Raw genomic sequence first — 57,671 nt, 5'->3', positions numbered from 1 at the left:
TCGCTCGGGACCTGGTGCCCGGCGAGCCGCCAGGTGATCAGATCGGCCTGGTGCAGCAGGCGTGCGCCCGCCGGGAGGCCCGGGCCGCCCGGCCGGGTCGGGTCGTCCAGCAACCAGAGCAGTTTGGGCAGCGCCCAGGACGGCTGCATGGCGCGATAGCCGAGCTTCTCCCACACCCGCGCGCCACGCGTGTTGACGCGGTCGGCGTATGTGTCGGCCCGGCGGTCGTCGTACATCAGTCCCGGGGTGAGGGGGACGCCTGCCGAGTCGGCCAGGAGCACGGTCCCGGAGGTGGCGTCCACGGCCAGGCCCCGCACCCGGCGCGGGTCGATACCGGTCAGGGCCTCGCGGCTGGCGGCGGCGAGTGCCGACCACCACTGCTCGGGGTCCTGCTCGTGGCGTACGCCGTCGCGGCGGCCGGTCAGCGGACGGGAGGCGGCGCCCAGCAGCCGGCCGGTGCCGTCCACGGCGACCGCGCGGGCGCTCTGGGTGCCGAGGTCGAGTCCGAGGTGGACCGCGTCGGATGACAAGGCGTCAGACATGCGGGACCTCCGGGGCACGGGCCGGGGAGGCGGCCGGTGCGGCAGTGGGCGGCGGGGCCGGGACAGCGGCGGGCGTGGGTGCCCAGCCGAGGGAGCGGGCGGCGTCGCGCCAGGTGAGGTACGTGTCGTAGAGCCCGTCGTAGAACGCGGCGCGTTCGGCGTCCGGTTCCCAGCTCGTACGCATACGGACGTACCGGGCGGCGGCGCTGTGCATGCTGCTCTCCGCCCCGGTGAGGACGAGACCGGTCAGGAACGCGCCCTTGGCGCCCAGTTCCGTGTCCGCGCTGCGGGCCGTCGGCACGCCGGTGACGTCCGCGATGAGCCGGCACCAGGCGTCGCTGGCGGATCCGCCGCCGCACAGGCGCAGTTCATGGACGTCGGTCCCGGACGCGGTCAGGCAGTCGCGGACGACGAGGGACAGTCCCTCGAAGACGGCGCGGGCGACATGGGCGGGGGTGTGGTCGAGGGACAGGCCCCAGAAGGCGCCGCGGGCGTGCGGGTCGAGGAACGGGGCGCGCTCACCGGCGGGCGAGAGGTACGGCAGGAACGCCAGTCCGGCCGCGCCGGGTTCGGTGCCGAAGGCGAGCCTGCCCAGGGCGGCGGGGTCCTCGACGGACAGGGTGCGGCAGGCCCAGTCGAGGACCTCGGTGCCGGAGAGGGTGGGGAAGGCGCGCAGGATGCGTTCCCGGCCGCGATAGGCGATGTTGATGCCGCACGGCTCTCCCCCGGTGTCCGGCTCACGGCTGACGATCTCCGTGCACAGGGTGGTGCCGAGGATGGCGCACGCCTGGCCGGGGTTGACGGCTCCGGCACCACGGGCGGTGGCGGCGATGTCGTACGGGGCCATGACCACGGGCAGCCCGGCGGGCAGGCCGAGTTCGGCGGCGGTGTGGTGGGTGATCTCGGCGATGCGCTCGTGCTCGCCGAGGATCCGCGGCAGCAGCGGCTCGGCCCACTTCATCGCGAAGAGATCGAGGATCACGGGGTCGTACGCGCCCGTGGTGTGGTCGAGGAAGGGCGCCGACGCGTCGGACTCGTCGATGGCGGTGACCCCGGTGAGCTTCAGGAACAGCCAGCCGGCCGCCGTCAGCACGGTACGGGAGCGCCGCAGTCGCTCCGGGTCGTGCTCGGCGAGCCAGCTGAGCACCGCGTTCGGCATGCCGCTGCAGGTGAGGGAGCCGTTGCGGCGGAACGCCTGCTCCAGGACGCCGTCGGCCTGCCAGCGGGTGAGCAGATCGCCGGCGCGCCCGTCGGACCACAGGACCGCCGGGCCGGTGGGACGGCCGTCGCCGTCGACCAGCCAGCAGCCGTCGCCCTGTGCCGTGAAGCTCACCAGCCACACCGGGTCCTGGGCGGGGCCGAGCTGGGACAGGACGCTGCGCACGGTGTGGACGACGCCGTTCCACACCGCGTTCATGTCCTGTTCCGCCCAGCCGGGACGGGGCCGCAGCACCTCGGTGCCGATACGGGCCACCGCCAGCTCCTGGCCCTGGTCGTCGAACACGACGGATTTGATGACCGACGTTCCGACGTCGATGGTGAGAACCGACATGACTGCAATACCTGCCCCTTCACAAAGGCCCGCGCCCGCGGAACGGACCGTCGGATCGAACGGTCCGGCCCGGGCGGCTCGCAGAAATCAGGAAACGCGCATCGGAAGGGGCCGTCAATCGGCCCGGCGACTTATCCCGCGGCCGGTCCCACGCGCCGTGTTAAATTCCCTTCCGGATCCGGCGCGCCACCGTCCGCGTGCGCCGCTCGCAAGGACGCCGCGCAGGCCGGCGCCCATCCTCCGGCGTGTTACGTTCATGTGGGATTCTCATGAGCCTCTTCTCAGGAAGGAGCGGCTGCCATGGCCGGTCTGGACGCCCGGACGGACGCCCAGGAGGGGCGTCGGAGCCGGGTGCGTGAACTCGTCACGAGCAAGGGCTTCGTCCGTACCACCGACCTCGCGGCCGCGTTCGGTGTGAGCGTCATGACCATCCACCGTGATCTGGATGCCCTGCAGGCGCAGGGGTGGCTGCGCAAAGTGCGCGGCGGGGCCAGTTGCCTGCCCTCGACGCAGTTCCACGGCAGCGCCGGCGAACGCCTGTCGACGATGGTGCACACCAAGCAGCTTCTGGCGCGGGCCGCAGCCGAGGAACTCGCGCCCGGCCAGGTGGTGATGATCGACGACTCGACGACCTGTCTGCACCTGGTCCGGCACCTGTCGGAGCACACCCCGATCACCGCGATCAGCAATTCGCTGCCGGTCATCTCGGCGCTGGCCCGTGAACCCGGCGTGGCGCTGGTCGCCCTCGGCGGCACCTACTTCCCGGCCTACGACGCCTTCATGGGCGCACACACCGCGCACAGCGTGGAGGCGTTCCGGGCGGACGTGCTGTTCATGTCCACGACGGCGGTGACCGGCGGCCGCTGCTATCACATGTCGCCCGAGACCGTGCAGGTCAAGCGGGCCATGATGGCCGCCGCCTCGCGTCGCGTGCTGATCATCGACCACACCAAGTTCGCCAACCAGGGCCTGTACGCACTCGCCCCGCTCACCGACTTCGACCTGGTCCTCGTCGACGACGCGGCCCCCGTGGGAGCGGTACGGCGGCTGCGCGACAACGGCGTCCACGTCCGCACCGTCGCCGCGGCCCCCGGAACGCCCCGGCCGCAGGACGCCACGTGAACATCACACGGTTCTCACTCGGCGCACCTCACCCCGCAACAACCCACCAGCGGCCCTGAGCTGCGGAGACAGGCTGAACCCCGGACTGCCCGCACGGCGCCGGACCGGCGACTTAACACCACGGGACACACGGCCGACGAGGTCTTTCCCACGACGGATTGACCCCGCCCCGGAGCGGACTTTTCATCGGTCCCACGCCGTACGGCACTCCGCTCTCCCCATTTCCGCAAGAAGGTGGCCGCCGTGACCGTCCCCCTGAATCCTGCTTCTCCATCCGCAGAAAACGGACCACACACATTCCTGGACCGAATAGGCATTCCGAAGGCCCTGTGCTGGGGATTTCTCGGTGTTCTGATCTTCATGATCGGTGATGGTGTGGAATCGGGATTCCTCTCGCCCTATCTACTGCACGAGGGCATCTCCAAGGAACGCGTGGCACTGCTGTTCACCGTGTACGGCGTCACCGCGAGCATCTCCGCCTGGTTCTCCGGAGCGCTCTCCGACCTGTGGGGGCCGCGCCGCGTGATGATGCTCGGCCTCGGCATCTGGGCCGCGCTGCAGGTGGCCTTTCTCGGCCTCGCCGTCCCGACCCACCACTACTGGCTGCTGCTGACCAGCTATGGTCTGCGCGGCTTCGGTTATCCGCTGTTCGCCTACGGCTTCCTGGTCTGGGTGACGGCAGTGACGCCCAGGCAGCGGCTCGGCTCCGCCGTGGGCTGGTTCTGGTTCGCCTTCACCGGCGGGCTGCCCACCCTGGGCTCGCTGGTCGCGAGCTTCACGGTGCCGTGGATGGGCACGTACCGCACCCTGTGGTTCGCGCTGGCCCTGGTGGCGGCGGGCGGCCTGATCACACTGCTCCTCGTGCGCGAGCCGACGGGCAGGTACCGGCTGGCTCCCGCCGGTGAGCGTCCGGTGGCCACGCTGCTCGGCTCGCTCTCCATCGTCTGGCGCAACCCGCGCATCGGGGCCGGCGCGGTGGTGCGCACCATCAACACCGCGGCCCAGTTCGGCTTTCTGGTCTTCCTGCCCGTGTTCTTCACCGACACGCTGGGCTTCTCGCTGACCGAGTGGCTGCGGCTGCTGTCGGCGATGTTCGCCACCAACATCTTCTTCAACCTGCTCTTCGGCCTGGTCGGCGACCGCCTCGGCTGGCAGCGCACCGTCGCCTGGTTCGGTGGGGTGGGCTGCGCGGTCACCACGCTCCTGCTCTACTACGGCACCGTGGCCTCCGGCGACGACTTCCCGCTGGCCATGGTCCTGGTGAGCCTCTTCGGCGCGACGCTCGCCGGTTATGTACCGCTGTCCGCGCTCATGCCCTCACTGACACCGGAGCACAAGGGGCAGGCGATGTCGGCACTCAACCTCGGCGCCGGGGCCAGCACGTTCGTCGGCCCGGCCGTGGTCGCCCTCTTCCTCGGGCCGCTCGGCGTCGAGGGTGTGATGTGGATCTTCGCCGGGCTCTATCTGGCGAGCGCCGGCATGACCTTCTTCCTCACCCTGCCGGAACACTCCGACGCGGCCGGCGCCTCCGCGGTGCGGGCACCGGGCAGTGCCCAGAAGGTGTAGCCGCCCGCCGGTGCGCGCCGCTCCCCACACCCGAGGGTGGTGGGGAGCGGCGCGCGTGGAAGCCCTGCGCCAGGCGCCGAATGCGCGTGGGGCAGGGCGGTGTTTCAGCGCAGGACCGTGGCCCAGCCGCGCGACGCCAGGCCCACGGTGGGCAGCACCGTCCGGGGCAGTGCCGTCGCCGCGTGGGACTCGGCGGGCGGGGCGGGCGGGGTCGTCGGGCACAGTGCGCGCACGACCTGGCGGTTGAGGGCGTCGTCGATCGGGCTGTCCTCAAAACCGGAGCCGTCGGACTTGAGGCGCTCGTACTTCATGAGGTTCCAGCCCATGGCGACCTGACGCCTGCCGTCGGGGCTGGAGTAGACGAGGGTGCCGGCGCCGAAGACCGCACCGTCGTGACCCCAGAAGCGCCCGCAGCCGCGCACGTCGATGCTGTAGATCCCCAGTCCGTAGTTCATGCCGTCGGCCGCCGGGACGGTGCGCTGCATCTCCCGCAGGGCGGCCGGGCCGATCAGCTTGCCGCCCAGCAGGGCGCGGTAGAAACGGTTGAGGTCGTCGGTGGTGGAGACGAGCGCACCCGCGGTGTAGGCCCAGGACATGTCGTAGTCGCTGTAGTCGCGCGGCGGGTTGATCAGGCCGTAGAACGACTCGTACATGCGGGCGTGCGGCCCCTGGATGTACGGGGTGCGCGGGAACGAGGTGTGGTGCAGGCCGGCCCGGGCGATGACGTGGCGGGTGATGTAGGCCTCGGCGTTCTGGCCGGTCAGCTTCTCCAGGAGCAGCCCGGCGATGACGTAGTTCGTGTTGGAGTACGACCACTTCTCGCCGGGCTTGCCGGTTGCCGGGGCCGCCAGTCCCAGGCGGACCAGTTCTTCGGGACGTATGGAACGGAAGCGGTTCTCGTCGAGGCTGGCCGTCGAACCGTGGACGAGCGAGGGGAAGGCACCGGTGATGTAGTCGCCGATGCCGCTCGTGTGGTTCAGGAGCATGCGGACCGTGATCTGGTGGCCGCGCTCGCCCGGGACCAGGTCGGGGAGGTAGTCGCCGATGGGCGCGTCGAGGCGGAGGCGGCCGCGTTCCACCTGCTGGAGGAGGGCGACGGAGGTGAAGGCCTTGCTGACGCTGCCCACTCGGTGGAGCATGCCCGGGCGGACGGGGCGCCCGGTGTTCACGTCGGCGACGCCGGACGCGCCGGTCCACCGCTGGGAGCCGTCACGTACGGAGGAGTAGATGCCGTACATGCCCGCGTCATGGATGGCGCGGAGACCCGAGTTGAGCGCCGCGTCGTCCAGCTTGCCGCTGTGTAAAGGAGTTTCGGTCGCCTTCGTGGCCGGTCTGGCGTCCGCCTGTGCGATCGGTGCCGCGGCGGTCAGCACAAGCGTCGTACCCAGGACGGTTCCGACGAGCCGGAGGATGCGCAAGGGGTGTCCCTTCCCTGCGGTCCGGACCCCGTGCCCGGACCTCGCCCGGTCATCGTCGTCGATCATGGATGCGCCCTACATCCTTCTTGCGGAGGATCACGGGTGCCGCACCGTACGACCAAAGGCTGCCGCACCCCCCGCTCCGAAAACGCGGCGGACAGGGTGTCGCGGTTCGGATACAGCCAGGCGCGGCGAAAACTCCGGAAGGAGCAGCCCGTATCGACGCAGTCCCATTCCAGCCGGATATCGCCGCGTCTTCGCCAACCGCTGTCCATAAGGCGCCCTTCAGCTGCCTTCAACGAACCGTTATGTATGGCCAGCTCAATGTGATCGCCGTCTCCGTACCGCATGGAACCGAAGGGTCCCGTATTTCGTCCACGGGGCGTCAAACCCCTTGCGAGCATGGCTGGTTAGCGCAAGTCCGTCCCGCATAGTGAGATATCCTGGTGCACAGACGCCCTGTTCGTCATGGGCGCGCCGCTTTTTCACACCCTCAGCGACACGGTCCACGCCCACCCCGGCCGACCGGCTCCGTCGCACCTCGCCGGTGATGTGCCGTGCCGGCGGTCCACGCCATTGAGCAGGAATTGATGCCCGTTCAACCTTTTGCGGAACTGGTAAGTTTCGCCCGCAACAACTCGCCTTTCTACCGTGAGCTCTATGCCCGGCTTCCCGAGCAGGTGACGCGCCTCACGGATCTTCCGGTGGTACCCCAGGCCGATTTCTGGCGGGCCAATTCGCCCCGTGACAACCGGCTGCTGACCGCCCCGCTGGACGAAGCGGTCGTCTTCCGCAGCGGCGGGACCACCGGGTCGCCGAAGTTCTCCTACTACACCCGCACGGAATGGCGGGAGTTCACCACCGCATTCGGTGCCGGGCTCGTCCGTGCGGGACTGCGGCCCGGTCACCGGGTGGCGGACCTCTTCTACGCGGGCGACCTGTACGCCAGCTTCAGCTTCGTCCTCGACTCGCTGCACCGCTCCCCCGTGGCCAACGTCCGCCTGCCCATCGGCGGCGCGGCACCCTGGGAGTCCACCGCGGCGACCCTGGAGGAGTTCCGGGTCCAGGTGGTCGCCGGTACTCCGACCACGCTGTGCTCGCTCGCCGAGCGCCTCAGCTGCGCCGGCCGGACACTGCCGGACGTGGAGCTGCTGTTCTTCGGCGGGGAATGCCTTTTCGGCGATCAACTCCCGCTGCTGCGGGCGGCGTTCCCGAACGCCCGGCCTCGCTCCCTCGGGTATGCGAGCGTGGACGCCGGACTCCTCGGAGAGGCCGTGCCCGGTGATGACCCGCGCGTGCACAGGGCGTTCACGCCGTACACGGTGGTCGAGATCCTCTGCGACGAGACCGACCGTCCCGTCGAGGCGAACGCCGTGCCGGGGCGGCTCGTCGTCACCGACCTGCGCAGGCGGCTCATGCCGGTGCTCCGGTATCCGGCGGGCGACCGGGCCGAGTGGGTCGACCGGGACGCCGGTGTCTTCCGCATCCTCGGCCGCGCGGAGGAGGGCGTGCGGGTCGGTCCCGTCTCCCTGTACACCGAGGACGTCCATCACGTCGTCGAAGCCGCCGACGCCTCGGGCGAGGTGACCGGGCTGCAGCTCGTCGTGCGGCGGTGGGACGGCCGCGACGGGCTGGTGCTGCGGCTCGCGGTCGCCGACCCGGGCAAGGACCATGCCCGGCTGGGCGAGTCCGTCGTGGCCGCGCTGCTCGCGCAACGCCCCCTCTACGCGACCGCGACCGCCGCCGGGCACGTGAACCCGCTGACCGTCGAATGGGTGCGGCACCGGGACCTCGCGGTCAACTCCCGCTCGGGCAAGCTCATCCGCGTCATCGACGAACGGCCGCACTCGTGAGCCCGGCACCCGCGCAGATACGACGTCTGCCCCTCGTCCTGCGCAATGCGTCCTTCGGCCGGGTCTGGACCGGTCAGCTCCTCACCCAGGCGGCGAGCAGGATGTTCCAGGTCGGCGCGGTCTGGTGGCTCGTCGGCTTCGCCGGCGGCGCGCACCGCGGCCTCGCCTCGGGCCTGTTCCTGATGGTGAGCACCCTGCCCGCGGTCGCGCTCGCTCCGGTGGTCGCGCGCATCGTCGACCGATGCGCGCACCGCACGGTGCTGGCCGGCGCGGCGGCCGTGGCGGGGGCGGTGGCCGGCACGGCGGCCGTCGTGGCGTACGCCGGACTGCTGCCCGTGGCCGCCACCTACGCGGTCGGGCTGGCGCTGGCCGCCTGTCAGGCGGTGTTCGATCCGTGCCTGACCACTTCGGTGCCGGAACTCGTCGAGGACGCCGACATCGAGTCGGCCACCGGATTCGAGCTGTCCACCCAGTCCGTCGCCGGGCTGTGCGGCGGGCTGCTCGGTCCGCTCGTCGTCGACGCGGGCTCACTGCCCGCCGTCGTCGCCGCGTGCGCTGCCGCGTACCTGCTGGCCGCCCTGCTGGTCGGCTCCGCCCGCTTCCCGAGGACCGGGGCCGGGCACGCGGACACGGACGAGGCGTCTCCGAGGCGGCGCACGCTGCGCCAGGTCCTGGCCGGTCTGCCGTTCATCCGCCGGGTGCTGGTGTGTTTCGCCGCCGCCAACGTCTTCACCACCGCTGTCTACGTCGTGATGCCGCTGTACACCCGGGAGGTGCTGCACGCGACCGGCTCGACCGTGGCCTCCCTGGAGGCGGCCCTCGGCGCGGGGACCCTGGTCGGCTCCTTCAGCGGCGGGCGGCTGCCCGGCCGTCCGGTTGCCGTGGGCAGTGTCTGCCTCGCGGTCATGGCCGCGGCCCTCGGCCTTCCGGGGCTGCTCGCCGGGCATGCGGCGGCGGTCGTCTCGATGGCCGTCGCCGGGTGGTGCGTCGGTGTGATCGGCGTGCGGTTCGTCGCACTGTTCCAGCGACTGGTGCCCGCCGCCGACAAGCCGGGGTTCTTCGCGGTCATGCAGGCGCTGCTGGGTGCCACCTTCCCCGTCTCCTCGCTCGTCTTCGGGGCACTGGGCGACCATCTGGCGGCCCGCACGCTCTGCCTGGTCCAGGGCGCGGGTCTGGTCCCGGTGACACTGGCGCTGTGGTGGCTGGGCCGCCGGTCCGACGCCGAAGCCCGGCGGACGCCCGTCGCGCAGGAGCCGGCGGGGGCGGCGTCGTGACCGCCGTCCTCTCCCCCGCCTCCGCCCAGGACATCGCCGAACTGCGGCAGTTGTACTTCGAGGTGTACGGGCACGGTTATCCGGTGCCGCTCGGCAGCGACCCGGTGGTCATGCGCCGGCTGATCACCGACGGCACCGCGCACTGGCTGACCGCCCGCACCGCCGGCGGCGCCCTGGTGGGCTCGGCCGTCGTGGTGACCGAACCGGGCAGCCGCATCGGCAAGCTCGTCGGCCTCGCGGTGCACCCCGGGCATCGCGGCGGCGGGCTCGCCTCCCGGCTGACCGGGGCGGTCTGCGCCGAGGCCTTCGCCACAGGCGGCCTCGACTCGGTGTACGCCACCGTCCGCCTGGTCACCGAAGGACCGCAGCACGTCGTCGTACGCAACGGCTTCCGGCCGCTCGGCCTGCTGCCGAACGCCGTCGAGGTCGAGGGGTGCGAGACCCTCGCGCTGTTCGCCCGCTACGCCGACGGGGTGCTGGAACACCGCGAACCGGTGGCGAGCGTGCCCGAACGGCTGTCGCCGCTGATGTCCGCCGTATCCGCCGGCGTCGGCATCGACTACGCCGGCACCCGGCACGTCCCCTCCCGCCGCACGGTGGGCACGGCCTCCGGTGCCGAGCCGATCGAGCTGATCACCGCCCCGGCCTTCGTGCGGCGCCGCTTCCTGGAGCTGTTCCCGGAGCCCGACGACCGCTTCTTCCCGCTGCACACGCCCACCGCGCTCCTGGTCGCCGCCGACGGCAGCTTCGAGGCGTACGCCGACCTCGACGCCGTGGCGGGCAGCTGTGCGCTCGTCGCCGTCCATCCGCGTCCGGCCGCGGTGGCCGGCGCCCTGGAAGCGCTGATGGCCGCGGTCACCCGGGCCGGCGCGGACTACGCCGAGGCGCTGCTGCCGCTGGCCGACGCCGAGGCCCTGGAGGTGTTCCTCGCCTCGGGGTTCGTACCCAGCGCGGTCTACCCGGCGATGCGCCGCATCCACGACCGCCTCCACGACTACGTGGTGCTGTCGCGGACCAGCCGTCAGATCGACTTCCGCACCACCGCCGTCAGTCCGCTGCTCCAGCCGTACCTCGGCGCCTACCTGAGTGCCTGGACCGCCACCTATCTGCCCCTTCACGAGGTGTCCCGATGAAACCCCATCTCGCTCCCGTCGAGGTTCCCGACCCGGCGGCGCTGGCCCATGTGCAGCAGCTGTGCGACCTGGCCGAGCCGTACGCGCACGGCCCCGCCGCGGACGAGTTGTTCGCCGCCGCCATGGCGGAGACCAACGCCTGGCACGCCCGCCGCTCCCCGTTCTTCGCCGCCCTGCTCCAGGACCCGGCCGAGACGCCCGCGCCCTCCGTCGGCGACGGGGTGCGCACCCCGCTGGTGCCCGCCGCCTTCTTCAAGCGCCATGAGGTGCTCTCGATCCCGCGCGAGGAGGTGTTCCTGCATCTGACCTCCTCGGGCACCACGGGCCAGAAGTCGCAGATGTTCTTCGACGCGTGGACCATCCGCTCGGCCCAGCGCATGGTGGCCCGGATCTTCGACCACTACGGCTGGATCACCCCCGAACAGCCGGTCAACTATCTGCTGTACAGCTACGAGCCGGCGCCCGCGCTGAAACTGGGCACGTCGTTCACCGACAACTACCTGTGCGACTTCGCTCCGGCCCGGCACACCACGCACGCCCTGCGGCACACCGGCAGCGGCCACGAGTTCGACGTGCACGGCTGCATCGCGGCGCTCCAGCGCTGTGCCGAGGACGACGTACCGGTCCGCATCCTGGGCTTCCCAGCGTTCCTGTACTTCACCCTGGAGCGGATGCGGGCGATGGGGCTGCCGCCCCTCACCCTGCCCGAGGGGTCGCTGGTGGTGCTCGGCGGCGGGTGGAAGGGCCACGCCGACCGGCAGATCGGCAAGGAGGCGTTCTACGCGGAGGTCACCGACCTGCTCGGCGTGCCCGGGGACCGCGTGCGCGACACCTTCGGCTCGGTCGAGCACTGTGTGCCGTACGTCGAGTGCGCGCACCACCGGCTGCACGTGCCCGTGTGGTCGAGGGCGGCCGTACGCGACACCGGGACGCTGCGCCCGCTGCCGTACGGCGAACGCGGTTTCCTGCACCTGGTCAGTCCCTACATCACCTCCGTGCCCGCACACAGCGTGGTGATGGGCGACCTCGCGTCGCTGCACCCGGGTGAGGAATGCCCCTGCCCGCTGTCCACCGACTGGTTCACCGTGCACGGCCGGGCCGGGGTGAGCCGCAACCGCAGCTGTGCGGTGGCCGCCGCCGAACTGATGAAGGGAATGTCGTGACCGCCTCCGTACTCCACCCCGTGTCCCACCCCGAACTCCACCTGTGGCAGGGGGAGTTCGTCGACGAGGCCGAGGCCGGCCGGCGGCTCGCCGGGCTGCCGGAGCTGGCCGCGCGGGTCCTGACGCGTCCGCTGCCCACCGACGTGGTGCTCGGCGCCTGCGCCGCGGTCGGCCGCGACCTGGCCGATCCCGCCTCCGCCCTGTACGGCCGCCTCGCCGGGCAGCTGCCCGCCGACGACGCCGCGGCCGTTCTGGCCGAACTGGCCGGCGCGCTCACCCGGGAGGCGCTGGAGCGCAAGCTGCGGCGGGAACTGGGCGGCCTGCGCCCGGAGCGGCTGACCCGGCCGGACGCCCGCGAGACGGTGTACGAGGCCTGGGCGCCCGTCGGCCTGCTGGTGCACATCGCGCCGGGCAACGCCGCGGCCGTGGCACCGCTGAGCGTCGTGGAGGGACTGCTGGCGGGCAACGTGAACGTGCTCAAGACCAGCAGCTCCGACTCGCGCCTCGCCCTCGACCTGCTCGCCGCGATCGGTGCGGCCGATCCCTCCGGACTCATGGCCGAACGGATCATCGCCCTGCGCTTCCCGTCCTCGCGCCGCGCGTGGCTGGAGGCGCTGTGCGGGCAGGCCGACGCCATCGCGGTGTGGGGCGGCGAGGACGCGGTGCGCGCGGCGGGCGAACTGGCGCCGCCCGGCTGCCGGGTGGTCGAGTGGGGCCACCGCATCTCCTTCGCCTACCTGACCCTGCGGGCCGCGTCCGGCGACGGTGTCCTCGACGCGCTCGCCGAGGACGTCTGCCGGCTCGAACAGCAGGCGTGTTCCAGCCCGCAGGTGGTCTACCTCGACACCGACGACAGCGAGGAGCTGTACGCCTTCGCCGGACGGTTCGCCGAGCGGCTCGCGAAGGTGTCCGCGGCACGGCCGGTGTCCGCCCCGCCCGGCACGGCCGAGCAGGCGGAGATCACCACCGTGCAGCAGCTCGCCCGGCTCGAACAACACCTGGGCCTGACCCGCGTGTTCTGCGCCGAGGACGGCTCCTGGCGGGTGCTGGCCGACACCCGGCCCGCGCTCGACGCCTCCCCGCTGTACCGCACCATCTGGGTGAAGCCCCTGCCCCGGCACGCGGTCACCGCGACCCTGCGCCCCATGCGCCGCTATCTGCAGACCGCGGCGGTCGGAGGCGACCGCGCGGACGTGGCCGCGCTGTCCCGCGCGCTGTTCGCGGCGGGCGTCACCCGTGTCACCCCGGTCGGCTCCATGCTGGACGGCTACGAGGGCGAACCGCACGACGGCGTCTACGCGTTGCAGCGCTACAGCCGCCGGGTGAGCGTGCGCGCCGCGGACGCCGCCTTCGGTACGGTGGCCTGCCTGGACGACCTGGTGGCGGCGCCGGTGCTGCCCCCCGCGCCGCACGCACCGCTGCTCGGCAAGGAGGGCGTACAGCACGCGCTCGCCGCCCTGGACCCACGCCATGCGCACCTGCACTTCCGCAGCGGGGGCTCCACGGGCGCGCCCGCGCTGTCGGTGTTCACCTGCGACGACTACGACAACCAGATGCGTGCCGCGGCGGACGGACTGCTCACCGCGGGCTTCGACCCGGCCCGCGACCGGGCGGCCAACCTGTTCTACTGCGGCGGGATGTACGGCAGCTTCATCAGCTTCTTCTCCATCCTGGAGCGGCTGAACGCCACCCAGTTCCCGATCGCGGCAGGCCCCGACCACGCCTCGGTGGCCGAGGCACTGGTCACCCACCGGGCGGACACCGTCTTCGGCATGCCGTCCTACCTGTGGCAGCTGTTCCACGCCGAGGCGGACCGGCTGAGCGCCTACGGCGGCATCCGCAAGGTCTTCTACGGCGGCGAGCACTTCACCGCCGAACAACGCCGGGTGCTCACCGAGGAGTTCGGAGTGGAGGTGATCCGTTCCGCGGCGTACGGCAGCACCGATCTGGGACCGCTGGGCTACCAGTGCGCGTCCTGCGACGGCTCGGTCCATCATGTGCTGACCGACCTGCACACGCTGGAGATCCTCGACCCGCACGAGGACCGGCCGGTGGCGCCGGGCGAGCCCGGACGGCTGGTGTTCACGTCCCTGGCGCGGTCCGGTCAGCGGCTGGAGCGCTATGAGATCGGTGACATGGGGCGGGCGGTGCAGGGGCCGTGTGCATGCGGCAGCCACGTGCCTCGGCTGGAACTGCTCGGGCGCTACGGCGACGTCGTCCGTGTGGGCACGTACTTCGTCAACTACCGGCGCATCGTCCGGGTGCTGGAGGAACGGCTCGGCTACCACGGCGAGGTACAGCTGGAGGTGGCCCCGGATGCCGACCGGGAGCGGCTGACGGTCCGGCTCGACGAGCAGTACGCGCCCGGTCCCGAGGTCGCCCTGGCCGCTCTCACCGCCGAGGTGGCGGAGCTCGCCTCGGCACGGACAGAGGGGCTGTTGTCCCTCGCCGTACGGACCGCCCGGCGGGAGGAGTTCGAGCGCACCCCGACCAGCGGCAAACTGCGCACGGTCATCGACCTGCGCTAGGGCGTGCCAGACCCCGCGACGCCGGGATGATCCAAACGACACCCCCTGGCAGCGACGCCTGCGGGCGGCGGCGCTCCGTGCTGCCGCCCGCGGCGCTGCTGCCGTACCCCGGCGTGCGGAGCGGGCGGTCAGCCGGCCGACGAGGCTCCGCCGAGCCGGCTGAGCCGGGCAGCCGCGGTGATGGTGGCATGGATGTAGCGCTGCGGGGCTTCCGGCATGACGTCGACGGGCTTGAGCAGCAGGACAGCTCCCCAGATCGCACCGTCCCAGATGACGGGAGCGGCAACGGAGTTCCACTTCGCCATGCACTCCTCGCGTCCCAGTGCGTATCCCTGGTCACGGATGTCGGCGAGTGAGGCGAGAAGTTCGTCGCCGTCCCGGATGACGCCGGGGCCCGCCTCCTGCGGGACCGGGTCGGCGGCGACGCGCTCCTGGATCTGCGCGGGCAGATAGGCGAGGATCGTCCGGCCCGAGGCACCGGTGCGCAGCGACCGTGTGACGGAGAGGACGTCGCGCGGTGTCATGCCGAGTTCCACGAGGTCGGAATCGCCCACCGCCATGTCCAGGCACTGCCTGCCGGCTATGCCGAAGGGGGCTCTCATGTACAGGAAGACCAGCCCGCTGTCGGTCGCCTCCCGCAGGCCCCGCAGCACATGGGTGGCCTCGTCACCGGAGAGTTTGTCCTCGGAGAGCGCGTGGAGCCCCAGGTCGGCGACCGTGCTGCCGAGCTGGTACAGGCCCCGGTCGACCCGGACGAAGGTGCTGTTGTAGGTGCCGGCGGTCAGCATGCGGCCGGTGGTGGAGTCGTCGAGGTCGGCGGCCTTGGCGATCGCGGACAACCGGTGGGCACCGGGTCCCAGAGTGATGAACGCCTGCTGCACTCGCATGAAACGGTCGGCGTAACCGGTGCCGCTTCCGCGCTGCCCACTCATCAGCCGTACCCCCTTCGTCCCGCCCGCGTGCCCGTCGGTGGGAACGCAGCCGGCACCAAGACTATGGGTTGACCGTATCGAGGCTGAACTTGCCCATGCCGGCCCGCTTGTTGAGCATGTTGTGCGCCTTGGCCGCGTCGGCCAGCGGGAACGTGCCACCGCTGACGATCCTGAGCGTGCCGTTGCCGACAGCGTCGAAGAGCTGCCTCATGGACGCCGTCAGCGGGAGCGTCCGGTCGGTGTACAGGTGGGGAAGCCAGAACCCGGCGGCGGTGATCGACTTCTGGAGCAGGGTGTGCACGGGGACGTCGGCGAGCTGCCCGCCGGCGAAGCCGTACACGGCGAGTCGGCCGCGCGGCGCCAGCACGTCGAGGGTCTGCTGCAGCGTCTTGCCGCCGGTCATCTCCAGCGCAGCGTGCACGGGGCCTCCTGCCGCGTCGAGGATCCGTTCCGCCAGGCCGTCCGCGTCGGAGGAGTCGACGGCCGCCACCGCACCGAGTTCCAGGGCCAGCCGGCGCTTCTCCGCCGTGCCGGCAAGAGCCACCACGCGGGCGCCCGCCCGTTGCGCCAGTTGGACGGCCAGCGAGCCCACGCCTCCGGCCGCGGCGGGAATGACGACCGTCTCCCCCTTGGTGATCCTGGCGACCGTGAAGAGGAGGTGGTACGCACTGTTCCCCTGCAGAGCCAGCGGCACCGCCTGTTCGTCGGTGATGCCGTCCGGGATCTCCCAGTGCAGCCTGCGGTGCACGGCGGCCTTCTCCGCGTAGCCGCCGCCCTGCGTCAGCGCCACGACACGCCTGCCGTCCGGTGTGGTGCCGACGACCTCGTTGCCGGGGATGTACGGCAGTCCGACCGGCGCGAGGTAGGTATTTCCCCGCACATGGACATCGGCGTAATTGACACCCGCGAGCCTCACATCCAGGAGGATCTGTCCACGCGCGGGTTCGGGATCGGGAGCCTCTTCCAGTCGCAGAACCTCGGGTCCGCCGAATTCCCTCATGACAATCGCGCGCACGGTACTCCTATCGACACGGGCCGGATGCGTACGCCGACAGGCTAGGGCATCCGCGTACCGGTTCCGACCCGGGAACCGTGCCTCATACATATTTCTCACGAGCCGAGAAAGGGCCCCCTATTTCTCGCTCCACGAGAAGATTTAATGTCGAACTTCTCGTGAGGTGAGAAAGGGAAGGGAAGAGTTGCGTTCGTCCTTTCGATAGGGACATAGTGATGCCGCCCTCCTTGCTGCCGCGCACGTTCCTGACGGGGGATGCGACGGAACGGCCGGCAGCACGGGGGAGGAGGGCAACTCATCGTCCGGTCAGGTGCCGCTGCAACCAGTCGGCGGCGGCACGCCGGAAGAGCCGCCGGTTGTCGGCACGCAGAAAGTCGTGCCCCTCCTCGCGCAGCGTGAGCAGCTCGGCGGTCAGACCACGTTCACGTGCCGCCCGCACGAACTGTTCCGACTCCCCTGGCGGCACATTGGTGTCGTGTTCACCGTGCACGGCGAGAATCGGCGCGCGCAGCGCGTCGATGCGGCTCATCGGTGACAGGGCGTGCAGCAGTTCACGGTCGGCCACCGGGTGACCGTATTTGTTGGCCGCCGACTGGGCGATCCAGGGTTCGGTGCCCTCGAAGAATGTCGCGAAGTCGGACATGCCGCACACCGCCACGCCGGTGCGGAAAAGCTCCGGGTGCCAGACCAGAGAGGCGAACGTGAGATAGCCGCCGTACGAGCGGCCCATGACCGCCAGCCGGGCGGGATCGGCCGGGCCGGCCAGAACCGCGTGGGCGGCGCAGTCCGCCACGTCGTCGATCGCCGCGAACCGGCCCCTCCCCAGATCCGCGTCGACGAACGACCTGCCGTATCCGGACGACCCGCGCACGTCGGGCGCGAAGACGTCCAGTCCTCTGCCCAGGATCTCGTGGTAGAGCGGGTCGAGGACGGGGCGCTCCTGGTCCTCGGGTCCGCCGTGCAGATGGATGACGCAGGGCGCCGGCTCCCCGGGGCCGCGCCCCGGAGCACGGTAGTACCAGCCGTTCAGCGGCAGCCCGTCCCGTGCGGTCGGACGGCGGTGGGCCGGTCGTACGGGCGGGCGGCCCGGGGGAACGGCGTCCTCGTCCCGTGACGACCACGGGGTGCGCACCGAGGTCACACCCTCGGGGAGCCACCAGATGCCGGGGCGCCGCCGGGACCCCGACAGGGCCAGCAGCAGCTGGGGGCCGGCGTCCACGATGCGGGTGACCACCTCGTGGGGCAGGGGCACGGGCCGGGACGGACCGGTGGCGGGCCCGGCCGTACCGGACGCGTCCGTGTCGAGGACCTCGACCTCGCTCATGCCCCGGACGTTCCAGGCCAGTACGGCGGAACTGCCGTCGTGGACGCAGCGCAGCAGCTCCAGGTCGCAGTCCTCGCGCGAGGCCCCGACGGACCAACTGCGCGGCCGCCCTTCCGGGTCGAGTCCGGCGGCGAGGAGGACCGCGAACTCCCGGTGGGCGTTGCTGCGCAGCCACAGGGTGTCCGCGCGGGGTGAGAAGCTGCCGATCCACGGGTCGCCGTCGGCCACCGGCACCACACAGGTCGTCACGTGGTCGAAGGTGCGCAGCACGACGGCCTCACGCCGCCCGCGGGGCCCCCGGCGCAGCAGCGCCAGTCCGCCGTCCCGGCTGACATCGCACACGCGCAGCGTCGCCGCGTCCTGCTCGGTGGCGAGCAGGACGGGGGCGGCCACGCCGTCGGGGTCGATGAGATAGGCCGACAGCCCGTCGCCGAAGCCGGCCGCGGGGGCGATGTGCGCCTCGCCCGGAGCACCCCGCTCGCGCGTGTCGACAGTGACGTGGGGCGACGGCACTCCGAGCCCGGCGTCCGTGGGGTGTGCTGCACCGAGGAGTTCCGCATCGCCCATCCGGCGCTGCCAGTGCTCCGGCAGGCGACCGGCTGCCGGACCGGGGCCCTCCGGACCGGGCTCGGCCATGGTGTCCAGGGCGGGTACGGCGGTGGGCACCGCGACGGTGACCGCGACCGCCGATCCGTCGTGCGCCCAGCAGCCCAGGTGGGCGGAGCTGCCCGGCTCGGCTCCGGCCAGGATGTGCCGGTCGGTGCCGTCGGGACGTACGCACAGCACCCTCATGTGCTCGCCACCGCCGGGGGCCACCGTGTAGGCGATCCAGCGGCCGTCGGGCGACCAGGACACCTCCCGGACCGGGTCCGGTCCGTCGTCGAGCAGACGTATCGCGTCGCCGTCGACGGGGCCCGCCCAGAGCTGGGGTACACCGCCGCGGTCGCAGATGAAGGCGACCTGTGTTCCGGCCGGGTCGGCCGAGGGGTACCAGCAGCCGTGCGCGATGAGCCGCGTCGTCGCGTCCCGCGGCCCGGAGGAGTCCGGCAGGGGGATGCGGGCGGGCGCGGCGAAGGCGGTGCCGTGGCCGTCCGGGGCCGGCGGAGGTGAGTCGGCGGTCAGGCGCGCGGCGGCAGGCCGCTCGGCAGTGGGCCGGTCCGTGCCCGGCGTGCGCCCCGTGAGGGGATCGGTGGTCAGATTCCGTGCGTCTGCAGCCATATCTCCAGCAAAGCCACTTGCCACAGCGCGTTCGCTCCGCGCTTGGTGCGGTGTCGGTCGGGGGCCGCCAGCAGTTCGGCGACGTAGGAGTCCTGGAACAGCCCGCGCCGCTTCGCCTCCGGGGCGTTCAGTGCCTCACGCGCCCTCTCCAGGACGGGTCCGGCCAGGTGGGTGATCGCCGGGACCGGGAAGTAGCCCTTGGGGCGGTCGACCACCTCCAGGGGCAGCAGTTTGCGGCCGCCCTCCTTGAGGACGCCCTTGCCGCCGTCGGCCAGCTTCAGCTCCGGCGGGCAGGCGGCCGCCAGCTCCACCAGCTCGTGGTCCAGGAACGGCACCCGGGCCTCCAGGCCCGAGTCCATGGTCATGTTGTCGACCCGCTTGACCGGATCGTCGACCAGCATGACATGGGTGTCGAGCCGCAGGGCGGCGTCCAGCGCGGTCTCGGCTCCCGGCACCGCCATGTGCTCCCGGACGAACCGGCCGGATACGTCGTCCGGCGGCAGCATGTGCGGCTGCAGCATGGCGGCGAGGTCGGCGTGCGGCCGGTCGAAGTACGTCTCGGCATACCTGTCCGGTTCCTCCTCGCGGGCCGCGGAGGCGAGGCGCGGATACCAGTGGTAGCCAGCGAAGACCTCGTCGGCGCCCTGCCCGCTCTGGACGACCTTCACGTCCCTGGCCACCTGCTCGGACAGCAGATGGAACGCGACCACGTCGTGGCTCATCATCGGCTCGCTCATCGCCAGGACGGCCGCGTCCAGGGCCGTCGACACCCGCTGCGAGGGAACCACCAGCTGATGGTGATCGGTGGCGAACTCCCTGGCGACCAGGTCGGAGTACCGGAACTCGTCCCCCTCGTCGCCGCCTTCCGACTCGAAGCCCACGCTGAACGTCGCCAGGTCCCGCTGTCCCTCGTCGGCCAGCAGTGCCACGATCAGGCTGGAATCCAGCCCTCCCGAGAGCAGGACACCGACCGGCACGTCAGCGACCATGCGGCGGCGTACGGCGGTCCGCAGGGCGTCCAGCACCGTGTCCCGCCACTCGGCGGGGCCCATACCGGCGTGCTCGGGGCGGCGTGTGTAGGACGGCTGCCAGTAGCAGTGCTCCTCATAGGTGCCGTCCGGCTCGACGGTCCGCACGGTGGCCGGGGGGAGCTTGCGCACCCCGGCCAGAACGGTGCGGGGTGCGGCGACGGTCGCGTGCCAGCTGAGGTACTGGTGCACGGCGGCCGGGTCCAGTGAGGTGTCGACGTCCCCGGCCGCGAGCAGGGCGGGCAGCGTCGAGGCGAAGCGCAGCCGTCCGGGGGTCTCTGCCAGGTACAGGGGCTTGATGCCGAGCCGGTCGCGCACCAGGACCAGCCGGCCGGTCCGGTGCTCGACGAGGGCGAAGGCGAACATGCCGTAGAAACGGTCGACGCAGGCGGTCCCCCACTGCTGGTACGCCTTGAGGACCACCTCGGTGTCGGAAGTGGACCGGAACCGGTGGCCGAGGGCCTTGAGCTCCGCGCGCAACTCCTCGTAGTTGTAGATGCACCCGTTGAAGACGCCGGTGAGCTCCTGCTGGTCGTCGGTCATCGGCTGCGCCCCGTGCTCGGAGAGATCGATGATCTTGAGTCTGCGGTGCCCGAGGGCCACCGCGTCCCGCGCCCAGATCCCGTGGCCGTCGGGACCGCGCGCGGCGAGCCGTTCATTCATGCGCTCGACGGCCGCCAGGTCGGGCCGCGTGCCGTCGAAGCGCATCTCCCCGCTCAGACCGCACATCCGCGACCACCTCCCCGCTGCGCGTGCAGGTCGCGCGGGTTGCGCGGCGGTGCCGTGAGCAGGGGCCCGCCCGTCGGTGTGCCGGTCGGTATGTGGTCGTGACTGGTGGACACGGTGCTGTTTCCTTCGCGACGAGAGCGGACAGGGAACAAGGCGGCTGAACTCGTTGGTCGCGCCTCAGCAGCCGGCGATGCGTGCCGGGCGGGCCCCGGAGGCTTCGGCAGCGGGCCGCCCCGGGGAGGCGACGTGCCGGGCGGGGCCGGCACCGGGCCGCGGAGGCGGGTGGTCCTCGCCTCTGGTCTCCGCGATCGCCACATCCGTGCAGGCCAGCAGGTCCTCCTGCACGGCCGTGCGGCGCAGGCGGTGGGCGGCGCTGCCGGCCGCGAGCGCCCTCTCGGCAAGCTCTCGGACCGTGTGCCAGTCGCCGGCGGACTCCAGCGCGGGGCGCGCCCGTAGCAGCAGGCTGCGGACGACCTGGGCCGCGGGCGCCTCGTGCCGGCTTCCGGGATCGATCAGGGTCCCTTCCAGGCCCGACCGTGCGGCCCGCCAGGAAGCGGCACGCAGCCACTCGTGCCGGACGGCACAGGCGGGGACGTCCGTGGTGCCCAGCCGCTCATGGGCATCGGTCACCAGCGCGCGGAAGAGTGCGGCGATCAGCACGACCGTTTCCGCGCGGGGACAGGCGTCGCAGATGCGCAGTTCAAGGGTCGGCTGGTGGGCGGAGGGCCGGATGTCGTAGTAGATCATTCCCGGGTCGCTGATGACGCCGGAGTCGACGAGGCACTGCACGGCTGCGTCGTACTCGGCGGCGTCGGCGAAGCACCCCGGCGGCCCCGAGGTGGGCCAGCGCTGCCACACCATGGTCCGCCAGCTGGCATAGCCGGTGTCGGCACCCAGCCAGAAGGGCGAGCTGGCGGACAGGGCCAGCAGCACGTGCAGCCACGGCGACACCTCGCACATGACGCGTACCGCGAGGTCACGGTCGGGGGCGTCGACATGGACGTGGGTCCCGCAGATCAGTTGCTCGTCCGCGATCATGCGGTACTCGTCGACCATACGGCGGTAGCGGTGGCCGGGGGTGGGACGGATGTCCGCCGTGCGGGCCAGTGGCACCGTTCCGGCGGCCACCACGGCCAGCCCGTGAGCGGTCGCGGCGGCGTCGAGCCGGCGCCTGGTGCGGATGACATCGCCGTACAGGCCGTCCAAAGACGTGTGCACCTCACTGTTCGACTCCACCGTCGCCTGCTGCAACTCGGTCGTGAAGGTCCGCTCGGGCAGCTCTTCCAGCACGGTGTCGGCTCGGGGCACGAGCAGACCCGTCTCCACCTCGACGATGTGGAACTCCTCTTCCACTCCGATGCGAAGGGTCACGGCACTCCTCGGATGACGGGCGGGCACCCGCCCCACCGGTCCACCGGCGGCGGGCTGTGCACCTCCGACTTCCCACCCAGCCCATTACTAAGCAAGGGGTGCTCTATCGAGGCATGGGCATCACAGATGAGCGGGGGGCTCCGCAAGGCGGCCGGTGTGCGGTCGGCCCTGAGTACGCGTACTCAGGCAGCACCAGCTGCGCACCGACACAATCGTCGCCATGAACAGATCTTCGACGGGTGGCATGGCATGGACATGCATATGAGCCTGCGGCGCGCGATGGTACCCGCACTGCTCGGAGCCCTGCTGCTCACGCTGCTGCTGTGGTGGGCGGGAGCGAGCGCGCCGGCACTGCAACTGCGCGGCGCCACCAACGTGTTCGACGTCCAGTCGGCGGGCGAACTCCGGCGTTGGCTCACGCCCTGGTCGTACGATCCCGCGACGGCGCTGCTCTACGACGGGCCCGCGGGCGCCGGTTCGACCGGGGACGCCGCCGTGAGCGCGGGCACCCAGTACGCCGATCTGTACCGTACCGCGATGCAGATCAGGTTCGTGACGGTCTTCCTCGTCTTCCTGGCGGGCGCGCTGCTCGTGATCCGCAGGATTCCACCGACGCAGGGACGTACGCCGGCCACTCTGCTCGCACTGTGGGCCTGGGGCCCGGTGGCCGGAACGCTGGCCGTGACGGCCTCCGCGCCGTGGCTGATCGCGTCCCGGGGGCACGGCAGCTACAGGATCCTGCCGCAGCTTGCGGGGGTGATCGCATCGAGCGGGCCGGTCGTGGTGGCCGCAGCGCTGTTGACCGCCGTGCTCACGGTGCTCGTGGCGCGTGTCGGCGCGAGGGCTGCGGACCCGCTGCCCCGGCGGAGTGTGCCGCCGCGTGTCGCCCGCCTGGCCGCGAGCGCCGGGACCGCGGTGATCGCACTGTCGCTGGTGGTCCTGTCGTACGGATCGGTGGCGGCCGGGATCCAGACGGCGTTCAGCGGTGCAGGACTGCTGTCCGAGCCCGGCGACCTGCTGCGGCAGTGGCTGCTGCTCGGCGCCTGGACGGGCCCGTCGACCACGCCGCTCGGTCACTGGCTGCTGTACCGGGCCGCTGATGTGGTCATGCTGGCGGTGGTGTGGTGGGCACTGCGCCTGCTGCCCGGCCTGCTCACCCGGATGACGGTGCCGGCGATGACGGTGGGTGCGGTCTGCGCGACCGTGCTGGGACTGCTGGCGAGCCAAGTGCTGCACATGACGATGGACGACACTGTCGGCGTGTGGGGACCTGTGCATCTGTTCTCCGGGCTCGGCGACGGCGTCCCGGCCGCACTCACCTTCGGTACGGCGGCGGGGACGGCGGCCCTGGCGACACTGCGGCTGGCCGGGGGCCAGGACGCCGGCCCATCACCCCGGTGAGGAACGGGGGTTGCCCCGTCGGCACGCCGATCGCCTTTCTCCGCCTCTGACTTCGGCCGGGCCGCCACCGTCCCCCGCACAAGACCTCGTCCACGGCGCCTGGCAGTGGCTGCTCGCGCAGGCATCGCCCCCCACAGCGGGTGCACCCTGTGATGTCTCAGGTTCACGCGCGGGCTCGTGTGCTCTTCACTGATGGCGAGAAGACAGCAACTCGACCTCACGGGGGTACACATGCACAGCAGGAAGCACATCCTGGCAGCCGGCCTGGCCACGGCGGTCTCCGCCGTGGCCCTCTCCGTCGCCGGTGTGGCGGTTCCGGCCGAGGCCGCTGCTCAGGGGACCGTCGACTGCGACGGCTGGGTGCACAACAACGATCCGAACGTCGGCATCGCGGGCTGCGAGAACAACACCGACCACGCCATCACGTTCCGGGCCGAGATCGTCTGCGGCTGGGCCCCGGACGTCTCCGGCAACTGGGTGACGCTGAACCCGGGACAGTACGGCGAGTCCACGGGTTCCTGCGCGTTCTACAGCACGGGGGTCGGCAGCGTGGGCTGGACCATCCAGTGACGCCCAGGTGTCGGGGCGCCGTCAGTCAGCACTGGGGGGCCGCTGCTTCACCGTACCGTCCACGTCAGTGAGGTGGTCGCCTCGGCCCGGACCGCAGGGTCACGTATGGCCGTCGTGTCGTCGGTGACGGTCGCCGTGACCTTGTGGCCGTGGCCCCGGACGCCCAGTTGGTGCGGCGTCACCGACAGGTCGCCCGTGGCCGACGGTACCTGCCTGCCGTCGACGTACCAGGTCAGTTCCGGGTCGGCGAGGCCGGTCAGCGGCGCGAGGCACACCGTGATCCGGCGCTTTTGCCCGATGGGCCGGGATGTCGGGAGGGAGGAGGTCAGCGCGTCCGCGTCGGCGTAGAAGCCGGCGATCATCGTCTCCCGGCCGACGACGCTGAACTCGGTCGAGGCCAGGGAGCGCATGAGGGACGTCTCGGTCGGGCGGTAGACGCCCGCCTCGTAGTAGCCCCCGCCCTCGTACGTGCCCACGACCGAACCGGTCGGGTCCTGGGCCCCGAGCCAGCGGTACCACTTCGTCGTACCCAGGTCGCGGTGGAGGGTGAGGTTGGCGGTGGCCGGTTCCTCGGCGGAGGGATATGTGCCGTAGCCCGCGTATTGGTACTCGTCGGCCAAGTGGCCTATGGAGTGGCCGAGTTCGTGGGCGCCTATGAGGTACGACCTGTCGTTGTCGGACGACATCGTCGCCACCCCGTGGAAGGTGGAGCCCGACGGCAGGTCGGCGGCGGAGTAGCCCGCACCGCCGTACTTGGCGGAGTGGGCGATGACGAAGACGATGTCGGCGTCCGGTGCCAGGCCGGCGTACTGAGCGACCTCGTCGGTGTCGACGCACAGGAGGCGTTCGATGCCGTCGCAGAAGAAGGAGGAGCCCAGCGCGGTGTCCTTCACGACGTCGGCCGCCGGGTCGCCGGAGACGCCGGACTCGTGGGAGACGGCGTTGACCAACCAGACGTTGAACAGGCCCCGGTAGCTCCGGTACGGCTCGACACCAAAGATCGCGTCCAGCTTCGCCTCGGCGTCGGCGGCGAACTCGCCCTGTTCGTCGGCTGTGTAGCCGTCGCCCATCACCACCAGATCGAGCCGCCCGGACACCGGTCCCGTGCGCTGGAGTGCTGTCACCGCCGGGATGGTGCCTGTCAGGCCCGGCGCGGGGCGGGCGGTCCGGTCGAGGGCGCTCGCCGGGACGGTCACCTGGCGGGGCTCGGCCCGGGGTCCGGGGAAGTACTCGACGTGCTGAGTGCGAACCGAGGGGGCGGCCGCCTCGGCCGCCCCTGAGTTCACTCCGCCGACCAGCGCCGCCGCGGCGGCAAGGACAGCCACGGCAGCGGTGGTCCAGCGCATACGCGCTCTTGCGGGATGCGGCACGGCAACCCTCACTTAAGTATCCAGTTAAGTAGATTTAATGGCGCGCTTAATGTAGAGGCCCGTGCTTCAACCGGCAAGCGTTTCTTCATGGTTGACGCGTCGCCGGGGTCGTCTCATACGCGCCGAGGGCTCTGCTCAGGAGAGTTGCCGGCCAGGCCCGCCCGTTCCCGGATCGCCGTCCGCGCCGGTGTCCGCCGGAACGACCTGCTCCGTCCAGATGATCTTGCCGGTCGCCGTGTAGCGAGTGCCCCACCGGTGGGCCAGCTGGGCCACGATCAGCAGGCCCCGCCCTCCCTCGTCGGTGGTCCGTGCATGGCGCAGGCGCGGTGAGGTACTGCTGGCGTCGGAGACCTCGCAGATCAGGGCACGGTCCCGGATCAGGCGGAGACAGACCGGTCCGGCCGCATGACGGATGGCATTGGTGACCAGTTCGCTGACGATGAGCTCCGTGGTGAACGTCAGATCGGGCATGCCCCACTCCGTCAGCTGCCGGGCGGCGAGGCTGCGGGCGTGCGCGACGGCTGCCGGATCGCTGGGCAGGTCCCAGGAGACGACCCGGTCGCGGGCAAGCACCCGGGTCCGGGACAGGAGCAGGGCCGCGTCGTCGGACGGCGGAGCGGTCAGCAGATCGTCGATCACCGTGCGGCCGGTCTCCTCCAGCGTCGGCCGGGGCACCGCAAGGGCGGCACGCAGCCGGGAGAGTCCGGCGTCGATGTCCCGGTCGAAGGACTGGATGAGGCCGTCGGTGTAGAGCGCGATGAGGCTGCCCTCGGCCAGCTCCAGCTCGACGGACTGGAAGGGGAGGTAGCCGAGGCCGAGTGGTGGTCCGGCGGGCAGATCCAGGATGTCGGCACCGCCGCCCGGGCCGACGATCACCGGCGGGAGGTGACCTGCCCGGGCCAGGGTGCACCGCCTGCTGACCGGGTCGTAGACGGCGTACAGGCAGGTGGCACCCATGAACGCGGTGCCCGCGGCCTCATCCTGGGTCGCTGCCGAGGCGTCGCCGCCGTGCGCCCCCATGAGGCCGATGACCAGGTCGTCCAGATGGGCCAGCAATTCGTCCGGGGAGAGATCGAGATTGGCGAGCGTACGCACCGCGGTGCGCAGACGCCCCATCGTCGCCGCGGCGTTGATGCCGTGCCCGGCCACGTCCCCGACGACCAGCGCGACCCGGGCTCCGGACAGCGGAATCACGTCGAACCAGTCGCCACCCACCCCACTGGGGACATCCGCCGGGAGATACCAGGACGCCACCGCCAGCGCGGAGCCTCCCGTCAGTTCCTGCGGCAGCAGATAACGCTGCATGGAACGGGCCGCGGTGCGCTCGCGGGTGAAACGACGCGCGTTGTCGATGCACACCGCCGCGCGGGAGACGAGTTCCTCGGCGAGACGTACGTCGTCGTCCTCGAAGGGGCCCCGCCGCCGGGACCGGGCGAACGTCGCCGCGCCCAGGGTGACGCCACGTGCCCGCACCGGGAGCACCATCACCGAGCGGAAGTCGAAGTCGCGGAAGGAGGCACCCAGCGATTCGTCCTCGGTCACCCACGGGCTGGCGTCGCGGTCCAGGATCCGTTCCACCAGGGTCCTGCTCTCCAGCAGACAGCGGGTCACGGGCGACGAGGCGGCACGCCGGACCGTTTCGCCCACGTTCAGACTCGCCTCGGGACAGCCCTCGCGCACCGACTGCTGTCCGGCCCGCCGGATGACGGGCGACATGCCGACCGGCCCGGGCGCCGGTTCCTCGCCCCTCATGACCGAGTCCAGCAGGTCCACGGCGACGAAGTCGGCGACGGACGGCACGGCGTCGTCGGCCAGTTCCTGGGCGGTCCGCGTCACGTCCAGGGTGCTGCCGATGCGGGTGGCGGCGTCGTTGAGCAGGGCCAGTCGTTCCTGGGCCCGCCAGCGTTCGGTGACGTCGATGACCATGTACCAGACACCGACGTTCCGGCCGTGGCGGTCCTTCATCGCGAAGAAGGACGCCGAGATCGCACGGCCGGCGTCGGGGTCCGTGCCACCGAAGCCGCGGTATTCGAAGTCCATCACCGGGGCGCCGGTCTCCAGGACCCCGCGCATCTTCTCCTCGAAGGCCGCGGCCTCCGTCTCCGGCAGCACGTCCGCCATCCGCCGGCCCAGCCGCCGTTCGAGGGGGATCCGGCGGTCCAGGGTTTCGTTCACCCAGACGTACCGCAGGTCCGTGTCGAGGACGGCGATGCCGACCGGCGCGTGGGCGAGGAAGGGCGTGAGCGTCAGCTGGCTCACCCCGCCGCCCGGCATCCGCCAGAAGGCCCGTTTGGGAGGCCGGCCGACGAACCTGCCGAAGACCAGTGCGGCGACCGTGGCGGTCAGGACGCCCGGGACCATTTCATAGATGCCCGACTCGAAGGGACCGAGCAGCGGATTGATCTTCTTCCACAGCAGCACCGTGGTCGCGCCCGAGATGATCCCGGCCATGGCTCCCGCCCAGGTCATGCGCGGCCAGTACAGCGAGAGAAGGACGACCGGTCCGAACGCGGCACCGAAGCCCGCCCAGGCGTAGGCGACGATGCCCAGCAGCCCGCCGCCCCTGAGCGCGATCGCGAAGGCCACCAGAATCACGGCGACGACGGCGGCGCGACCGGCCCAGACCAGTGTCCTGTCCGAGGCGTGCCGGTTGAGGAACGCGCGGTAGAAATCCTCGGTGAGAGCGACCGACGACACAAGGAGCTGGCTGTCCGCGGTCGAGATGATCGCGGCCAGTACGGCGATCAGCATCACGCCGGCACCCCAGGGATTGAACAGGGTCCGGCTGAGAGTGAGGTACACCGTCTGCGGGTCGTGCAGCGGCGTGCCGGTCCGGGCGATGCCCACCAGGCCGACGAGGGTGGCGCCGGCGAGTACGACGATGACCCATCCGGTTTCCAGACGGCGGGCCGCGGGGATGGCGTCGGTGCTGCGGATGCCCATGAAACGGGCGAGGATGTGGGGCTGGCCGAAGTAACCGAGCCCCCAGGCGAGCAGCGAGACGATCGCGACGGCACCGAGCGGCCCGCCGGCCGACCACCGCCCGTCCGCGAAGTCGACCTTGGCACCCATGTCCAGCAGGCCGGGGGTCTTGCTGTCGAGGGCGTCGCGCAGTGCCCCGAACCCGCCGAGCGCCCCGATGCCGACGACGGGGAGCACGAGCAGGGCGAGGAACATCAGCGTGGCCTGCAGCACGTGCGTCAGACTCACGGCGAGGAAGCCGCCCAGGCACGAGTAGACGACGATCACCAGGGCGGTCAGGGTCACCCCGAGCCCGAAGCTGACTCCGAAGATGTGCCCGAACAGTACGCCTCCGGCCACCAGCCCGCTGGCGACGTAGACGGTGAAGAACAGGAGGGTGACCGCCGCCGAGACCATCCGGAGCATCCGGGTGCGGTCCTCGAACCGCTCCTCCAGATAGGCCGACAGGCTCACGGCGTTTCCGGCGCGCTCGGTGTAGGTGCGCAGCCTCGGCGCGACGAACAGCCAGTTGAGGTACGTACCGATGACCAGACCGGCCGCGATCCAGCTGGCGCCGACACCGGCCGCGTACACCGCTCCTGGAAGAGCGAGGAAGAGCCAGCCGGACATGTCGCTGGCTCCGGCGGACAGGGCGGCGACGAACGCGCTGAGCCTGCGGCCCCCCAGGGCGAAGTCGGCGAAGGTGTGAGTGCGGCTGTAGGCCCAGAAGCCTGTTGCGATCATGACGGCCACATACAGAAGGAATGTGGCCACGATCGGCGCACTCAAGTCGATCATGTCGTCCTCGCCTGCGAGGTTCCCGAGCATGGGCGCGACCGTCGCATGCCTGACAGCCGCGACTCTTCATATACAAATGTACAGATTCCGGCCACCGCCGGCCGACAGCTCCGTCCGGGTCGGACGTGCTCAGGACTGGGCTCGGGCGATGAGCAGCGCGACGTCGTCCTCACCCCCGGGCGAGCGCAGGGTTTCCAGGATGCGGTCGCAGGTGTCCTCCAGATCGTGGCCGCGTGTCGCCGTGAAGGCGTCGAGGAGGGAGTGCAGCCGACTGTCGATGGGTTCACTCCGGGTTTCGACCAGGCCATCGGTGTAGAGGGCCAGCTCGTCGCCGGGGCGGAAGGGGATGGTGGTGGCCTCGAAGGGCACTCCGCCGACCCCCAGCGGTGCACCGGTGGGGAGGTCGAGAAGCTGCGCCGCGTGGCCGACACGCATCAGGGCCGGGGGCAGGTGGCCGGCGAGGCAGATCTCGCACTGTCCCCGGTGGGGGTCGTAGACGCAGTAGATGCAGGTGGTGATGGTCTGCTCGACACCTTCGGTCAGGTGATCGAGGTGACGCAGGGCCTCGGCGGGGGCGAGGGCGAGTTCGGCGAAGGCGCGGGCAGCGCTGCGGAGTTGGCCCATGGTGGCGGCGGCTTTGATGCCGCTGCCCATGACGTCCCCGACGACCAGGGCGGTTCTGTCACCCCGGAGAGGTATGGCGTCGTACCAGTCACCGCCGATCTCGCTGGTGACGCCGGCGGGCTGGTATCGGCAGGCGACCTCCAGACCGGGCAGGCGCGACGGGGGGTCGGGCAGCAGGCTGCGCTGGAGAGTGAGGGCCGCTTGGCGCTGGGCCTGGTATCCGCGGGCGTTGTCGATGCACACTGCGGCCCGGGCGGCCAGCTCCCAGGCCAGGAGCGCGTCGTCGTCGTCGAAGGGTGCGGGGTTGCGGGTGCGTTTGAGGTCCAGGGCACCGAGGACTTCGCCCCGGGCCATGAGCGGTACGGCCAGGTAGGAGTGAACGCCGGCCGCCGCGAGCAGGGCCGCGGCCTCGCCGTGTCGGGCGATGCGCTCCAGATCCCGAGGGGTGGTGTGGGGCACCAGGACCGGCTCCCGGGTGCGTACGCACTGGGTGATCAGGCGGTCTCCGGCGTAGGAGGCGCGTCCCCCTGGCGGGTCGGCCGCGCGGACCGCCTCGGTGGCGTGGGCCGCATGAACGGCAAGGGCGCGGAAGAGGGCCGGCCCCTCGTGTGGCGCCATCCGGCCGTCGAGGGCGCTGTCGAGTACGTCCACGGCTGCCACATCGGCCAGGTCCGGCACCACTACGTCGGCAAGCTCTCGTGCGGTCGTTTCCAGATCGAGGGTGGTACCCACGCAGGCGGATGCCCTGGCGATCAGTGTCAGCCGTTGCCGGGCCTGTGCCGCCTCGGCAGCGGCTTGATGCCGCTCGGTGACGTCGATGACGGAATAGGCCAGACCCAGCACCCGCCCGGCGGAATCCTCCAGCCGGTAGTACGAGACGGACCAGGCGTGCTCGTGCTCCGGATCGTTGGGGGGCCGGCAGACGATGTCCCGGTCCACCACCGACTCGCCCGTCTCCAGGACACGCCGCAGACGGGCCTCGGGGTTCGTGTCCAGGAAACTCAGGACTTCGCCGGCCGACCGGCCCAGACGCTCGGCGGCGGACTGACCGGTGATGCGTTCGAGAGCAGGATTGACGGCCAGGTACCGCAGGTCGGGGTCGAGGATGGCCAGCCCGACCGGGGACTGGGACACCAGACGCATGGCCAGGGCGGCATCTCGCTCGACCCGCTCCACGGCGGCCTGGTCCGCGGCAAGGCCCAGGGCGTAGACGTCACCGAGCTCGTCCAGCAGCCGCATGTTGCGGAACTCCACCAGACGGGTGCTGCCGTCCTTGTGCCGGATCGGGAACGCCCCGGCCCAGTCGGTGCCGGATTCCATCACCTCGGCGAACAGCTTGATCACCGCGTCCCGGTGTTCCTCGTGGACCGTCAGCCGAGCCGCGTCCCGACCCAGCGCTTCCGCCGCGGTGTAGCCGAAGAGTTCCTCGGCCTTCGGACTCCAGAAGACCACCTGACCCTGCGCATTCAGGACCACCGCGGCGACGCTGAGCAGATCGAGCAGGCCGCTGGGCGGCGCGGCGGAAGCGGCCGCTGACCGGCCGTCGCCTGCTCGGGAGGAGTCCGTCGTGCCCATGCCTCATTTTCCTTCCCGCTCGGCGCCTTGCTCGTACGCCGTACCGGCGGGCGTGCTGCCTTCATCCATCGTCGGCCCAGACCGGGGCAGCACACACCTGGACCGAGGACTGAGACACCGGGACTCACCTACGCGGAGCCCTCTGCGGAGCCCTCTTGAACCGCGGGGCGCCTGCAGCGGACGGCGACGGCCGCGATGTCGTCGTCGAGCCGTCCGCCGCTGTAATGGAGCAGGTCTTGGTGCAGCCGGTCCAGCAGCTCACGGGGCGCTGCCGAGCCGAGCTGCCGCATCCACTCCGGCAGCGGGAAGAACGCGCCGGCGCGGTCCCGGGTCTCCGTCACTCCGTCGGTGTAGAGCAGCATCTGGTCGCCCGAGGCGAAGGCGACGGTGTCGACGTTGTAGTCGTCCCCGAGGAGCGCCGCGAGATTGAGGGGCGGAGAGGGGACGGTGGGGTCCAGGACGCACACCTCTCCGCTGCGCATCAGCAGGGGCGGGGGGTGGCCACAGTTCAGGATCTTCACATGCCCACTGCCGTACGGGATCTCGGCGATCAGAGCGGTGGCGAAGTGCTCGGGCTGATCCGGGTCGAGGAGCGCGACGCTGTAGCGGCACATGCTGGTCTCCAGGCGATGGATGATGCCCCTCAGGTCGGGCTGGTCGTACGCGTTCTCCCTGAAGCAGTTGATCACCGCCGAGGCCGCCCCCACCGCCGACAGGCCTTTGCCGCGCACGTCACCGATGAGCAGCCGGACCCCGTACGGCGTGTCCGCCACCTCGTAGAAGTCGCCTCCGATCCGGGCCTGCTCCTGGGCCGCGAGATACAGCGACTCGATGTCGACGTCCTGGACGCGGCGCGGCAGCGGGCGCAGCAGCACCTGCTGCGCCGCGTCGGCGACCAGCCGGATCTGAAAGAGGGTCTCCTCCCGCTGGAGCCGGAGGTGGCTCGTGTAGGCGGCCGCCAACGTGACCGCGACGATCGCAGCCGCCGTGTAGGGCGTCCCCAGATCGGAGTAGACGAGGCTGAGCCCGATCATGGCCAGCAGGCAGAACGCCCCCAGCACGATCGTCGGCAGCACGGGCCACATCGCGGCGGCGAGAGCGGGAGCGGCGGGCAGGAGACGGCTGAAGGCGATCTCCCGGGGGGTGGCGAAAGCCAGGCCGGTGATGAGAACGGTCAGAACCACAGGGGACAGCAGTACGGTTTCGCGTCGGCCACCGTACGGAGGGCGGTGGCGCCGAGGCCGTCCTGTCCTGATCACAAAAGATATCCTATCGGGGCATAACGGGCTTCGGTGGTCGGCGGAGCGGAGGGCGCCGAGTAGGCGCGCGAACGACGAACCGACCGCCTCCCGCAGAGCGGCGCCGAGCCTGTACGCCCGTGCCGCCGCGCACCCGGCCGTTTGGTACTTCGGCTTGGCCCCAGTGGTGTTATCAAGGGTGTATGGAGGTATTTTCCGGGCGCTCTCCGGGCCCGGAACGTCATCCGCCCGTCGGACCCTCGCGCCGGCACCGGGCCTCCCTGCTGGACCTGCGCAGTGCGGCCGGTCAGGTGTTCCTTCTCCAGGTCGTCATCGTGGTCCTGCTGGTCGTGGCCGCGGTGGTGGCCGCGGTGCTCCAGACGGCGCGTGACGCGGTGCAACTGGGTCGCCGTGAGTCGGTCGTCGTGGCCCAGGCGTTCGCGAGTGCGCCCGGCACGGCCGAGGCGCTGCAGAGCCGGGATCCGACAGCGGTGCTGCAGCCGTGGGCCGAGGCGGCGCGGAAGCGCACGGGCGTGGACTTCATCGTCGCCATGAACACCCAGGGGATCCGTTATACGTATCCCTATCCGCAGGAGATCGGGAAGAAGTTCGTCGGCACCATCGCTCCGGCGCTGCAGGGCCGTACCGTCGTCGAGCAGGCCGGTGGGCCGCCTCTGCCCGCGGGCAAGGGAACGGACGTGCAGGCGGTGGTCCCGGTGACCGACTCGCACGGCAAGGTGGTCGGCCTGGTCTCGGCCGGAATCACGGTCAAGAACGTGTCGGCACTGTGGATGCCGCAGCTGCCGATCATCCTGGGCAGCGGCGCCGTCGCGCTGGCGCTGGCCATGACGGGCACGACGCTCGTGTCCCGGCGGCTGCGCCGGCAGACGCACGGCCTGGCCCCGGTGGAGCTGGCAGAGCTGTACGAGCACCATGACGCGGTGCTGCACTCGGTGCGGGAAGGAGTGCTGATCACCGGAGCCGACGGACGGCTGCTGCTGGCCAACGACGAGGCGACGCGGCTGCTGGGACTGCCGGCGGACGCGCGCGGGCGCCCGGTGCCGGAACTGGGCCTGCCGGAGCCGATCACGCGTCTGCTGTCGTCGCCGGAGACGGTCACCGACGAGCTGCATCCCGCCGGGGACCGGTTGCTGCTGGTGAACAAGCGGCCGACCTACCCGCACGCCGACCGGGGAGGCAGCGTGGTGACCCTGCGGGACACCACGGAGCTGGCGGCGGTCTCGGTGCGGGCCGAGATGGCGCGGGAGCGGCTGGAGCTGCTGTACGAGGCCGGGGTGGGGATCGGGACCACGCTGGACGTGGAGCGTACCGCCCAGGAGCTGGCCGACGTGGCGGCACCCCAGTTCGCCGACCTCGTGACGGTGGACCTGCTGGAGGCGGTGCTGCGGGGGTGGGAGCCCACGGCGGAGGGCTGGCGGCAGCTGCGCCGGACGGCGATCGGCGGCGACCGGCAGATGATGCCGGTGTATCCGCCGGGCGAAGTGATCACGTTCTCGGCCCGGACCCCGCAGATGCGGACGCTGCAGGAACGGCGGGTCATGCTGGAGGCGGACCTGCGGGAGGCACACGGCTGGCGGGAACAGGATCCGGAGCGCGCCCGCAAGGCCCTGGAGTGCGGGTTGCGCTCGCTGGTGACCGTGCCCCTGCGGGCGCGGAACGTGGCGCTGGGCGTGGTGAACTTCTACCGGACGGCGGACTCCGCGGCGTTCGAGCCGGAGGATCTCACCTTCGCCGAGGAACTGACCGCGCGGGCGGCCGTGGCCATCGACAACGCCCGCAGATTCACCCGCGAGCACGCGATGGCGGTGACGCTGCAGCGCAGCCTGCTGCCACGGGGGCAGCCGGAGCAGGACGCGCTGGAGGTGGCCTGGCGGTATCTGCCCGCGGAGGCGGGAGTGGGCGGCGACTGGTTCGACATCATTCCGCTTCCGGGCGCCCGCGTGGCTCTGGTGATGGGTGATGTCGTCGGCCGCGGGCTGCACGCGGCGGCGACCATGGGCCGGCTGCGCACCGCGGTGCACAACTTCTCCACCCTGGACCTGCCCGTGGACGAGGTGCTCGGGAACCTGGACGACCTGGTCATCCGCATCGACAACGAGGAGAACACGGACGATGCCGCGGCGGGCGGCGAGGGTGAGGGCGTGACCGGGGCGACCTGCCTCTACGCGGTCTACGACCCGGTGGCGGGGGTCTGCACGATGGCCCGCGCGGGACATCCGGAACCGGTGGTGCTGCACCCGGACGGGACGGTCACCTGTGCCGGCGTGCCGGCTTCCACGCCGCTCGGCCTGGGCGGCCACCCGTTCGAGACCGCGGAGGTGTCCCTGCCCGAGGGCTCACAGCTGGTGCTGTACACCGACGGCCTCGTGGAGGACCGCACCCACGACATCGACGCGGGGATGGAGCGGCTGCGCCGGGCCTTGGACGGATCCGGGGGCCGTACTCCGGAGGAGACGTGCCAGGCGGTGATCGACGCGCTGAAGCCGTCACCTGCCTGCGACGACATCGCGCTGCTGACGGCACGTACCCGGAGGTTCCCGTCCTCCCGTGTGGCCGAGTGGGACGTGCCGCAGGACCCGGCGCTGGTGCCCTCGGTACGGGCGCGCTGCAGGGAGACATTGCGGCAATGGGGGCTGGAGGAGACGGGATTCGCCACGGAACTGATCCTCAGCGAGCTGGTCACGAACGCGATCCGGTACGGCTCGCCGCCGGTCAGGGTGCGGTTGCTGCACGGACGCTGTCTGATCTGCGAGGTGTCGGACGGCAGCGGCACCTCGCCCCGCCTGCGGCGGGCGGCGACCACGGACGAGGGCGGACGGGGGCTGTTCCTGGTGGCGCAGTTCGCCCAGCGGTGGGGAACGCGGTACACGCCCCGTGGCAAGGTCATCTGGGCGGAGCAGCAGCTTCTCGACGCCGGCCCGGCAGCCCGCACGGGCCCCACACCGGTCGACTTCCTGCTCGACCAGTTCGACGATCCCGACGCCTGAGCCCGCGGGCCTCCGAGCGCCCGCCGGGCCGGAACGGCGACCGGGACGACCAGGGCGACCGGGACGACCAGAAGGGAACGCCGAACGGGACGCCGCCGCATGATGCCGGCGCTCTCTTCCCGTCCGGGGCCGCTTCCGGGCGTCGTTCAATGCTGGGCGCGGGCCAGCAGGAGAGCGACGTCGTCGCCGGCCCTGGGCCGGAGGGTCTCCAGCACCCGGTCGCACGTGTCTCCCAGATCCCGGGCGGCCGTCGCGGTCAGGGCGTCGCGGAGGATGCCGAGGCGGGCGTCGATCGGGTCGCCGCGCGTTTCGACCAGTCCGTCGGTGTAGAGAGCGAGTTGGTCGCCGGGGCGGAAGGGGAAGGCCGTCGTCTCGAAGGCCCATCCGCCGACGCCCAGTGGCACGCCGGAGGGGACGTCGAGCAGCTCGGCCGGCCGGCCGGACCGGACGAGGGCCGGAGGCAGATGACCGGCCAGGCTGATGCGGCACTCGCCCCGCTCGGGGTCGTACCGGCAGTAGACGCAGGTGGCGATGGTGTGCTCCACGTCCTCGGCCAGATGGTCGAGGTGACGGAGAACCGCGGCCGGGTCGAGGTCCAGCTCGGCGAAGGCGCGGGTGGCGCTGCGCAGTTGGCCCATGCTGGCGGCAGCGTTGATGCCGCTGCCCATCACGTCCCCGACGACCAGCGCGGTCCTGTCGCCCGGCAGGCGCACGGCGTCGAACCAGTCTCCGCCGATCTCGCTGACGGCTCCGGCCGGCCGATAACGGCAGGCGATCTCCAGTCCGGGCAGGCGGGACGGCAGCTCGGGCAGCAGGCGGCGCTGGAGGGTGAGGGCGGTGTCGCGCACGCTCTGGTACCAGCGGGCGTTGTCGACGCACGTCGCGGCACGGCCGGCCAGCTCGCAGGCGAGGAGCGTGTCGTCCTCGTCGAACGGCGCGGGCGTGCGGACGCGTCCGAGGCTGAGCGCCCCCAGGACCTCTCCGCGGGCCAGCAGCGGCACCGCGAGGTAGGAATGCACGCCGGCCGCCTCCAGAAGGGCGGCGGCCTCGCTGGTGCGGGCGATGTGCCGCAGGTCCCCGCGGGTGGTCTCGGCCACCAGCACCGGCCTGCGGGTGCGCACACACCGGGTGATCAGACGGTCGCTGTCGTACGTGGCGAGGCCGCCGGGAACATCGGCCGCCGCCTGTGCCGCCTCGCCGGCGGGTGCCGCGGCGACGGCGGCGACACGGAAGCGGGCGGGGCCGCTCTCCGACGGGGTGCGTCCGCGCAGCACGCTGTCGAGCACGTGCACCGCGGCCACGTCGGCCAGGTCCGGTACGACCACACCGGCCAGCTCACGTGCCGTCCGCTCCACGTCGAGGGTCGTACCGATGGAGGCGGAGGCGTGGGCTATCAGGGCCAGACGGTTCCGGGCGCGTGTCGCCGCCAGGGTGGCCTCATGGCGTTCGGTGATGTCGATGACGGATGTGGCCAGACCGATCACCCGGCCGGTGGCGTCGTCCAGCCGGTGGTACGACACCGACCAGGCGTACTCTCGGTCCTGGTCGGCGCTGGTGCGGCCGACGACGTACCGGTCGGACACCGGCTGTCCGGTCTCCAGGACCTGGCGCATACGGGCTTCGATGGCCTCGGCGTCCAGAAAGGTCAGGACCTCGCGGACCCGCCGGCCCAGATGTTCGGCGGCGGGGAGTCCGTGGATGCGCTCCAGCGCCGGGTTCACGGTCACGTAGCGCAGGTCGGGATCGAGGATGGCCAGGCCGATCGGGGACTGGGAGACCAGACGCGCCGAGAGGGCCACGCCCCGCTCGACCCGTGCCACCGTCGCCTGGTCCACGGCCAGCCCCAGGGCGTAGGTGTCCCCGAGATCGTCGAGCAGCCGCATGTTGCGGAACTCCACCAGCCGCTTACTGCCGTCCTTGTGCCGGACCGGAAAGGCCCCGGCCCAGTCCGCGCCGGACTCCATGACCTCGGCGAACAGCGCGATCACCTGGTCCCAGTGCTCCTCGTGGACCAGCAGCCGCGCCGCGAACCGCCCCAGCGCCTCCTGCGCGCTGTAGCCGAACAACTCCTCCGCCTGCGGGCTCCAGAACACCACGCGTCCCTGCGTGTCCAGGACCACCGCTGCGACGCTCAGCAGGTCGAGCAGGCCGGTGGGCGACGAGCCGGCACCGGGCAGGGGCCGGTCCGGGGCGCCGGACTGCGAGGGGCCCGTCCTGCCGCCCATAGGTCGTTCTCCTCTCCCCTCGGCGGGAGCCCGCCGCCTCGGCGACTTACTGCCTTCTTCCTTCATAGTCACCGCCTTCCGGGCGGCGTGCCTCCCAGCGAGCCGGGACCTGCGCCCCCTGCTTGCTCCCCGGTCGCATCAGGGAGGTCCCGTGTCGCCAACGGCCGGCGGCGGAGGCTCGCCGAAGCGGACGTCGATCTTCTCGAAGCCCTTGAAGGACTCCGTGGTCGCGTAGGACCGGTAGGCGCGCACGTCGCCCCTGGCGAGGTGGACGTGATCGGTGAAAGGTGTCAGCAGGCTGCGCGGCCACAGTCGCAGGCAGCGGACGGCGATGATCTCCGCTGTCGTCAGGTACACCGTGGCGGCGAGGTAGATCCAGGCGAGCAGGCCGAGCACGATGCCGAACATGCCGTAGGTCGCCGTGGTGCCCCGCAGCACGTGCCCGACGTAGTAGGAACCGCCCCACTGCAGTGCCTGCCACGCGCAGGCGGCTCCCAGGGCCGGGCCGTACGTCACGCGCAGCGGCAGCTTGCGTCTGGTCATCAGCCGGTAACTCAGCAGCAGGAGGGCGGCGTCGGCGGCGACCGCCAGGGCTGCGACGGCGATTCTGATGCCGATGGCCAGGCGGGTTCCGAAGATGGTGGCAGCGGATTCAGCGGTGGACAGTGCGGTCGTCAGGCACAGGCCTGCCGCGAGCAGGAGCAGGAAGTACAGGCTCCGCACCCGTGAGCGCAGCGGGTCGGGACGGGCATGGCGCGGCACTGCGAAGATCTTGTTCAGTGCGTGCTGCACCGCCTGGGCGATCCCCAGGGCGCCGTACACGCTGCCCGTGACACCTACCGCGACGGCGGCGCTGCTGCCGTGGAACGAGTGGATGTTGTGGCCGAGTTGGTCGCCGATCACCGGGAACTCGCTCAGTGCCGAGTGCAGCATCGAGTGCTGCAGCTGCGGATTGCCGTGCAGGGCGGCGCTGAGGATCGCCACCAGGAACAGCAGCAGCGGGAAGAGGGAGACGAAGCCGTAGTAGGCCATCAGCGCGGCCAGGTAGGTGGCCTGGTCGTCGAAGAACTTGTACACGACCGCGAGCGGCATCCCCGCCCACCGGTGCCGTCTCTGATATCGGTCCAGCCGGGCCAGCGCGTCCATGTGCCCTCCCACGCCCTCGGGTGCGGGTCCGCACGTCAGCGGAACACCTCAGCATTCCCGTGCCCCGGCCGGGCTCTCCCACACCGCCGCTCGTGGGAGTCGCCGGGGGCTGCCGGGACCGGCCGGCCGGCACGTGCCGAGGTCGCGCCTACCACCAGACGCCGGCTCGCAGGGCCGCCCAGGTGGCGGGGCCCACGATGCCGTCGGGGGTGAGCCCGGCGTGCTGCTGGACCACGATGACCGCGCTTACGGTCCGGGGGCCGTAGAGGCCGTCGACGGGGAGGGGCGGGCGGTAGCTGGTGTTGGCGTCGATCAGGCACTGCACTTCGGCCACCCGCCGGTCCGGATAGGTCTTGCCGGACTGCACCGGTCCGATGCCGGAGTAGTAGCTGCAGGTGGCGAGAGTCCCGGCTGCTGCGGCGGGCGTACGGGCCGGTGCCGCTGCGGATGGCTCCGCGGCGGCAACACCGCCGGCGAGCAGCAGCGCGGTCAAGGTGAGCAGGGCACGGTGTGGTGAGGCCATGATCCGACTCCTTGTCCTGGGATCGGGGGTGCGGTGGCGAGGCGGGCGCGTGACGGTCGTCGGCGGATTCGGGCCGGGGCCGGAGGAAGCGGACACGGCGCTCCGGCACGGGCGTGTCGCCGTTTCGCGTCCGCGCCGGGCACCGGCAAGGCGCAGCGCCATGCCTGTGCGGGGCCGGACACGCCGCAGCCCCGGCGGGAGGCTGCGGCGTGCGGCCGGCGTCGGCAGCCGGGCGGCGGGTGCCGGGCCGGAGCGCTGCCGCCTTCCGGCCCGGCAGCGCCGGTCACTTGTGGCAGTCGATGTCGTTCAGCCACCACCGGTCCAGCGCGGACCAGGTGTTCGGGCCGATGATGCCGTCGGCGTGGAGGCCGGCGCACTGCTGGAACGCCACGACGGCGCTCTTGGTGCCCGAGCCGAAGATGCCGTCCACGTTGACCCTGCGGTCCAGGACGCTGTTGAGCTGGCACTGGGCCTGCTTGACGGCCGTACCCGTGGAGCCGACGGAGAGTTGCGGCTCGGCCGTGGTGTAGGTGCAGGTGAAGTGGTGGGGCTGGACCGGGGCGGCGGTGGCCGCCGGAGCGCCGGCGATCAGGCCGCCACCGCCCAGCAGGACCGCGCTGGTGAGCAGTGCGACGCGGGAGCGCAACGACAGCATGCATACCTCCGATGGGAGAGGGCCGGGCGCCCGAGCGCGGCGGGCGCCGGGGCCCGGAAGGGAAGAGGACGTGGGTGGCCGACGTCGCCCCCCGAGCGTTGTCCGTCGCCGGCCAGGCATCAGGTTTCCGGGTGACCTGGTTGTTGCGCACCCGCCTGCCACCGCCTGCAACAAAATTCCGAAGGCGGGTGTCCGCGGCAGTGGTTGGCCGAAAAGTGCAGGTCAACATGCTTGTAGCCATCTGAGTGGCGCGCGTAGGTTGTGGCCCGCTGCAATGCGTCGACGGGGAGGCGAGGCAGGAATGGGCCGCCGTGAAGGCCAACTGGATCCGGCGTCAGGCCCGGCTCAGGCCTTCGCCTTCGAGCTGCGCAAGCTGCGCCAGGAAGCGGGAGGCCCCACCTACCGGGCCATGGCGCAGCGCACGTCGTACTCGGCGGCCACGCTGTCACGGGCGGCTGCAGGCGAGCAGTTGCCGTCCCTCGCGGTGGCGCTGGCCTATGCGCAAGCGTGCGGCGCGGATGCCGCGGAGTGGGAACAACGCTGGCGCGCGGCGGCCGTGGAGGTTGCCGCCGGTGCACGGCATGGCGACGACGCGCGGTCGCCGTACCGGGGTCTGGCCCGCTTCGAGACGGGCGACCAGGACGTGTTCTTCGGCCGGGACGAGCTCACTGCTCAGCTCGCCGAGCGGGTGTACGCCCACCGCCTGGTCGCCGTGGTGGGCCCTTCGGGCAGCGGCAAGTCCTCGCTGCTGCGCGCGGGACTGATCCCCCTCCTCCAGAACGAGGAGTCCCCGGACCGCCGGCCGGCGGCCATCCGCATCCTCACCCCCGGGCCCCGGCCCATGTCCGCCCACACCGCTGCGATGCGGGTGAGCCCGGAGCCCGGGGACACGGTCGTCGTGGTCGACCAGTTCGAGGAACTGTTCACCCTGTGCACCGACCCGGCTGAACGCGAGGCCTGTATCGGCCTGCTCCTGACCGCGCTGGAACCCGGGAGCGGGGTGAGGGTCCTGCTCTCGGTGCGGGCCGACTTCTTCGGCCGCTGTGCGGAACACCCCGCACTGGCCGCGGCGCTGCGCGAGGCCACCGTGCTCGTCGGGCCCATGAGCCCGGCCGAACTCCGGCAGGCCATCGTCAGGCCGGCGATGGCTGCGGGGCTGATCGTGGAGCGGGAACTGACCACGAGGATCGTCGAGGAGGTCTCGGGGAATCCCGGCGGGCTGCCCCTGATGTCCCACGCCCTGCTGGAGACCTGGCGCCGTCGCCGAGGCCGCGCTCTGACCCTGTCCTCGTACGAGGCGGCAGGCGGCGTCCAGGGGGCCGTCTCCCGTACCGCAGAAGAGCTCTACACCCAGCTGCCCGCTCACCAGGCCGGCTACGTCCGAAGAATCCTGCTGCGCCTGATCACTCCCGGTGAAGGGGCGCAGGACACTTGCCGCCCGGCGGACCGTGCGGAACTGGCCGCCCACGGCTCCCCGTTCGCCGCTGACACGCTTGAGCGGCTGGTGAGAGCACGGCTGGTCGCTGTCGACGGCGACACCGTCCACCTGGCACACGAAGCCCTCATCACCGCTTGGCCCAGGTTGCGGAGCTGGATCGACGACGCCCGTGAGCGCCTGCTGGTGCACCGGCGCCTCACCGAAGCCGCCCGCGCCTGGAATGCGCTGGACCGCGACCCGGGCGCCCTGTATCGCGGCGTCCGCCTGGCGGCAGCAGAGGCAGTCTTCGGCGACCCGGCCTCGGCCGGGGAACTGACGTGCTGGGAACGGGACTTCCTCATCAGCAGTACGACGGCTCGTGACCGCGAACACCGCGCGGCCGCCCGCACGACCCGACGTCTGCGCCGGCTCACCGCCATGCTGTCCGCCCTGCTCGTGGTGGCCGTCACCGCGGGTCTGGTCGCATGGAACCAGTACCGCACGAGCGAACACCGGCGTCAGGAGGCGCTCGCCGCACAGAGCATCGCCCTGTCCCGCCAGCTGGCCGCGCAGTCGGCCGCCCTGTTGGGCGACGACCCCGATCTGGCCTCGCTCCTGGCCGTCCAGGCGTATCGGATCCGCCCCACCGCTGAGGCCACCTCAAGCCTGTACGCCGCGGCGGCCCTTCCGCTGCGACACCGTCTGACCGGACACAGAGATCCGGTACAGGCGGTGGTGTTCAGCCCCGACGGCCGCACGGTGGCCACCGGCCATGCCGACGGCACGGTGCAACTCCGGGACGCACACACGGGTGCCCTGCGCGCAGGGTTCCCCGGCTCCGCCGGCGGCGCTCACACGGTCGCCTACCGGCCGGACGGCGAACTTCTGACTGCTGACGACAGCAACGGAACGTTGCGCGTGCGGAACGTGTCGACCGGCAGGGCATGGACCGCCGCGGACTGCAGGGCGGACTCGGTACCGATGGCGTTCAGCCCCGACGGCCGCTCCCTGGCCGTCGGGTGCTCCGACGGCCGGGTCGGACTGCGGGACGTGGCCACGGGCGCGGTCCGTACGACCCTCCGCGTCTCAGCCTCCGGAGTGGGCGCCCTCGCCTACAGTCCGGACAGCCGCCTCCTGGCGGTCAGTGACGCGCACGGCAGGATACGGGTGTGCGAGCTGCCCGGCACCGCGATTCGAGCTGTCCGCTCCGGGGGGCTGGGTCCTGTGACATCGATGGCCTTCAGCCCGGACGGCCGCTTACTGGCCACCGGTGATCTGGGGGGCCTGGTGCAGCTGTCGGACACCGTGACGGGCGCACCGCGCGCCCGCCTCGCCGGCCATCACGGACCTGTGCGCGCGGTGGCGTTCGGCCCGGACGGGCGCGTGGCAGCCACCGGCAGTGACGACGACACGGTGCGGCTGTGGGATGCGGCCACCGGCAAGAACCGGGCCGTCTTCACCGGGCACTCCGACAGTGTGTCCTCCGTGTCGTTCAGCCCCGACGGGAGCACCCTGGCCTCCGGCGGCCGGGATCGTACCGTCCGCCTGTGGGATGCCACCGAGGGGCAGGCCGAGGTGGCCGGGGAGGAGACGACCACCGTGTCGGCGATGATGTTCACGGCTGATGCGCGCACGGTGGAAGTGGGTGATGTCGGCGGAGTGGTGCGGGACTGGGATGCGGTCGGCGAACAGGTCCGCAACGCCCGCACCGTGGGCTTCGGCCCGGTGGTGTCGCTGAGTCTTCGTACGGACCGCCATGTGATGTCCACCGTGACCAGTGCCGACGGTTCCACCGTGCAGGTGTGGGACATGACCGACCGCACGCTGCGAACGACGGTGCGCTGCCGGCCCCGGTCCGACACATGCATCGCGGCGGCCCTCACCCCCGACGGCCGGCTCCTCGCCACGGGGGGCACGGGTACGACCGTGGGGTTGTGGGACGTGGCCACCGGCAAGCGCCGAGGCGTTGTTCCGGGGCACACCGATGTCGTCGTCGCTCTTGCGTTCAGTCGCGATGGGCACACGCTCGTGTCCGCCGCCGCCGACGGCACACTGCGGCTGTGGGACACGGCCAGGGGGAAGGACAGCGCCATCCTCAGGGACATGGCCTCGTCGGTGGCGCTGAGCCCGGACGGCCGTACTCTCGCCGCCGGCCACGACAACGGCACGGTCCGTCTCTGGGACCTTTCCACGCGAACGGTCCGCGGCACTCTCGTAGGACAGCAGTCATCCGTGCATGCACTGGCCTTCGGCCCCGATCAACGCACACTGATCGCAAGTGGCGAAGACGGCAGGATCCAACGATGGAAGCTGACTCTGCCCGGTCCGGCCGAAGCGATCGACATGATCTGCCGAGCCGTCGACCGGGATTTCACACAACGGGAACGCCACCAATATCTGCACGGCCGGCCGCAGCACCAGGTATGCGTGCCGACATAGCCCCGCGTATTCTTGAAATGCGATATCTCCGGCTCGAACGGAGGAGCCTTTCATGACCACCAGAGGCATCGACGTGTCGTCGGTCCAGCCGGACAGATACGACGTCTCAGGGCTCGACTTCGTGTTCATAAAGATAACAGAGGGTCACACCTACACGAATCCCAAATGGGTCGCCCAGAGGGAGACCGCTCGCCGCGCCGGACTGGTCACCGGCTTCTACCACTTCGCCCGCCCGGGACCGTACGAGGTTCAGGCCGACTACTTTCTGTCGAAGATCAAACTCGCGGACGGTGACATCCTCGCTCTGGACTGGGAGGACCCGGAAATATCGGGCGCCTGGAAGGACGCATGGATCAAACGGGTGCAGCACAAAGCGCCCGGCCACAAGGTGATCCTGTACTGCAACCGTGACTTCTGGCTGACCCGCGACACGACCTCGTTCGCCGGTGACGGCCTGTGGATCGCTCAATACAACGGCCATCCCGGAAAGCCCGACATCCGGCATCCCTGGGTCTTCCACCAGTACACCGACCGTCCCGTGGACAGGGATCTCGGGAACTTCAGGGACAAGGCGGAGCTGGTCGCATGGTGCTGACCACCGGCTCCCGCTGATCACTCGCGGCTCTGCGGCGGCGCGGCATGCACGACCCGCTGGGCCGTGTTGGAAATGCCCTTGATCCCGAAGTACGCGGTGGTCATGCTGGTCACCGCGGTGAAGGCACTGCTGAGAATCGCCACCGAGTCCCGCGTGTCGCGCGTCCACCAAATACCCAGAACCGCGGCGACCGTGATGGCCAGGTCCCCGACCAGCACAGCGACGCACCCGGTCAAGGACCGTGTTTTCTCGACACTTTCACTGATCACGCTGGACGAAGCCGGCGAAGACATCATGACCCCCAGGGTGTGGCGAATCCGGCCAGAGTTTCTGCGCGTGCCGATCGCCGAGCGATCGCAGAACGAATCATCGCCGGAGCCTGCCCGCCGACCGAACGGACGCGCCGGGCCGGTAGCCTGCTTGGCCGCCGAGCAGGGTGCTCGCGGGTTTTCCGGCGCGTCCGATTCGGGGTTACTTCACATCAGAAACGGATGGCACCACCACGCCGTAGAGTTCCGTGATCGTCGCGAGAGCGCCGTCATGAATCTGCCGGGCGGTCAGTGTGGCACCGGCCGCCTTCATCGTGGACAGGGAACGGGTCGCGCAGGCGCCGGCGACGACAGTCGGACGGTCGCCCCGCAGGAATGCCCCCTGGGCGGTGAACAGGACGCACATGTTGGTCATGAACCCGGCGAGGATGACGTTCTTGCGGCCGGCCTTCTCGACCAGCTCTCCGAGGTCGGTGTCGTGGTAGGCGTTGGGAACGCTCTTGACGACAATCGCCTCGCCCTCGATCGGCGCGACGTCCGGGTGGATCCGGCCACCCTCGGAGTCGGTGTCGTAGCCCGCGTCCTGAACGTGGATGACCGGGGCACCCGCCTCACGGGCGGCGGCGAGAAGCCTCTTGCCTTCGGTGATGGCCTCGGCGTAGCCGTCCAGTTCCATGACGCCGCCGGTGTAGGTGTTCTGGTAGTCGATCAGAATCACCGTGGCGTCGGCCAGGGAAGCGGGCGTCTCGTCGAAGCCGTTCAGCTCACGCAGGGTCGTCGTAGCCATGGGGAACCACCTTCACGTACTGGAGAGGTTGTCGCGCCGTGTTTACGACGCTAACACAGGTCGTAAGCAGCGCTATCTCCAGCTGTTAACATGAGGACATGACGACGGCACGAGAGCGCATCCTGGAAGCCACCGTGGAACTACTCGCCGACAAGGACGCGCTGGCGATCTCCACCCGTGCCATCTGCGAACGGGCCAAGGTCGGCGGCCCTGAGATCTACCGCCAGTTCGGAGACAAGCAAGGGCTGCTCGCCGCGGTGGCCGACATCGGCTTCGAACGCTTCCTCGCCGGCAAGAGGCGCAATCCGCGCACCGCTGATCCGGTGGCGGACCTGCGTACGGCCTGGGACAGCCATGTCACGTTCGCGCTGGCCAACCCCCACCTGTACCGGCTGATGTTCACGCCGACGGGGGACCCCAGGCCGCAGGCGGTCAAGGAAGCGCAAGCCCTGCTCCTGGCGGCTCTGCGGCGGTGCGGCGATGCCGGGCGACTCCGCATGTCCCCCGAACTGGCAGGCCAGTCGATCCTGGCCGCCAACGTGGGGGTGTGCCTGATGATGCTCTCCTTCCCCGACCAGTTCGGGGAGCTGGACGTCTCCACGTCGGTGCGCGACGCCGTGCTCGCAAAGGTCACCGGCGAGGAGCAGGAAGACACCCGGATCAGCGCCGCAATCGTCCTGGCCCGCGCACTGGCCGGCACCCTCACCGGAACGGCACCCGTTGACAGCGCCACCATCGACAGCGTGGCCCGCGCACTTCGGTCGCAGCCGACCGCCGACCCCCGCTGACACTGCTGCACCGGTCGGCTCAGACGGCAGCGTCGCGCACCTTGGTCACGTGCACGTCCTCCACGCCGAGCAGGCCGACAAGGGGAACCTTCGCGGTGGACTGGTCGGGACTGACTGCCAGACCGGCGCCGCGTATCAGGTCCAGGAGCAGTTCGGCGAGCGGCATCACCATGTGCCTGCCCCAGCAGCGTTCGGAGGAGTGACCGAAGGGAAGGTAGCCGGGGGCGGTGTCGGGGTCGAGGGTGTCCCAGCGCTCCGGCCGGAACTCGTGCGGGTCCTCCCACACCTTCGGATCACGATGGGAGAGAAGAGGAAGGACCAGGACGTCGTCGCCCGCGCCGATGCGCCGGTCGACGGCAGGGTATTCGGCACAGGCATTGCGCAGAATGTTCCACGACGGCGGCAGCAGCCGCATGGCCTCGTAGAGGATGTGCCGGTTCGGCGTGCCGGAGTCGAACGGCGAGCCGAGCCACAGCGCGTTCGCGACCAGGGTGGACACCGTGAAGCACACGGGGGCCGCCGCGCGCCGGTACATCCCCATGGCGTACCGGCGTCCGTGATAGCCGGTGGCGGCCGCCGTCAGCCCCGCGATACCCGTCACGTGACCGCCACGCCGCCCCACCCGCCCCGGGAGCGCGGCACCCGCTGCTATCACCGCCCACGTGAGCTTGGGGGTCAGTTCGAGGTTGCGGCTCATCAGAATCCGCAAGCGACGGGGGTCCTGGCCGAGGATGAGGTCCCGCAGGAACAGATGCCCCCTGAGGGGCCAGACCCCCGACAGATCGACGCCCTCGGGCCGGGGCCTCTTGAGCGCCTCGCGCACATCACCGCCGATGGTCCGCATCACCGAGGACGCCTCATTGCGCGAAATCGAGCGCCCGTGGAGCGGCTTGAAGGTGGGCCGTTCGGTCTCGGTGGCCCGGCGGGCTGCGAGGATCCTGTCGGCGACCTCATGCCCGGCGACTCCGACGGTGTCGGGTTCGAGCCGGAAGACATCCTGCCCGAGGTGATCCCGGAACAGGGCGGCAAGTCGTGGATGGAACACCGTGCTACGCATGGGGGTCTCCGGGAACGCCGAGGGCCGACGGCGTCGTCCCCGCCGTGCGACGGGGACGACCTCACCGATTTCTACAGGTACCTGTGGGTACGAATCGGCTTAGTACCAGAAGTACCAGGCGCTGGCCTTCAGGCTCTTCTGGGCCGACACCTTGTTGCGAATGGCGAAGAGGAGCTTCATCACTGCACCCCCTTTCAGGGTGGGGACATCACGCACGCTCCCTTGTGAAGACCGTGCGCGCCGACTTCCGGATGCTCCCCCACTGCCATCAACAAATGATCAACGCCCTGGTCAGCCAGGTGCGATCGGTGGATCAGCCTCGGGCGACGAACGTCTTGGCCCTACCGGAGCGGCTGGAGCAGGAGTGCTTTTCCGCAGCGGTCATCTTCCTGGACTTGACCACCACCGCGTTGCTCCGGCCGTCCGTCCCGTTCGGGGCAGGTCCCGTGATGACGTCGGGGACGAACCAGAAGTAGTGACCCCATTTCCGGTCGTCGTAATGGGTCTGCCATGTGCCGGAGACGGTCTGCATCACCTGCGCGCGGGAGAGCCAGCCGACTTCACCGGGCTTCACCGTCATGTTGACGGAGCTGGTCTCCGAGTGGGTGCTCGACCAGGTGTGGCTGTAGGTCGCTGTCACGCTGAGGTCGATGATTCCGGCTATCTTGCCGCCGGCGGTCACGGACACGCCCGCCGAGTCCGTGGACCCTACCGTGTCGGACCAGGTCATCGACTGGGTGGCGGGCGAGGTGCTGCAGTTGTAGAGCGAGTCGGAGACCCGGTGGAAGTCTCCGAGGTACGCCTGGCCCAACTGGGGGTCGTTGAAGGTGCACTTCCCTTCGCCCGAGTCGCAGTCGGCCATGAGCTGCGCCCGGGTGGGCTGGTCATCGGCCGAGGCCGGAACGGCCACCGCCGCGACCATGCCCAGGGCAGCCGCTGAGAGCGCCAGGGTTCGTCCGCCGTAGCGCATCCTGCGGTTGTTCGTCATACATGTGCCTTTCGCTGTGCATGAGGGGGGTCGGCGATCACGGGAAGACCGACTGAGACGTCACCGGGATCACCGCCTGTTGCGCTCTGGAGCACGCAACAACTGACTTGTGTACACCAAGAGTTGGTGAAATCCCAGTCGCGGGCGGCCTTGTGCGCCCCGTGTGCCGACATGTCCCGCTCCCCCATCGCACGCGAGAAGGCGGCTGCCCGTGAAGGGCAGCCGCCGGGCTGGTCGGCAGGGAACGTGATCAGCGGAGCTTGAGGTGGGCGCCGATCTCCCCGGCGACCTCGGGGTGGGAGAGATACTCCACGATGCTGTGGGCCCGGTCGCGGGCGTTGATGACGGCGTCGTCGGTCACCGAGCCCGCCCAGGCGTCGGCCAGCGGGCACCCGATGGTCACCGCATCGGACGGATACCACGCGTTCAGCCAGTCCGTCACCGCGTCGGGGCGCTTCGGCCCACCGATCAGCAGCCTCTTGTACACGCTGTCCAGCCCCAGCGGGCTGCCCACCGTGGTGAGGTGGACCGTACGCGGCGCGGGCGAGAGCCGTGTGGTGAGGTCCATGCCGACCACCGTGCCGAGGCTGTGGCTGACGAGTACGACCTCCCCGTCCTCCGGGAAAGTGTCCAGGACACAGTCCAGGACCGCGTTCCTGACCCGCTCGTCGTCGAGATACGCGGCCACGTCATGGAGGACGAGGGCGATGGTCCACGCGTCGAGGTCGCTCCTCGCGGCCAGCCAGCTCAGCTGCCGGTGAAGGTCCCCCACGATGCCGCCCAGGGGAATCCGTTCGACGTCCGGCTGCCTCTCCGGCGGGATGTTCCATCTGACGGCGGCCTCACCGATCATCTCCTCGTACACCGCTCGGGCCGTGGGCGATGCGGGAACCACCGCCTCCGCCGGGGAGAGACTGGTGGTCTCGGTCGCACGTGGCAGAGCCTCCCGCGCCGGGAGCGCCTGCACCAGTCGATCGCCGTAGTAGGGGAACCAGGCGTCGGCGGGGTCGACCGGCGGGAGTCCGGCGCGGACGAGCCCCTGGTTGAGGCCGGTCGTCCACTCGTGGCGCAGGCCTTCCGGGTCCTTTCCCTGCTGAGAGCGCCCGTGCAGGAAGACCAGATGGCGCTCGCCGCCGAACGCGCCCTCGCGGGCCCGCAGGCCCGTGTGCGTGCCCGCCGTCGCGGCGGCCGGTGACGGTACGACGGCCGGTGACGGTACGGCGCCCGCGGGCGTCCGAACCGGCGCGGCGGACTCCGTCGGCCCCGGACTCAGACCCGACTCGACGCCCATGTCCGCCAGCGGGCCGGACCGGGCGTCGGGCGGCAGCTGTGCGAGGTGGCGCAGGATGGAGCTGACACGCACACCCTCGTTGGCGACCCAGTCGACTGCGTCGTCGCCGTCACCTGGCTGCCATACCTTCCCGTCCTTGCGCAGGACGCGTCCCTGGTCGTCCGTCTTCGGCACCCCGCTGTGGTGGAGGGCGACGACCTCCCACTGATCGTTGAAGACCGGGGAGCCGGAATTGCCGGGCTCGGTGTCCGTCTTGTAGTGGAGGAAGTCGTCGAGCCGCACCTGGAGCATGTTGTCGCGGACGGCGATCTCCTTCAGGCGCCCCATCGGGTGGCCGATCACGTTCACCGGTTCGCCGACGACCAGCTTGCCCGGTTGGGCGCTGAGTCGGTTCCAGCCGAACGTCTCGCCCGGCGGCCGCCCGTCCGGGGCCGGGGCGACCTGCACCAGGGTGAAGTCCAGGCGCTCGTCGGTCACGAAAAACGCGTCCGGGTCCAGTTCCAGCCGCGTCGACGGCTGCGGGGTGTTGTCGACGGTGACCTGGGCGTCGAACTCGACGAGGCACTGCCGGGCCATCTCGGCATCAGTGAGCACATGATGATTGGTCATCAGCAGGCTCGGTGACACCAGGAAGCCGGTGCCCAGCGGGAGTTCCCGGCCGCTTTCCCGCACCGATATCCGGGCGACGGTCCGCGCCGCCCGGGCACCACGCGGCAGGAAGCTCCACGCCTGCAGTTCCGTGGACACCCCGAGGATGCGCTCGTAGGTTTCGGGCGTGGTCAGCGGTTCCTTGCGTACGGCCTCCACGGCCATGGCGGCGGGCACCGCGTGCCGGTCCAGCAGACGCGTGGCGCGCGCGGCGAGCGCCTGCTGCGAGTCGGGGAACGGTACACCGGCATCCATCTGCCGCTCCACGGCACTGCGCTCGTCGCTGGTCGCGCGGTACCGGTCGGCGGCCGCGGCGACTTGGCGTGCGCGCTCCTGATCCGTCCGCTCCGTCGCACGCATCTCAGCTGTCCTTCGGCGCGCTGCTGTGCCACGGCACGAAGGCGTTGGTCAGCCCGGACAGGGCCGTACGCAGCTCGGGGTGGTGGCGCAGCAGGACGGTGACCATGCTGTTGTCCTCGATCCAGGCCAGGCCGGCCTTGGAGTAGACCTCCGGGGTGTAGTGGGTGGTGAAGAACCGGTCGCTGTTGAGCCGGCGCGAGGCCATGAGGATGAAGATGCGGAACGCCGTGTCGCTGAAGGCGAATCCGGCCGGCAGCTTCTCCGCGTACAGGCCGACGGTCAGGTCGACCTTCTCGATGTCGCCGCCGTAGAGCCGCTCGATCTGCTCGGCCCATGCCGGATCGTGCGCCAGCTCGGTGAAGCTCTCCGCGGGCTTGAGCCGCAGCAGCCGCCGGAACTCGTTGTAGCGGGGAACCCCCAGTTCCCGGGAGCGCAGGATGTCGGTGGCGGCGAGGTCCTGCAGAAGCCCGTCCGGCCGCTCGAACTCCTGGAGGAACTTGGGGAAGTTGTGCAGGGTGACCAGTCCGGGATGCAGCGTGCCGAAGCTGTAGAGCAGGTCGGCCATCTCCGTGGTCTCCAGGAACTTCAGCGCTCCCGGGCCGGAGATGTCGCGCAGGGTGCAGTGGCGCAGGGTCGTGTCGTCGGCAACGGTACGCAGATGCCATTCGTCGCGGATCAGAGGGTGCATGCGGTACACCGCCACGAATTCCTCGGTGAGCGCGTACGGGACGCCGTAGTGGTCCGTCTCGCCGCCGGGGATGCCGCTGATGACCTCGCTGCCGCTGATGCGCCCGAACAGATTGTGGACACGCTCGCCCGCGATGCCCCACCAGTTGGCGCGCAGCGCCTTGACGGTCGTGGGATGGCTGATCACGGCCGGTGTCCACTCCACGGTGTGGATCTTCGCGAGGAGCGCGGAGGTGATGAGCCGGCCACGCTGGAACAGTTCCTCGTCGCTCCAGGACGGGTAGGCGCCGTGCAGGTGGTCGCAGATCGCGTTGTGCTCCCGGGTGAACAGGTCCTGCATCATGGCGAGGCCCAGCCAGAAGCCGGGAACGCGGGTGGGATCCTGCGAGGGATCGGCCGGGACGGGGACCTGCTCGTCGTCCCACAGATGCAGCTTGCCCAGCTCTCCGGTGCGCAACCGCTGCTGTTCGGCCTCGTTCTTTCCGTAGATCTGGGACGCGTCCCACCAGTGGGAGGACACATTGACGCGGGTGTCGGGGGTGCCCCGCGGTGCCTGAGGGTCGCGGGTGGGGTCGTCCGGGGTCCGCATGATCTTCATGGGGTGTTCCGGCCAGGGGTCGTCGTCCACCAGAGGAACCTCCCAGGGCCGGTCGGTGGGGCTCGTGCCGTGGCTGAACCAGTCGCGGATCATGAACTGGAGCCAGGCGGCGACCAGGGAGTTGACCGTTTCGGCCGGGATGAGTGCGTCGCGAGTGAGCAGGGCGCGGCTGACCTCGCGCGGGCTGGGCGCGGACAGTACGTTCTCGGGCGCGGTCGGGGCAATGGCCTCCAGCGGAATGTTGCGGCCGAAGCGGGTGCCGGCCATGCCCATGCGTGGCTCGCCGAGGTCGTTGTGGCTGCCGTCGGCGGTCCGGTTGACCAGGTGGCTCGCGGACGGCGGCGCGGGCTCGGGCTGGTTGATCGAGGGCAGCCCGTTGGTGTCGTACAAGTTCTTCTGCCGGAGCCTGACACGCAGTCCGAAAAGCGTCAGCAGGCCTGCCGGCACGGGCAGTTTGTCCCAGCCGATGCGGTGATCGATGTACTGAGCGGCACTGGTGATGATCCGCCAGGGAAGTGAGCTGCGGTATCCGGCCGGGAAGCGCCCTGGGGCGCGTCGGTGCGTGCTCATCGCGGTACTCCTTGGGTGGCTCCTGGTCGATTTCGTTCGGGGACGGCGGGGTCGTGCGGGTCAGGCGCGGGCGGCATCCGCGAGGATCACGTCGCTCGCCTTCTCGCTGATCATGTAGATGGGGGCGGCGACGAAGAAGCCGGGGATGCGGGGGAAGACCGAGGCGTCGACGATCCGCAGACGGTCCACCCCAAGGACGCGGAACGCGCTGTCGACCACCGCCGAGGGATCGTCGGCGCGGCCCATCCGGCAGGTGCACGACGCATGGTGGCCCCAGGCCTCGTCCTGGACGAAACGGCGGAGGGCGTCACGGTCGTCGGCCTCCTCGCCCGGCCACAGCTCCCGGAGGACGGCGGCGTCGGCCTTGCGGTTCATCCCGCGTACGAACTCCACGGCGTCGACCATCGCTTCGAGGTCCAGGCCCTCTTTGTCCGTGCCCTCGGTGAAGTAGTGGAAGTCGACCAGTGGGGTGTCACGCGGGTCCGCCGAGCGCAGCCGCACCCGGCCCCCCGTGTTGTGGGTGCGGCTCTTGAGGATGGCCCAGGTGAAGCGGTCCTTGTGGTGTGTCAGGTCGAGGGAGTAGCCGGGGCGGTATCCGCGGAAGTCGAAGGGGCCGCCGAAGATGAACAGGTCGGGAGCGTCCAGGTCCGGGCGGGACTTGCGGGTGATACCGAGGACGGCGCCGTTCGTGGTGTAGAGGCCCTTGCCCTCCTGCCACGCCCGGTAGCAGCGGTCCGGTTCGGTCCCCGGCTTCGGAGCGTGGAAGTCGCACTCCTTGACGACCGGGAACTCGCGGTGCATCTGGCTGACCACGCCGACTTCGTACCGGTCCTGGAGATGTGCGCCCACCCCGTGCAGTCCGACGCGCACGGGGATGCCGTGGCGCCCCAGCTCCTCAGGTGGTCCGATTCCCGAAAGCATCAGCAGCTGGGGCGTGTTGAAGGCGCCGGCGGCCAGGATCACCTCGCGGGAGGCGAGGACCCGGCGCAGCACCGCCGGCCCGGAGTCCGGCCGAGAGCCGGGATCGGCCCGGTAGGCGTGCGCCTCGTCCAGGTAGTCGACACCGGTCGCCGCATGTGCCTCGTCCAGTACGATCCGGGTGGCCAGCGCGTGGGTACGGACCACGAGATGGTCCGGATGACCGCGCTGTACGGCCCGGACGCGTTCGCGTACGGCGCTGCGCCGGCCGCCGGCTGTGGAGATGGGGATCTGCCACAGTCCTTGCAGCGCCTCGGTCTGCACCCGCCAGTCGTTGGGGTCGACGAAGGAGCCGAACCCCTCCAGAGGAGACAGCGGCCGGTCCAGGAAGCCGGCGAGCGTGTCCTCTGCGGCGGAAAGGATGACCTTCAGCAACTGCGGGTCCTGTACGGCGAGTCGGGGATCGGCCAGCGCGGTGGGCAGCCAGCCGTCGAACCCGTGACGGGCGTCGTTGCGGTACCGGGCGGCCACGACGGGCAGGTACCGGAGCACCGCCGCCAGGAGCGGGTTGCCGGGCGGACTCTTGGGTCTCGGCAGGTAGGTGCAGCGCTCCAGCCGCTCGAAGTACCGGCGCATGGCCGTGCTGTGCCAGGTGGCGTCACCGGTCTCCACCGCGATGGCGTCCCAGTCGCGGTTGTACGGATAGACCGTGATCAGAGCATGGTGTGCGGTGCACCCGCCGATCGTCCCGGCGCGCGGGTACAGGACGCCCTTGCCCGGTACGAACTTGCCGTCGCGCCGTTGCTGCTGCTCGTCGGCGTAGTGCCGTACGAAGTAGTTCCAGCACTGCACGGGGTCCTCGGAGGCGTCGGCGTGGAAGGCGGGCACCAGGTAGCTGTCGTTGTCCTCGGCACCGCCCGCGTCCAGCAGCAGGGTGCGCATGCCCGCGGCGGCGAGATTGGCCGCCAGCGGGCCACCGCCCGCGCCGGCGCCGACGACGACGTAGTCGAAGCCCGTCTCGGTGGGGGGAGCGGCCCCGGATGCGGCCGTCACGTCGGTTTGTCCTTCACGGAGTTGGCGAGCGAGCATGTGGCGCTGATGGACAGGGCGGTGTTCACGGCCGAGATGAGGGTGGTCAGGACCGCGGTGCGCGGTGGGGCATGTCCGTGCAGGCCGACCGTGGCCGCCGTCGCGGTGTCACTGCCGTGGATCAGAATGGCCTCGCGCAGATCGTCCCGCAGCCGTTCGCCGCTGTGGGTGAGCAGATCGAGGCCCAGCAGGACCGTGCGGATGCCGAAGAGGCGAAAGGCGTAGACGGCTGCCGGGCTCGGCGGATCGCGGTCGGGATCGAACCGCCGGATGAGCAACTCCGGTGCCAGCAGACCGGTGGCTCCGTTGAGAAGTCTGATTCCGGCGAGGAGGTATACCGAGACGGGGCGGCTGGAGGCCGTGGCCATGATGCCTCCTGGGAGTGTGGTGATTCTCGCGAGGACGGGACGGTCCGCCGAACCCCGGGAAAGGGAGAGGAACACCCTGGACGCACTGTTGTTCACCACGCTAGGGGACCGACTGCTCCACGGCATCTTGAGGGGACGGGTCCGAGGCGGGGTGTTGTCCTCACTGGAATTCTCAGGGTCGCTCACCCCACATCTCCAGGCGCGATGAAGGGTTGAATTCGCAATGGTCGAACGGGCAAATAACCGGGGCCGGCCTGGTGAGTCCCGGAAGCAGGCCCTGGAACTCCGCGCGGTCAACGGCGAGTTGGCCGACGCCGAGGAGGTGGTGGGCGGCCCTGGTGGGCGCACCGCCGAAGAGGACCGGCAGCCGGTGCACGCCGCGGAGGCGGACGGCGACCGGCTGTTCCCGCTGAGCCGCGCCGGCCGTGCGCGGGCAGGCCGGACCGCTCAGCGGCGCCCCCGCGGGCGGTGACGCCCACGGGCGAGGCTGCAGCGGCGCAAGCGCGGCATACGGATGGTGACCCGTCCGCCGGACCGGCGAGGCCCCCGGCTGCGGCGACCGGGCCGGCTCATGCGAAGGCCGATCGTGCGGCTGCGTGGAATTGCACGTACTCGATGGTCGCGCCTCCGGGGTGCTGCACGGTCAGGTTTCGGCCGGTGGGTACCTCGTTGGGACCGTCGAGGACCTTTCCGCCGTGCTGCTCGGTGATGTGCAGGATCCGGTCGATGGACTCGACGATCGTGGTGGCGTGCGTGCCCCGGTAGGGAGCGAGGGCTTCCTGTGAACCGGCGAGGAGCAGATAGCCGCCGATGCTCGCGAGCTCCAGCTCGCGGTAGGCGAACCGCAGGCGTGGCTGCTCTCCGGTGAGCTCTACGAAGGTCGGCAGGGACACGTCCAGGTCGTCGACGTAGACGCGGGCAAGGGTGGCGAGCACCGTCACGGTCATCTCCTAGATCATTTCGACTTTCCCGAAACGAGGAAGTGATCTGCATACTACGGGTGTCACACGGACGAAGACGAGGAGGGCCGGTGGGACAGCCCGACGACGCCGATGCCGAGCTGGCTGTGGTGCTGCATGCGCTGGGCGATCCGGTTCGGCTGGCACTGGTCCGCCGGATGGCCGATGAGGGCGAGAGTGCGTGCAGCCCGGCCGGCGTGGACGTGCCGAGGTCGACGCTGTCCAATCACTGGCGGATTCTGCGCGAAGCCGGCATCACCGAGACCCGGCGGGTCGGAAAGGCCCGTCTGATGACTCTGCGCCGCGCCGATCTCGATGCCCGCTTCCCGGGACTCCTCGCCGCCGTGTTGGCCCAAGGCAGGAAGTGAGCACCACCGCGGCGGGCCCGGTCAGGAGGGTGAGCCGGCATGCGCCGTTCGGGTCGTCGCTCGCGATGCGGTGCCGCTCGCGCCCGGGGAGGCCGGCCCAGGCGCTCACCGCCGGGCTGGGTGTCCGTCCGAGGTCCGTGCGGCTGCCCACAGGGCGATCTGTGTGCGGGAGCGCAGGCCCAGCTTGTCGCGGATCCTGTCCAGGTGCGTGGCGACCGTATGGATCGAAAGGCTGAGCCGCTCCGCGATCTGCCGGTTGGTCAGCCCTTCGGCGACGAGTCCGGCCACCGCGAACTCCCTTGCGGTGAGCCGGAACAGTCCGTCGTCGGCCCGGACATCACACCCCGTTCGGTGGTCGCCGCTCCCTGCCCCGAGGGCGTACGCGACCAGCCGCTCGCCGCGCAGCCCCCGGGCACCTGTGACGGCAGCCTCCCGCGCCGCTGCCGACAGCCGTTTCCGGGCACGCGCCGCCGCTTGTTCCATCCGGTGCCGCCAGGGGGCCTCGGGCTCGGTGTCCAGGCGGCGCCGCGCCTGCACGCTCGCCTCGTACAGCCGCAGCGCACGCTGCATGTCGCCGTTCTCCGCGGCCACCAGGGCCAGGCCCTCCACGGGGTAGAGGGCGTGGAAACTGGCCCCCGGAACGATCCGCAGCACCTCGGTGAACAAGGCCTCGGCGCTGCGCAGTTGCCCCAGGGCCAGCCGTACGGCCCCCGCGGTGTGCAGCGCGGCCGCGGTCCGGGGCCACGGCGCCTGCTCCCGCAGAACGGGCAGACACCGTGACATCAGCTCGTCGGCCTCCAGCTCCCCGCCGGCCTGGAGCAACGCCCAGGCCAGGTGATGGGTGCACCAGGCGGTGTCCTGCGGCGTGCCAGGGGAAGCGACGACCTCCAGGCACTCCCGTAGATCCGCGACGGCCTCGGCGAACTCACCACGGCACAGCCGTGCCGCCGCCCGGGCGTCCAGGGCGTTGGCCAGTCCGGCGGCGTCACGGCGCAGCCGTTCGCTCTGCACCGCCTGCTCACCCAGGCGCAGTGCCTCGTCCGGATCGGCCTGCTGGCAGGCCACGCGTGCGGCGAGCGCCGCCACCTGCCCGCTCAGCGCCAGGTCGCCGGGGTCCCGCAGCAGTCCGGTGAGCAACGCACGGGCGGCCGACGGCTGCTCCTGCTGATAGTGCACCCGCGCCAATTCCAGTGTCAGCCGCGCCCGTACGGCATCGCCGTGGCCGGTGCTGCGGGCCAATACCGAGGCGAGATTGTCCCGTTCCGCCGCCAGCGGGCTGCCGGCCTGGTCGGCGAACACGTCCCCGCCACCCCGGTCGGCCAGCTCGGTCAGCCATGCGAGCGCCCGGCGCCGGGTGGCGTGCAGCTCGCCGGACGCGCGCAGACGGTCCAGGGCGCACACCCGGATCACACTCAACTGCCTGAAGCGTGTGGGCGCGGTCTCTCCCGGCAGACGTGCGACGAGTGACTTCGCCTCCAGGGCGCACAGGATGCGGAAGACCTGCCGCCGGCCTATGCCGTCACCGGCGCAGACCGATTGCGCGGCGGCCACGTCGAATCCGCCGACGAGGACCGAAAGACGCCGGAAGACCGCCTGCTCGGCCGGATCCAGCA

The 57,671-nt window shown here is 70.9% G+C and carries 42 protein-coding genes (2 of these 42 only partly in view); 15 read left to right on the top strand and 27 right to left on the bottom strand.

What is annotated here, in order from left to right:
• Together ACZ41I_RS06330 and ACZ41I_RS06325 are read right to left on the bottom strand one after the other, a co-directional pair.
• Positions 1–542, bottom strand: partial view of an FGGY-family carbohydrate kinase gene (locus tag ACZ41I_RS06330; RefSeq protein ID WP_468513315.1) — the beginning only. 973 nt of this gene lie to the left of the window's left edge; the window shows 542 of its 1,515 coding nt (coding positions 1–542); it begins with the start codon at positions 540–542; its stop codon lies beyond the left edge, outside the window.
• The gene (locus ACZ41I_RS06325) at positions 535–2,094 is read right to left on the bottom strand and encodes an FGGY family carbohydrate kinase (protein ID WP_468513314.1); all 1,560 of its coding nucleotides are present in this window, start codon (positions 2,092–2,094) and stop codon (positions 535–537) included. The genes ACZ41I_RS06330 and ACZ41I_RS06325 overlap by 8 nt, the downstream gene beginning before the upstream one ends.
• Before the next feature lie 300 nt (positions 2,095–2,394).
• Between ACZ41I_RS06325 and ACZ41I_RS06320 the strand changes: the two genes are divergently transcribed.
• Together ACZ41I_RS06320 and ACZ41I_RS06315 are read left to right on the top strand one after the other, a co-directional pair.
• On the top strand, positions 2,395–3,216 hold the full coding sequence (locus tag ACZ41I_RS06320) for a DeoR/GlpR family DNA-binding transcription regulator (RefSeq protein ID WP_468513313.1): 822 nt from the start codon (positions 2,395–2,397) through the stop codon (positions 3,214–3,216).
• A 234-nt stretch (positions 3,217–3,450) separates the two neighbouring features.
• Positions 3,451–4,782: an MFS transporter gene (locus tag ACZ41I_RS06315; protein ID WP_468513312.1), complete on the top strand. Its 1,332-nt coding sequence runs from the start codon at positions 3,451–3,453 to the stop codon at positions 4,780–4,782.
• 104 nt (positions 4,783–4,886) lie between these two features.
• On the opposite strand, the gene ACZ41I_RS06310 is transcribed toward ACZ41I_RS06315, so the two are convergent.
• Positions 4,887–6,200: a serine hydrolase domain-containing protein gene (locus ACZ41I_RS06310; protein WP_468513435.1), complete on the bottom strand. Its 1,314-nt coding sequence runs from the start codon at positions 6,198–6,200 to the stop codon at positions 4,887–4,889.
• 590 nt (positions 6,201–6,790) lie between these two features.
• Between ACZ41I_RS06310 and ACZ41I_RS06305 the strand changes: the two genes are divergently transcribed.
• Genes ACZ41I_RS06305 through ACZ41I_RS06285 form a run of 5 tightly spaced genes read left to right on the top strand, consistent with a single transcriptional unit; the run spans position 6,791 to position 14,151 of the window.
• On the top strand, positions 6,791–8,053 hold the full coding sequence (locus ACZ41I_RS06305; protein ID WP_468513311.1) for a phenylacetate--CoA ligase family protein: 1,263 nt from the start codon (positions 6,791–6,793) through the stop codon (positions 8,051–8,053).
• Entirely contained in the window at positions 8,050–9,327 is a 1,278-nt protein-coding gene (locus ACZ41I_RS06300) for an MFS transporter (protein WP_468513310.1), read from the top strand. The genes ACZ41I_RS06305 and ACZ41I_RS06300 overlap by 4 nt, the downstream gene beginning before the upstream one ends.
• Positions 9,324–10,460 carry a GNAT family N-acetyltransferase gene (locus ACZ41I_RS06295; protein WP_399762770.1) on the top strand — a complete coding sequence of 379 codons (1,137 nt, stop codon included), beginning with the start codon at positions 9,324–9,326 and terminating at the stop codon, positions 10,458–10,460. The genes ACZ41I_RS06300 and ACZ41I_RS06295 overlap by 4 nt, the downstream gene beginning before the upstream one ends.
• Positions 10,457–11,623 (top strand): LuxE/PaaK family acyltransferase, encoded by a 1,167-nt coding sequence (locus ACZ41I_RS06290; RefSeq protein ID WP_468513309.1) that lies wholly within the window; start codon positions 10,457–10,459, stop codon positions 11,621–11,623. The genes ACZ41I_RS06295 and ACZ41I_RS06290 overlap by 4 nt, the downstream gene beginning before the upstream one ends.
• Entirely contained in the window at positions 11,620–14,151 is a 2,532-nt protein-coding gene (locus ACZ41I_RS06285; protein WP_468513308.1) for an acyl-CoA reductase, read from the top strand. Before ACZ41I_RS06290 ends, ACZ41I_RS06285 begins: the two co-directional genes overlap by 4 nt.
• Before the next feature lie 128 nt (positions 14,152–14,279).
• Here ACZ41I_RS06285 and ACZ41I_RS06280 read toward each other — a convergent pair whose 3' ends face one another.
• From ACZ41I_RS06280 to ACZ41I_RS06260, 5 genes are all read right to left on the bottom strand, one after another.
• On the bottom strand, positions 14,280–15,083 hold the full coding sequence (locus tag ACZ41I_RS06280) for an IclR family transcriptional regulator domain-containing protein (RefSeq protein WP_399762776.1): 804 nt from the start codon (positions 15,081–15,083) through the stop codon (positions 14,280–14,282).
• 61 nt (positions 15,084–15,144) lie between these two features.
• Positions 15,145–16,098 (bottom strand): quinone oxidoreductase family protein, encoded by a 954-nt coding sequence (locus ACZ41I_RS06275; RefSeq protein WP_468513307.1) that lies wholly within the window; start codon positions 16,096–16,098, stop codon positions 15,145–15,147.
• Between the two features lie 295 nt (positions 16,099–16,393).
• Positions 16,394–18,640 (bottom strand): S9 family peptidase, encoded by a 2,247-nt coding sequence (locus tag ACZ41I_RS06270; protein ID WP_468513306.1) that lies wholly within the window; start codon positions 18,638–18,640, stop codon positions 16,394–16,396.
• A complete protein-coding gene (locus tag ACZ41I_RS06265; protein ID WP_468513305.1) occupies positions 18,616–20,397 on the bottom strand; it encodes an N-acetylglutaminylglutamine amidotransferase in 1,782 nt (593 codons plus the stop codon). The genes ACZ41I_RS06270 and ACZ41I_RS06265 overlap by 25 nt, the downstream gene beginning before the upstream one ends.
• A 177-nt stretch (positions 20,398–20,574) precedes the next feature.
• A complete protein-coding gene (locus ACZ41I_RS06260) occupies positions 20,575–21,768 on the bottom strand; it encodes a glutamate--cysteine ligase (RefSeq protein ID WP_399762782.1) in 1,194 nt (397 codons plus the stop codon).
• 261 nt (positions 21,769–22,029) lie between these two features.
• Between ACZ41I_RS06260 and ACZ41I_RS06255 the strand changes: the two genes are divergently transcribed.
• Positions 22,030–23,169: a hypothetical protein gene (locus tag ACZ41I_RS06255; RefSeq protein WP_468513304.1), complete on the top strand. Its 1,140-nt coding sequence runs from the start codon at positions 22,030–22,032 to the stop codon at positions 23,167–23,169.
• A gap of 231 nt (positions 23,170–23,400) precedes the next feature.
• Positions 23,401–23,739, top strand: a complete 339-nt coding sequence (locus tag ACZ41I_RS06250; RefSeq protein ID WP_468513303.1) for a hypothetical protein — start codon at positions 23,401–23,403, stop codon at positions 23,737–23,739.
• Between the two features lie 47 nt (positions 23,740–23,786).
• Here the strand turns inward: ACZ41I_RS06250 and ACZ41I_RS06245 are convergent, their stop codons facing one another.
• The 4 genes from ACZ41I_RS06245 to ACZ41I_RS06230 all read right to left on the bottom strand — a co-directional run bounded on the left by ACZ41I_RS06245 (position 23,787) and on the right by ACZ41I_RS06230 (position 32,251).
• A complete protein-coding gene (locus tag ACZ41I_RS06245) occupies positions 23,787–25,085 on the bottom strand; it encodes a M64 family metallopeptidase (RefSeq protein WP_468513302.1) in 1,299 nt (432 codons plus the stop codon).
• Between the two features lie 159 nt (positions 25,086–25,244).
• The gene (putP, locus tag ACZ41I_RS06240) at positions 25,245–28,868 is read right to left on the bottom strand and encodes a sodium/proline symporter PutP (RefSeq protein ID WP_468513434.1); all 3,624 of its coding nucleotides are present in this window, start codon (positions 28,866–28,868) and stop codon (positions 25,245–25,247) included.
• 129 nt (positions 28,869–28,997) lie between these two features.
• Positions 28,998–31,067, bottom strand: a complete 2,070-nt coding sequence (locus tag ACZ41I_RS06235) for a SpoIIE family protein phosphatase (protein WP_468513301.1) — start codon at positions 31,065–31,067, stop codon at positions 28,998–29,000.
• A 128-nt stretch (positions 31,068–31,195) separates the two neighbouring features.
• A complete protein-coding gene (locus ACZ41I_RS06230; protein ID WP_399762790.1) occupies positions 31,196–32,251 on the bottom strand; it encodes a PP2C family protein-serine/threonine phosphatase in 1,056 nt (351 codons plus the stop codon).
• Between the two features lie 257 nt (positions 32,252–32,508).
• Here ACZ41I_RS06230 and ACZ41I_RS06225 point away from each other — a divergent pair, with 257 nt between their 5' ends.
• Positions 32,509–35,313, top strand: a complete 2,805-nt coding sequence (locus ACZ41I_RS06225) for a SpoIIE family protein phosphatase (RefSeq protein ID WP_399762792.1) — start codon at positions 32,509–32,511, stop codon at positions 35,311–35,313.
• A gap of 146 nt (positions 35,314–35,459) precedes the next feature.
• Here the strand turns inward: ACZ41I_RS06225 and ACZ41I_RS06220 are convergent, their stop codons facing one another.
• The 4 genes from ACZ41I_RS06220 to ACZ41I_RS06205 all read right to left on the bottom strand — a co-directional run bounded on the left by ACZ41I_RS06220 (position 35,460) and on the right by ACZ41I_RS06205 (position 39,862).
• The gene (locus ACZ41I_RS06220) at positions 35,460–37,538 is read right to left on the bottom strand and encodes a SpoIIE family protein phosphatase (RefSeq protein WP_468513300.1); all 2,079 of its coding nucleotides are present in this window, start codon (positions 37,536–37,538) and stop codon (positions 35,460–35,462) included.
• Between the two features lie 138 nt (positions 37,539–37,676).
• Positions 37,677–38,684: a YihY/virulence factor BrkB family protein gene (locus ACZ41I_RS06215; protein WP_363219136.1), complete on the bottom strand. Its 1,008-nt coding sequence runs from the start codon at positions 38,682–38,684 to the stop codon at positions 37,677–37,679.
• 148 nt (positions 38,685–38,832) lie between these two features.
• On the bottom strand, positions 38,833–39,207 hold the full coding sequence (locus ACZ41I_RS06210) for a peptidoglycan-binding protein (protein ID WP_399762795.1): 375 nt from the start codon (positions 39,205–39,207) through the stop codon (positions 38,833–38,835).
• Positions 39,208–39,490: 283 nt separating this feature from the next.
• A complete protein-coding gene (locus tag ACZ41I_RS06205) occupies positions 39,491–39,862 on the bottom strand; it encodes a peptidoglycan-binding domain-containing protein (protein WP_363220596.1) in 372 nt (123 codons plus the stop codon).
• Positions 39,863–40,163: 301 nt separating this feature from the next.
• On the opposite strand from ACZ41I_RS06205, the gene ACZ41I_RS06200 reads away from it, so the two are divergent.
• Both ACZ41I_RS06200 and ACZ41I_RS06195 read left to right on the top strand, forming a co-directional pair.
• Positions 40,164–43,718 (top strand): nSTAND1 domain-containing NTPase, encoded by a 3,555-nt coding sequence (locus ACZ41I_RS06200; RefSeq protein WP_468513299.1) that lies wholly within the window; start codon positions 40,164–40,166, stop codon positions 43,716–43,718.
• A 52-nt stretch (positions 43,719–43,770) separates the two neighbouring features.
• Positions 43,771–44,313 (top strand): glycoside hydrolase family 25 protein, encoded by a 543-nt coding sequence (locus ACZ41I_RS06195; RefSeq protein ID WP_468513298.1) that lies wholly within the window; start codon positions 43,771–43,773, stop codon positions 44,311–44,313.
• Between the two features lie 17 nt (positions 44,314–44,330).
• On the opposite strand, the gene ACZ41I_RS06190 is transcribed toward ACZ41I_RS06195, so the two are convergent.
• Positions 44,331–44,609 (bottom strand): hypothetical protein, encoded by a 279-nt coding sequence (locus ACZ41I_RS06190; RefSeq protein ID WP_399762799.1) that lies wholly within the window; start codon positions 44,607–44,609, stop codon positions 44,331–44,333.
• 175 nt (positions 44,610–44,784) lie between these two features.
• Complete coding sequence (locus tag ACZ41I_RS06185) at positions 44,785–45,369, bottom strand: cysteine hydrolase family protein (protein WP_468513297.1); 585 nt, start codon at positions 45,367–45,369, stop codon at positions 44,785–44,787.
• A gap of 98 nt (positions 45,370–45,467) precedes the next feature.
• Here ACZ41I_RS06185 and ACZ41I_RS06180 point away from each other — a divergent pair, with 98 nt between their 5' ends.
• Positions 45,468–46,157, top strand: coding sequence for a TetR/AcrR family transcriptional regulator (locus ACZ41I_RS06180; protein WP_399762803.1), 690 nt, complete (start codon positions 45,468–45,470; stop codon positions 46,155–46,157).
• 19 nt (positions 46,158–46,176) lie between these two features.
• Here the strand turns inward: ACZ41I_RS06180 and ACZ41I_RS06175 are convergent, their stop codons facing one another.
• The 7 genes from ACZ41I_RS06175 to ACZ41I_RS06145 all read right to left on the bottom strand — a co-directional run bounded on the left by ACZ41I_RS06175 (position 46,177) and on the right by ACZ41I_RS06145 (position 54,731).
• Positions 46,177–47,214: a cytochrome P450 gene (locus ACZ41I_RS06175; protein WP_468513296.1), complete on the bottom strand. Its 1,038-nt coding sequence runs from the start codon at positions 47,212–47,214 to the stop codon at positions 46,177–46,179.
• Between the two features lie 99 nt (positions 47,215–47,313).
• A complete protein-coding gene (locus ACZ41I_RS06170; protein ID WP_468513295.1) occupies positions 47,314–47,430 on the bottom strand; it encodes a tryptorubin family RiPP precursor in 117 nt (38 codons plus the stop codon).
• 97 nt (positions 47,431–47,527) lie between these two features.
• On the bottom strand, positions 47,528–48,202 hold the full coding sequence (locus ACZ41I_RS06165) for a hypothetical protein (protein ID WP_468513294.1): 675 nt from the start codon (positions 48,200–48,202) through the stop codon (positions 47,528–47,530).
• 250 nt (positions 48,203–48,452) lie between these two features.
• Positions 48,453–50,501 (bottom strand): trypsin-like serine peptidase, encoded by a 2,049-nt coding sequence (locus ACZ41I_RS06160; RefSeq protein WP_468513293.1) that lies wholly within the window; start codon positions 50,499–50,501, stop codon positions 48,453–48,455.
• A 1-nt stretch (position 50,502) separates the two neighbouring features.
• The gene (locus ACZ41I_RS06155) at positions 50,503–52,356 is read right to left on the bottom strand and encodes a peroxidase family protein (RefSeq protein ID WP_468513292.1); all 1,854 of its coding nucleotides are present in this window, start codon (positions 52,354–52,356) and stop codon (positions 50,503–50,505) included.
• A gap of 60 nt (positions 52,357–52,416) precedes the next feature.
• Positions 52,417–54,327: a GMC family oxidoreductase gene (locus ACZ41I_RS06150; protein WP_468513291.1), complete on the bottom strand. Its 1,911-nt coding sequence runs from the start codon at positions 54,325–54,327 to the stop codon at positions 52,417–52,419.
• Entirely contained in the window at positions 54,324–54,731 is a 408-nt protein-coding gene (locus ACZ41I_RS06145; protein ID WP_468513290.1) for a hypothetical protein, read from the bottom strand. The genes ACZ41I_RS06150 and ACZ41I_RS06145 overlap by 4 nt, the downstream gene beginning before the upstream one ends.
• A gap of 223 nt (positions 54,732–54,954) precedes the next feature.
• Between ACZ41I_RS06145 and ACZ41I_RS06140 the strand changes: the two genes are divergently transcribed.
• Positions 54,955–55,203 (top strand): hypothetical protein, encoded by a 249-nt coding sequence (locus tag ACZ41I_RS06140; RefSeq protein WP_399762815.1) that lies wholly within the window; start codon positions 54,955–54,957, stop codon positions 55,201–55,203.
• Positions 55,204–55,300: 97 nt separating this feature from the next.
• Here the strand turns inward: ACZ41I_RS06140 and ACZ41I_RS06135 are convergent, their stop codons facing one another.
• A complete protein-coding gene (locus ACZ41I_RS06135) occupies positions 55,301–55,678 on the bottom strand; it encodes a VOC family protein (RefSeq protein WP_468513289.1) in 378 nt (125 codons plus the stop codon).
• A gap of 83 nt (positions 55,679–55,761) precedes the next feature.
• Between ACZ41I_RS06135 and ACZ41I_RS06130 the strand changes: the two genes are divergently transcribed.
• Complete coding sequence (locus ACZ41I_RS06130; protein WP_399762818.1) at positions 55,762–56,058, top strand: ArsR/SmtB family transcription factor; 297 nt, start codon at positions 55,762–55,764, stop codon at positions 56,056–56,058.
• A gap of 105 nt (positions 56,059–56,163) precedes the next feature.
• Here the strand turns inward: ACZ41I_RS06130 and ACZ41I_RS06125 are convergent, their stop codons facing one another.
• A protein-coding gene (locus ACZ41I_RS06125) for an ATP-binding protein (protein WP_468513288.1) crosses the window boundary here: on the bottom strand, positions 56,164–57,671 show its 3' portion. 952 nt of this gene lie beyond the right edge of the window; only the last 1,508 of its 2,460 coding nucleotides appear in the window; the start codon falls outside the window, past its right edge; it ends in the stop codon at positions 56,164–56,166.

It is taken from the genome of Streptomyces sp. NPDC030799 (assembly GCF_055572255.1).
This window is presented reverse-complemented; position numbering and strand designations above follow the sequence as displayed.

What these genes read in the sequence shown, in the direction of transcription:
- ACZ41I_RS06165 (WP_468513294.1), bottom strand. Translation starts at nt 48,202, where the DNA reads ATGACGAACAACCGCAGGATGCGCTACGGCGGACGAACCCTGGCGCTC.
- ACZ41I_RS06160 (WP_468513293.1), bottom strand. Translation starts at nt 50,501, where the DNA reads ATGCGTGCGACGGAGCGGACGGATCAGGAGCGCGCACGCCAAGTCGCC.
- putP (WP_468513434.1), bottom strand. Translation starts at nt 28,868, where the DNA reads ATGATCGACTTGAGTGCGCCGATCGTGGCCACATTCCTTCTGTATGTG.
- ACZ41I_RS06235 (WP_468513301.1), bottom strand. Translation starts at nt 31,067, where the DNA reads ATGGGCACGACGGACTCCTCCCGAGCAGGCGACGGCCGGTCAGCGGCC.
- ACZ41I_RS06140 (WP_399762815.1), top strand. Translation starts at nt 54,955, where the DNA reads ATGGTCGAACGGGCAAATAACCGGGGCCGGCCTGGTGAGTCCCGGAAG.
- ACZ41I_RS06185 (WP_468513297.1), bottom strand. Translation starts at nt 45,369, where the DNA reads ATGGCTACGACGACCCTGCGTGAGCTGAACGGCTTCGACGAGACGCCC.
- ACZ41I_RS06145 (WP_468513290.1), bottom strand. Translation starts at nt 54,731, where the DNA reads ATGGCCACGGCCTCCAGCCGCCCCGTCTCGGTATACCTCCTCGCCGGA.
- ACZ41I_RS06155 (WP_468513292.1), bottom strand. Translation starts at nt 52,356, where the DNA reads ATGAGCACGCACCGACGCGCCCCAGGGCGCTTCCCGGCCGGATACCGC.
- ACZ41I_RS06190 (WP_399762799.1), bottom strand. Translation starts at nt 44,609, where the DNA reads ATGATGTCTTCGCCGGCTTCGTCCAGCGTGATCAGTGAAAGTGTCGAG.
- ACZ41I_RS06245 (WP_468513302.1), bottom strand. Translation starts at nt 25,085, where the DNA reads ATGCGCTGGACCACCGCTGCCGTGGCTGTCCTTGCCGCCGCGGCGGCG.
- ACZ41I_RS06250 (WP_468513303.1), top strand. Translation starts at nt 23,401, where the DNA reads ATGCACAGCAGGAAGCACATCCTGGCAGCCGGCCTGGCCACGGCGGTC.
- ACZ41I_RS06180 (WP_399762803.1), top strand. Translation starts at nt 45,468, where the DNA reads ATGACGACGGCACGAGAGCGCATCCTGGAAGCCACCGTGGAACTACTC.
- ACZ41I_RS06210 (WP_399762795.1), bottom strand. Translation starts at nt 39,207, where the DNA reads ATGGCCTCACCACACCGTGCCCTGCTCACCTTGACCGCGCTGCTGCTC.
- ACZ41I_RS06135 (WP_468513289.1), bottom strand. Translation starts at nt 55,678, where the DNA reads ATGACCGTGACGGTGCTCGCCACCCTTGCCCGCGTCTACGTCGACGAC.
- ACZ41I_RS06175 (WP_468513296.1), bottom strand. Translation starts at nt 47,214, where the DNA reads ATGCGTAGCACGGTGTTCCATCCACGACTTGCCGCCCTGTTCCGGGAT.
- ACZ41I_RS06305 (WP_468513311.1), top strand. Translation starts at nt 6,791, where the DNA reads ATGCCCGTTCAACCTTTTGCGGAACTGGTAAGTTTCGCCCGCAACAAC.
- ACZ41I_RS06205 (WP_363220596.1), bottom strand. Translation starts at nt 39,862, where the DNA reads ATGCTGTCGTTGCGCTCCCGCGTCGCACTGCTCACCAGCGCGGTCCTG.
- ACZ41I_RS06280 (WP_399762776.1), bottom strand. Translation starts at nt 15,083, where the DNA reads ATGAGTGGGCAGCGCGGAAGCGGCACCGGTTACGCCGACCGTTTCATG.
- ACZ41I_RS06215 (WP_363219136.1), bottom strand. Translation starts at nt 38,684, where the DNA reads ATGGACGCGCTGGCCCGGCTGGACCGATATCAGAGACGGCACCGGTGG.
- ACZ41I_RS06195 (WP_468513298.1), top strand. Translation starts at nt 43,771, where the DNA reads ATGACCACCAGAGGCATCGACGTGTCGTCGGTCCAGCCGGACAGATAC.
- ACZ41I_RS06255 (WP_468513304.1), top strand. Translation starts at nt 22,030, where the DNA reads ATGAGCCTGCGGCGCGCGATGGTACCCGCACTGCTCGGAGCCCTGCTG.
- ACZ41I_RS06200 (WP_468513299.1), top strand. Translation starts at nt 40,164, where the DNA reads ATGGGCCGCCGTGAAGGCCAACTGGATCCGGCGTCAGGCCCGGCTCAG.
- ACZ41I_RS06290 (WP_468513309.1), top strand. Translation starts at nt 10,457, where the DNA reads ATGAAACCCCATCTCGCTCCCGTCGAGGTTCCCGACCCGGCGGCGCTG.
- ACZ41I_RS06325 (WP_468513314.1), bottom strand. Translation starts at nt 2,094, where the DNA reads ATGTCGGTTCTCACCATCGACGTCGGAACGTCGGTCATCAAATCCGTC.
- ACZ41I_RS06270 (WP_468513306.1), bottom strand. Translation starts at nt 18,640, where the DNA reads ATGGCTGCAGACGCACGGAATCTGACCACCGATCCCCTCACGGGGCGC.
- ACZ41I_RS06265 (WP_468513305.1), bottom strand. Translation starts at nt 20,397, where the DNA reads ATGTGCGGTCTGAGCGGGGAGATGCGCTTCGACGGCACGCGGCCCGAC.
- ACZ41I_RS06220 (WP_468513300.1), bottom strand. Translation starts at nt 37,538, where the DNA reads ATGGGCGGCAGGACGGGCCCCTCGCAGTCCGGCGCCCCGGACCGGCCC.
- ACZ41I_RS06320 (WP_468513313.1), top strand. Translation starts at nt 2,395, where the DNA reads ATGGCCGGTCTGGACGCCCGGACGGACGCCCAGGAGGGGCGTCGGAGC.
- ACZ41I_RS06225 (WP_399762792.1), top strand. Translation starts at nt 32,509, where the DNA reads ATGGAGGTATTTTCCGGGCGCTCTCCGGGCCCGGAACGTCATCCGCCC.